Source organism: Chryseobacterium viscerum, from assembly GCF_025949665.1.
In the GTDB taxonomy this organism is placed as follows: domain Bacteria; phylum Bacteroidota; class Bacteroidia; order Flavobacteriales; family Weeksellaceae; genus Chryseobacterium; species Chryseobacterium viscerum_A.
In genome coordinates this window covers 346,028-387,692 of sequence record NZ_JAPDFT010000003.1, presented here as the reverse complement: position 1 = coordinate 387,692, position 41,665 = coordinate 346,028, and the positions used below count along the sequence as shown (strand labels likewise).

37 protein-coding genes (1 of these 37 only partly in view) are annotated in these 41,665 nt (G+C 36.4%); 19 read left to right on the top strand and 18 right to left on the bottom strand.

The genetic code is table 11. From position 1 onward, the window contains the following. The first annotated feature begins 913 nt into the window (after positions 1 to 913). A complete protein-coding gene (locus tag OL225_RS18665; RefSeq protein WP_264519203.1) occupies positions 914 to 1,111 on the top strand; it encodes a hypothetical protein in 198 nt (65 codons plus the stop codon). A gap of 82 nt (positions 1,112 to 1,193) precedes the next feature. On the opposite strand, the gene OL225_RS18660 is transcribed toward OL225_RS18665, so the two are convergent. Continuing rightward, positions 1,194 to 2,822, bottom strand: a complete 1,629-nt coding sequence (locus OL225_RS18660) for an acyl-CoA carboxylase subunit beta (protein WP_047377694.1) — start codon at positions 2,820 to 2,822, stop codon at positions 1,194 to 1,196. A gap of 382 nt (positions 2,823 to 3,204) precedes the next feature. Between OL225_RS18660 and OL225_RS18655 the strand changes: the two genes are divergently transcribed. Genes OL225_RS18655 through OL225_RS18645 form a run of 3 tightly spaced genes read left to right on the top strand, consistent with a single transcriptional unit; the run spans position 3,205 to position 5,930 of the window. After that, positions 3,205 to 4,083, top strand: coding sequence for a DMT family transporter (locus OL225_RS18655; protein WP_264519202.1), 879 nt, complete (start codon positions 3,205 to 3,207; stop codon positions 4,081 to 4,083). Between the two features lie 13 nt (positions 4,084 to 4,096). Further along, on the top strand, positions 4,097 to 5,179 hold the full coding sequence (locus tag OL225_RS18650) for a PorV/PorQ family protein (RefSeq protein WP_047377696.1): 1,083 nt from the start codon (positions 4,097 to 4,099) through the stop codon (positions 5,177 to 5,179). Between the two features lie 10 nt (positions 5,180 to 5,189). Next, positions 5,190 to 5,930, top strand: coding sequence for a hypothetical protein (locus tag OL225_RS18645; RefSeq protein ID WP_264519201.1), 741 nt, complete (start codon positions 5,190 to 5,192; stop codon positions 5,928 to 5,930). 444 nt (positions 5,931 to 6,374) lie between these two features. Here OL225_RS18645 and uvrC read toward each other — a convergent pair whose 3' ends face one another. Both uvrC and OL225_RS18635 read right to left on the bottom strand, forming a co-directional pair. Next, positions 6,375 to 8,168 carry an excinuclease ABC subunit UvrC gene (uvrC, locus tag OL225_RS18640; RefSeq protein ID WP_264519200.1) on the bottom strand — a complete coding sequence of 598 codons (1,794 nt, stop codon included), beginning with the start codon at positions 8,166 to 8,168 and terminating at the stop codon, positions 6,375 to 6,377. An 85-nt stretch (positions 8,169 to 8,253) separates the two neighbouring features. Further along, positions 8,254 to 9,015: a hypothetical protein gene (locus OL225_RS18635; RefSeq protein ID WP_264519199.1), complete on the bottom strand. Its 762-nt coding sequence runs from the start codon at positions 9,013 to 9,015 to the stop codon at positions 8,254 to 8,256. Between the two features lie 130 nt (positions 9,016 to 9,145). Here OL225_RS18635 and hutH point away from each other — a divergent pair, with 130 nt between their 5' ends. From hutH to OL225_RS18620, 3 genes are all read left to right on the top strand, one after another. Beyond that, the gene (hutH, locus tag OL225_RS18630; RefSeq protein WP_264519198.1) at positions 9,146 to 10,633 is read left to right on the top strand and encodes a histidine ammonia-lyase; all 1,488 of its coding nucleotides are present in this window, start codon (positions 9,146 to 9,148) and stop codon (positions 10,631 to 10,633) included. Positions 10,634 to 10,698: 65 nt separating this feature from the next. Beyond that, entirely contained in the window at positions 10,699 to 11,145 is a 447-nt protein-coding gene (locus tag OL225_RS18625; RefSeq protein ID WP_264519197.1) for a GNAT family N-acetyltransferase, read from the top strand. 91 nt (positions 11,146 to 11,236) lie between these two features. Beyond that, positions 11,237 to 12,718, top strand: a complete 1,482-nt coding sequence (locus OL225_RS18620; protein ID WP_264519196.1) for a S8 family peptidase — start codon at positions 11,237 to 11,239, stop codon at positions 12,716 to 12,718. Positions 12,719 to 12,787: 69 nt separating this feature from the next. Here OL225_RS18620 and ygiD read toward each other — a convergent pair whose 3' ends face one another. Then, complete coding sequence (gene ygiD, locus OL225_RS18615; RefSeq protein ID WP_264519195.1) at positions 12,788 to 13,615, bottom strand: 4,5-DOPA dioxygenase extradiol; 828 nt, start codon at positions 13,613 to 13,615, stop codon at positions 12,788 to 12,790. A 77-nt stretch (positions 13,616 to 13,692) separates the two neighbouring features. Continuing rightward, positions 13,693 to 14,205: a YceI family protein gene (locus OL225_RS18610; protein ID WP_047377704.1), complete on the bottom strand. Its 513-nt coding sequence runs from the start codon at positions 14,203 to 14,205 to the stop codon at positions 13,693 to 13,695. A 656-nt stretch (positions 14,206 to 14,861) separates the two neighbouring features. Here OL225_RS18610 and OL225_RS18605 point away from each other — a divergent pair. The 4 genes from OL225_RS18605 (at position 14,862) to OL225_RS18590 (ending at position 20,909) form a co-directional block, all read left to right on the top strand. Further along, complete coding sequence (locus tag OL225_RS18605) at positions 14,862 to 17,000, top strand: S9 family peptidase (protein WP_264519194.1); 2,139 nt, start codon at positions 14,862 to 14,864, stop codon at positions 16,998 to 17,000. Between the two features lie 226 nt (positions 17,001 to 17,226). Continuing rightward, positions 17,227 to 18,252 carry an LLM class flavin-dependent oxidoreductase gene (locus OL225_RS18600; RefSeq protein WP_264519193.1) on the top strand — a complete coding sequence of 342 codons (1,026 nt, stop codon included), beginning with the start codon at positions 17,227 to 17,229 and terminating at the stop codon, positions 18,250 to 18,252. A gap of 371 nt (positions 18,253 to 18,623) precedes the next feature. Beyond that, complete coding sequence (locus OL225_RS18595; RefSeq protein ID WP_264519192.1) at positions 18,624 to 20,036, top strand: inorganic phosphate transporter; 1,413 nt, start codon at positions 18,624 to 18,626, stop codon at positions 20,034 to 20,036. 45 nt (positions 20,037 to 20,081) lie between these two features. Then, complete coding sequence (locus OL225_RS18590; RefSeq protein ID WP_047377707.1) at positions 20,082 to 20,909, top strand: universal stress protein; 828 nt, start codon at positions 20,082 to 20,084, stop codon at positions 20,907 to 20,909. Between the two features lie 48 nt (positions 20,910 to 20,957). On the opposite strand, the gene OL225_RS18585 is transcribed toward OL225_RS18590, so the two are convergent. Continuing rightward, positions 20,958 to 23,993, bottom strand: a complete 3,036-nt coding sequence (locus tag OL225_RS18585; RefSeq protein ID WP_264519191.1) for an SbcC/MukB-like Walker B domain-containing protein — start codon at positions 23,991 to 23,993, stop codon at positions 20,958 to 20,960. A 3-nt stretch (positions 23,994 to 23,996) separates the two neighbouring features. Further along, a complete protein-coding gene (locus OL225_RS18580) occupies positions 23,997 to 25,202 on the bottom strand; it encodes a metallophosphoesterase family protein (RefSeq protein ID WP_264519190.1) in 1,206 nt (401 codons plus the stop codon). 386 nt (positions 25,203 to 25,588) lie between these two features. Here OL225_RS18580 and OL225_RS18575 point away from each other — a divergent pair, with 386 nt between their 5' ends. From OL225_RS18575 to OL225_RS18565, 3 genes are all read left to right on the top strand, one after another. Then, positions 25,589 to 26,425, top strand: a complete 837-nt coding sequence (locus OL225_RS18575; protein ID WP_264519189.1) for a hypothetical protein — start codon at positions 25,589 to 25,591, stop codon at positions 26,423 to 26,425. Between the two features lie 8 nt (positions 26,426 to 26,433). Then, positions 26,434 to 26,682: a VF530 family protein gene (locus tag OL225_RS18570; RefSeq protein ID WP_264519188.1), complete on the top strand. Its 249-nt coding sequence runs from the start codon at positions 26,434 to 26,436 to the stop codon at positions 26,680 to 26,682. A gap of 146 nt (positions 26,683 to 26,828) precedes the next feature. Beyond that, on the top strand, positions 26,829 to 27,329 hold the full coding sequence (locus tag OL225_RS18565; RefSeq protein WP_047377711.1) for an FKBP-type peptidyl-prolyl cis-trans isomerase: 501 nt from the start codon (positions 26,829 to 26,831) through the stop codon (positions 27,327 to 27,329). 205 nt (positions 27,330 to 27,534) lie between these two features. Here the strand turns inward: OL225_RS18565 and OL225_RS18560 are convergent, their stop codons facing one another. Together OL225_RS18560 and OL225_RS18555 are read right to left on the bottom strand one after the other, a co-directional pair. Then, complete coding sequence (locus tag OL225_RS18560) at positions 27,535 to 27,912, bottom strand: YchJ family protein (RefSeq protein ID WP_264519187.1); 378 nt, start codon at positions 27,910 to 27,912, stop codon at positions 27,535 to 27,537. 171 nt (positions 27,913 to 28,083) lie between these two features. Beyond that, positions 28,084 to 30,225, bottom strand: a complete 2,142-nt coding sequence (locus OL225_RS18555) for a M3 family metallopeptidase (protein ID WP_047377713.1) — start codon at positions 30,223 to 30,225, stop codon at positions 28,084 to 28,086. A 256-nt stretch (positions 30,226 to 30,481) separates the two neighbouring features. Here OL225_RS18555 and OL225_RS18550 point away from each other — a divergent pair, with 256 nt between their 5' ends. Continuing rightward, entirely contained in the window at positions 30,482 to 31,309 is an 828-nt protein-coding gene (locus tag OL225_RS18550) for a DUF2807 domain-containing protein (RefSeq protein ID WP_264519186.1), read from the top strand. A gap of 1 nt (position 31,310) precedes the next feature. Here the strand turns inward: OL225_RS18550 and OL225_RS18545 are convergent, their stop codons facing one another. The 5 genes from OL225_RS18545 to OL225_RS18525 all read right to left on the bottom strand — a co-directional run bounded on the left by OL225_RS18545 (position 31,311) and on the right by OL225_RS18525 (position 35,746). After that, positions 31,311 to 33,200, bottom strand: coding sequence for a monovalent cation:proton antiporter-2 (CPA2) family protein (locus OL225_RS18545; RefSeq protein ID WP_047377715.1), 1,890 nt, complete (start codon positions 33,198 to 33,200; stop codon positions 31,311 to 31,313). 3 nt (positions 33,201 to 33,203) lie between these two features. Then, on the bottom strand, positions 33,204 to 33,725 hold the full coding sequence (locus OL225_RS18540) for an NAD(P)H-dependent oxidoreductase (RefSeq protein WP_034693331.1): 522 nt from the start codon (positions 33,723 to 33,725) through the stop codon (positions 33,204 to 33,206). Between the two features lie 196 nt (positions 33,726 to 33,921). Further along, on the bottom strand, positions 33,922 to 34,728 hold the full coding sequence (locus OL225_RS18535; RefSeq protein ID WP_264519185.1) for a TPM domain-containing protein: 807 nt from the start codon (positions 34,726 to 34,728) through the stop codon (positions 33,922 to 33,924). Beyond that, complete coding sequence (locus OL225_RS18530) at positions 34,709 to 35,137, bottom strand: TPM domain-containing protein (RefSeq protein ID WP_264519184.1); 429 nt, start codon at positions 35,135 to 35,137, stop codon at positions 34,709 to 34,711. The genes OL225_RS18535 and OL225_RS18530 overlap by 20 nt, the downstream gene beginning before the upstream one ends. Before the next feature lie 3 nt (positions 35,138 to 35,140). Beyond that, the gene (locus tag OL225_RS18525) at positions 35,141 to 35,746 is read right to left on the bottom strand and encodes a LemA family protein (RefSeq protein WP_047377718.1); all 606 of its coding nucleotides are present in this window, start codon (positions 35,744 to 35,746) and stop codon (positions 35,141 to 35,143) included. Between the two features lie 73 nt (positions 35,747 to 35,819). Here OL225_RS18525 and OL225_RS18520 point away from each other — a divergent pair, with 73 nt between their 5' ends. Next, the gene (locus tag OL225_RS18520; RefSeq protein WP_047377719.1) at positions 35,820 to 36,317 is read left to right on the top strand and encodes a dihydrofolate reductase; all 498 of its coding nucleotides are present in this window, start codon (positions 35,820 to 35,822) and stop codon (positions 36,315 to 36,317) included. A gap of 148 nt (positions 36,318 to 36,465) precedes the next feature. Further along, on the top strand, positions 36,466 to 37,035 hold the full coding sequence (locus OL225_RS18515; protein ID WP_047377720.1) for a hypothetical protein: 570 nt from the start codon (positions 36,466 to 36,468) through the stop codon (positions 37,033 to 37,035). 65 nt (positions 37,036 to 37,100) lie between these two features. Here OL225_RS18515 and OL225_RS18510 read toward each other — a convergent pair whose 3' ends face one another. The 4 genes from OL225_RS18510 to OL225_RS18495 form a co-directional block, all read right to left on the bottom strand. Continuing rightward, positions 37,101 to 37,733, bottom strand: coding sequence for a trimeric intracellular cation channel family protein (locus tag OL225_RS18510; protein WP_047377721.1), 633 nt, complete (start codon positions 37,731 to 37,733; stop codon positions 37,101 to 37,103). 57 nt (positions 37,734 to 37,790) lie between these two features. Then, positions 37,791 to 38,165 (bottom strand): four helix bundle protein, encoded by a 375-nt coding sequence (locus tag OL225_RS18505; RefSeq protein WP_264519183.1) that lies wholly within the window; start codon positions 38,163 to 38,165, stop codon positions 37,791 to 37,793. 22 nt (positions 38,166 to 38,187) lie between these two features. Continuing rightward, a complete protein-coding gene (gene coaD / locus OL225_RS18500) occupies positions 38,188 to 38,652 on the bottom strand; it encodes a pantetheine-phosphate adenylyltransferase (RefSeq protein ID WP_047098871.1) in 465 nt (154 codons plus the stop codon). Between the two features lie 92 nt (positions 38,653 to 38,744). Beyond that, positions 38,745 to 39,728 carry a D-alanine--D-alanine ligase gene (locus OL225_RS18495; protein WP_047377875.1) on the bottom strand — a complete coding sequence of 328 codons (984 nt, stop codon included), beginning with the start codon at positions 39,726 to 39,728 and terminating at the stop codon, positions 38,745 to 38,747. Between the two features lie 156 nt (positions 39,729 to 39,884). Between OL225_RS18495 and OL225_RS18490 the strand changes: the two genes are divergently transcribed. Together OL225_RS18490 and OL225_RS18485 are read left to right on the top strand one after the other, a co-directional pair. Beyond that, a complete protein-coding gene (locus tag OL225_RS18490; protein WP_264519182.1) occupies positions 39,885 to 40,976 on the top strand; it encodes a PASTA domain-containing protein in 1,092 nt (363 codons plus the stop codon). 73 nt (positions 40,977 to 41,049) lie between these two features. Beyond that, positions 41,050 to 41,665, top strand: the 5' portion of a protein-coding gene (locus OL225_RS18485; RefSeq protein WP_047377724.1) for an RluA family pseudouridine synthase. 458 nt of this gene lie beyond the right edge of the window; only the first 616 of its 1,074 coding nucleotides appear in the window; the start codon lies at positions 41,050 to 41,052; its stop codon lies off the right edge, out of view.

Genomic DNA, 41,665 nt, shown 5'->3' with positions numbered 1-41,665 from the left:
CCGAACACAGAAGTTAAGCCCACCAGCGCCGATGGTACTGCGAAAGCGGGAGAGTAGGCCGCCGCCAGTTTTTATTTTATTTTTAAAAAATCCTTTATCTGATGATAAAGGATTTTTTTTGTTATATACCTAATCCAGCTAAATAAGCAACTACAACTCTAAACATAAGTAATGAGCAATAAGTAATAAACAATAGTCATCACTCATCATTCTGTCATGGCAGATGTTATTATTACCTATTCATCATCCATTACTCATTACTGATTATTCATTACCCATTATTGCTTTTCCCTTCCTGATCTTACTGCTGACTTCTTATTTGTTGTCACAACTACCGTTCACCACACGCAGTTTGTCACTCCGCAGGAGTCTAAACAATACATTTTAAAGTTCTATCATCAACTTTATCTAAGATTATCAAATCACTAAAATATTACCCCCCTGTAGTTCTGTAGCATCCCTTTGAATCCTTTAGACCCTAATAAATGTGGCTGGATTCCTACGGAATGACATAGTTGGGATATTAGATCTTACTATGTAAAATTGACTCTTCCTAATCTGGATGGGATCCCGCAACTCATAACTCATAATTAATAATTCATCATTCATAATTTGTTTTAGCCTAGCCCCGATAGCAATGGTTACCCCGCAACTTGGGTTCGAGAGCATGTGGGTTTGAGTGTGGGAGCGCAATGGCGTGAGGAGTATGAATGGATAGCGGGTGAATGCTCCTAGAAATATTGGCTAAGCTACTTCCTTCTTGCTTTGGGATTACTATATATATGAATCCTACTTTAGGAATAATTTATTTTTTTTTATTTAAATTTCACCAGGTGTTGAAAAAATGGTATATTAGAAAAAGCGTAATCCGAAAAGCTATAATAGAGTAGGAACTATCAAAAACTAAATAACTATGAAAAATCTAGTAAAGATTTCAAGAGAGAGTTTAAAATCATTGAAAGGAAGTGGTGGACCAACATGTCCGGATGATCCGGCATTCGGAATGTGCTATCCGCCGGGATGGCCTAATGGAATTTGTTTGAGCAAATATCAATGCTGTATGAAGCTTGGTGGGCCTATAGAATTTTGTAAAGAAGAATATGGAAAGTAATATTCCTATAATTTAAGGGTATAAATAAAAACACGGCTATTTCAGTTTGAGATAGCCGTGTTTATTTTTATAAGTGTATTGATCAGACTTGAATTACTCCTAAGTTGAATTTCTCAGTAATAGGAGCATGATTAGCCGCTTCAATCCCCATAGAAATCCATTTTCTTGTATCTGCAGGGTTGATGATGGCATCTGTCCATAATCTTGCCGCTGCATAAGTAGATTCAGTTTGTTTCTGATATTTTTTTGAAATTGTATCCAGAATTTCGTTGTGTTCTTCTTCAGTAATTTCTTTTCCTTGTTTCTTTAATGTAGATTCCTGGATCTGAGCAAGTACTTTTGCCGCCTGTGCTCCTCCCATTACGGCCAGATCAGCCCAAGGCCATGCAACAATTAATCTTGGATCATAAGCTTTTCCACACATTGCATAATTTCCAGCTCCATAAGAGTTACCTGTGATAATGGTAAATTTAGGAACTACAGAATTGGAAACAGCGTTTACCATTTTAGCTCCGTCTTTAATGATACCGCCATGTTCAGACTTTGAGCCTACCATAAACCCGGTAACATCCTGTAAGAAAATTAAAGGTATTTTTCTTTGATTACAGTTAGCAATGAATCGTGTAGCCTTATCTGCAGAATCTGAGTAAATAACTCCACCAAACTGCATTTCTCCTTTACCACTTTTAACCAGCTTTCTCTGATTGGCAACAATACCTACAGACCACCCATCAACTCTGGCTGTTGCACAGATAATACTCTTGCCATAATCCGGTTTGTATTCTTCGTATTCAGAATTATCCACAATACATTTAATAATTTCATAGGTATCATATTGCTCAGCTCTTGAAACAGGCATAATTCCGAAGATATTTTCAGGGTTTTCTTTTGGCTGGAAACTTTCAATTCTGTCAAAGCCAGCTTTTTCAGTACTTCCGAGAGATTTCATGATGTTCTTGATTCTATTCAAAGCATCTTTATCATCTTTAGCCTTATAATCTGTTACTCCTGAAATAGAGCAGTGAGTGGTGGCTCCTCCCAATGTTTCATTATCAATACTTTCACCGATAGCTGCTTTTACAAGATAGCTTCCGGCAAGGAAAATAGAGCCTGTTTTATCTACAATCATGGCTTCATCGCTCATAATAGGCAGATAGGCTCCTCCTGCTACACAACTTCCCATTACAGCAGAAATCTGGATGATTCCCATAGAACTCATCTTAGCATTATTTCTGAAAATTCTTCCAAAATGTTCTTTATCCGGGAAGATCTCATCCTGCATTGGAAGATAAACACCAGCGGAGTCTACCAGATAGATAATAGGAAGCTTATTTTCCATTGCAATTTCCTGTGCTCTCAGGTTTTTCTTTCCTGTGATAGGAAACCATGCACCCGCTTTTACAGAAGCGTCATTGGCAACGATGATACATTGTCTTCCGGAAACGTAGCCAATAACTACTACAACTCCTCCGCTAGGGCATCCTCCATGCTCCTTATACATTTCATATCCTGCAAATGCTCCTACTTCTATAGAATCTGAATCCTTATCGAGAAGATAATCTACTCTTTCTCTAGCTGTCATTTTTCCTTCATCACGAAGCTTTTGAAGCCTCTTCTCACCACCTCCTTTTTTGATTTCAGTGAGTAAGCGATTTATTTCTGATAATTTTAATCTGTTTTGATCTTCTCGTTTATTGAATTCGATATCCATAAAATTTTCAATTTTTTACGCTTAAAGATACTATTTTTATGAGGAATACAAATAGGAAGTAAAACAGTTGTTTAATACTTTGGTTTCTAGTAAATTGTGAAATTTTTAACTAAAAAATATTTTTAAATAATTTATATTTTTTCTAACTTTACATCAGAGTAATGGAGGGTGATAACCTCTGAAAATTACTCTGTTCCTAGTTTATTTTTTTAATAGTTTATTATTTGAAGGCCCTGAAAGTTTAACAAATTTTCAGGGTTTTTTTATGGACTGATCTCTATTTTAATGTTTATTAACTTTTTTTAGATTAAACGTGTCTTTTTATCAATTTTTGTGATTGTGATTTGTAAATTTGCACGTTAAAATTAAAAGGAGATAGGTTATGCATAAATTGGCACTTTTCAGGTTACATTTAATAGTATTTTTGTGGGGGTTCACCGCAATTTTGGGAAAACTAATTCATGCCAATGCTCAGATTCTTGTGTTTTACAGGATGTTGTTTGCCTCTGTTTTTCTCTTTGTATTCATAAGAGTCTTTAAGAAGGAAAGTATAAAGGTTTCCAAAAAAATATTTTTTCAGCTGGCAGCAATAGGTTTTGCAATGACGCTCCACTGGTATTGCTTTTTTTATTCTATTAAAGTTTCCAATGTTTCTATTGCATTAAGCTGTCTTTCCTTGTCTACACTTTTTGCCTCGATTCTGGAACCTATTATTTTTAAAAGAAAGATAGATATCTCTGAAGTCATTATGGGAACGGTCATCGTAGCCTGTATACTATTAATTTTCAAAACAGAGTTTCATTTTAAAGAAGGTATTATTTATGGAATCCTTTGTGCTGTATTTGGGACTGTTTTTTCTGTTTTTAATGGTAAAATGTTTGGTAAAACGAGTTCAGGGAATATTATTTTTTATGAAATTTTCTGTGGTTGGTTTATTTTAATGATATTTTATTTGCTTTCAGGGCAAATTTTTCAAATGAATGAAATAAACTACCGGGATTTGGCGTTAATATGCTTGTTAGCCAGTGTTTTTACCGCTTTTCCCATGTTAGAATCAGTAAAATTAATGAAGTATATATCACCTTTTACTTTAATTTTAACAGTTAATTTAGAACCTGTCTACGGAATTATACTAGCTTTTTTTATCTTTGGAGAATCAGAACATATGAGCCCTATATTTTATATTGCTTCAGGAGTTATGATACTGGCTATCATTGTAAATGGATTAATTAAAGCCAGAAAAACTAAAAACTTAAACTAAGCATCAAATTTATATGATGAAAAAATATCTTTTACTTGCATTTTCACTGCTGTTTGGGCTGTCTCAATCTCAGATTATCAGGAAATATTCCAATGAATTCTTAAATATCGGAGCCGGAGCAAGAGGTCTTGCAATGGGAGGGGCAGTAATCACCAATCAGGATGATGTATATTCTCCTATGTGGAACCCTGCAGGTTTGATGTCAGTTGAAAGAGACTGGCAGGGTGCGGCCATGCACGCAGAATACTTTGAGTCTATCGCAAAATACGACTATCTGGCGTATGCGAAAGTACTCGAAGAAGGTGTATTTGGTGTTTCGGTGGTAAGACTTGGTGTAGACAATATTTTGAATACTACCCAGATGATTGATTCTGAAGGAAACATTGATTATGATAAAATCACTAAATTTTCTCAATCCGATTACGCTGCTATCCTTTCTTATGCTTTCAGACCCGGAGGAAATCCAAAATTGGATGTTGGGGTAAATGCTAAAATTGTCTACAGAAATGTAGGTAAGTTTGCCAATGGTTATGGATTTGGTTTTGATGTGGGTGCTATTTATAAAGCAGATAACGGATGGAAGTTTGGAGGTATGGTAAGAGATATTACTACTACCGTAAACTTCTGGAGTATCAATCAGAAAGAACTTTCAACCGTTGTTAACGGAGAAGAATTCAATCCGGCACCTAAAGATAAACTGGAACTAACAATGCCTAAGCTGAATGTAGGTGCCAGCAAATTATTTGAAATCAATAGCAGTGTATATGTATTACCAGAAGCAGGTATCAATGTAGATTTTGCTAAAACCGCTTCATTGATTTCCACAGATTTCGCAAGTATCAGTCCCTATGCAGGAGCTGAGCTGGGGTATCAGAAAATGATTTTTGTGAGATTAGGAATCAACAGATTCCAGTCTATTACAGATATAGAAGATCTTAAGAGAAAAGTTTCTTTCCAGCCAAGTGCAGGTCTTGGGATAAGATACAGAGGGCTTACACTGGATTATGCAATTACAAATTCAGGAATTGGCGGATCTAATTTCTATTCCAATTTCTTCTCCCTGAAACTGGATATGGGAGCATTCAGAAACGATTAAAATAATAAAAATGAAAAAGGTATCAATGTTCTTGTTAGCAATATGCTCAACAATGATTTTTGCACAAAAAGTTTCGGACTACAAATATGTTGCAGTTCCTGAAAAATTTGAAACATTTAAGGAAGATTATAAGTTTAAAGACTTTTTCACTAAAGCTATGGCAGGGAAAAAATATATAGTACTTCCTGTTATTAAAGATAATTGGCCTACTGATGCTAAAAATAACTATTGTAATGTGGTTACCGCTGATATTCTGAATGATAAAAGTTTGTTCAAAAATAAATTGCTCGTCCAGTTTAAAGATTGTAATAATAAGATGATCCAGGAATCCAAAGGAAGCTCAAATATCAAAGATTTTGAAACTGGTTTACAGGATGCTTTGAAACAAGCTTTAATGAGTGTACCTATATCTAACCCTGTCGCATTATTACCTGCATCCACTAATGGTCAGAATACATCTCCTGAACCAGCTGCATCTGTTGTGTCTACAACGGCTCCGGAAGCAAATAACTACTCAAATGGTAAGCTGGATCTTCAAAAGATTCAGATTGATTCCAATCAGTTTATCTTAGCAAAGTCTGGCAGCTCCGTACCGTTTGCCGTTTTCAAAGCAACTTCTAAGAATTCAGTTTTCATGGTAAAACTCGCTGATGGAAATACTACTATTGGATATTTTGAAAACGGGGGCATTGTGATAGATATCCCACAGGCTGACGGAAGATATTCCAAAGAAACTTTTGTGGCAAAATAATCTGAAAATAAATAACAAAATAAACATAAAAGGCTCTTGAAAAAGAGCCTTTTATAATATATATGCTGATGTGTTTTTCATTTTTTGGAAAGTTTGAAAAGGTATTTGTATTTAGATTTTCTACAAGAAACATATACTATACAGAAACAAGAAGTAGTTATTATCCGTAAGGGTAAATGAAAATGTAAAAAGATTTATAAAATGAGAAAAATTTTCATAGTATTATCGTTATTAGTTGATAATACTAATTTATGAAAAAAATATAAATAATACTATTATTTAATAAAATATTTATTTATTTACATTTTTCATTGATAAATTACCTTTGTGTTTAAAGGAATGTTGCTTCTTATCACTTGTTGATGAAATAGAAAATAGATATAAAATTTTATAAAAAAGAACTATTTTATTAGTGAAAAAGAACTGTTGAACTATGCCAGGTCATCAATTGGCATTAAAAAATTCCCAAATCATTTTCCCCTTACTTTTCCCTAAAATTTCTTCCAGGGTTTCCATATTGGCTTCTTTGATACGTTTTACAGACTTTAGTTTAGACAGAAGCAGCTCAATTGTTTTTTCTCCAACACCGGGAATTTCTTCCAGTTCAGATTTAATGGTAGAATTTTTCCTTCTAGTTCTGTGGTGCTTTACCCCAAATCGGTGAGCTTCATCACGTACACGCTGCAGAATTTTTAAAGTCTCGGATTTTTTATCCAGATATAAAGGAATAGGGTCTTCAGGAAAGAAAATTTCTTCCAGTCTTTTGGCAATACCTACAATGGTAATTTTTCCGTAAAGTCCCAATAATTTCAGGCTCTTTACAGCAGAAGACAGCTGTCCTTTTCCTCCGTCTATAAGAATCAACTGGGGAAGATCTTCACCTTCATCAAGCATTCTTTTGTAACGGCGGTAGATTACTTCTTCCATCGTAGCAAAATCGTTAGGCCCTTCCACTGTTTTAGGATGGAAGATTCTGTAGTCTGCCTTACTCGGTCTGCCATCTTTGAAAACAACACATGCTGAGACAGGATTGGTTCCCTGAATATTTGAGTTATCAAAACCTTCAATATGTCTAGGTTCTACCGGCATTCTGAGAAGCTTCTGCATTTCTGCCATGATTCTGTTAGTATGCCTTTCAGGATCTACAATCTGAACCTGTTTTAGTTTTTCCAAACGATATTCTTTAGCATTCTTTTCAGAAAGCTCTACAATTCTTTTTTTATCACCAACCTTAGGAACGATCAGTTTTACATTCGGAATTTCTACAGACAAATGAAATGGCAGCAGAACTTCTTTGGAATCAGAAGAAAACTTTTGACGGATTTCGATTAATGCTTCCTCCATAATATCTTCATCTGTTTCTTCAAGAATCTTTTTGATCTCAGTAGTAAAACTTTGGATGATATTTCCATTTCTGATTTTAAAGAAATTGATATACGCCGCAGTTTCATCACTGGTCATTCCAAAAACATCCACATCATCAATATTAGGATTAACGACAGTGTTTTTAGCTTGATAATCCTCAAGAATATCAAGTCTTTCCTTAATGATCTGAGCTTGCTCAAACTGAAGACTGGAGGCCAGTTTCATCATCTGATTCACCAGATAATCCTTCGCTTTCCGGAAATCCCCTTTGATTATGCCACGGATCGCATCTATCTTTTCATCATATTCTTCCTTACTTTCAAGATCTTCACAAGGACCTTCACAGTTTTTGATATGATATTCCAGGCAGACTTTATATTTTCCTTCCGCAATCTTTGCCGGAGAAAGATTCAGATTGCAGGTTCTGAGTTTGTAAATATGCTTGATGGTATCCAGTAAAATCTTTGCTGGACGTACTTTTGCATAAGGACCATAATACTCGGATCCATCTTTAACCACATTTCTGGTGAGAAAAATTCTTGGGAAATCTTCATTCTTGATGCAGATCCATGGATAGGTTTTGTCATCTTTCAACATGACATTATAAAACGGCTGATGTTCCTTGATCAGGTTATTCTCCAATAAAAGTGCATCGTACTCACTGTTTACAATTGTTGTTTCCAATCGCTGGATTTTACCGACCATTATTTTGATCCTGTATCCGGAAAGGTTTTTGTTGAAATAAGAGAGAACCCTCTTTTTAAGATTTTTAGCTTTCCCAACATACAAAAGCTGTTCGTTTTTATCATAGTAACGATAAACGCCGGGTTCGGATGGTAAGGTTTTGAGCTGTAGTTCTAAAGAAGGATTCATATAACAAAATTAAGGAAACTTTCCCTATTTAAAAAAGAAAAACCTACAGATGAGTCTGCAGGCTTTATTTTATTGATGGAAATGTTTATCCGTTTGTCATAGCTGTATATTCGCTCACAAGAAAACTGAAGTAATCCCATTCTACAGAGTTTTTAGGATACTTTTTTGTAAACTCCTGATTGTCTCCAAAAAGAAAATCATAATTGTCTTCAAAATCATCTTTATGCAGCCACATCACTTTGTTGCCTTTCTTTACATAGTAAGATTTGATAACCCCGCCCCCAAGCTGTGGAGAGCCCATTACAGAAAAACCTGTTGTTTCTTTAGCTCTGGGATCGTGGTATACGGAAATGATATCATCAAAACCTGGATTGATAACCTGCATCAGAAATTCCTTATCATCTTTTTTGTTCTTTAGAGAAACAGTCTGGTTTACAAAATAAATTCTATCATTATTGGTATTTTTCGCCAACTTCTTAGTTCCGAAATTTCTGATATTTCCCATGTATTTTGCCACTTTTGCAATCTTTTCCGCATTGCTTGGATACACATACATCTCATTGATCTGATCAGCCGTGAAAGTAGCATTCTTTTTTGTGATACTGTCTTTGATAGCGACTTCGTAGATCTGACCTTTTTTGGTTTCAATTTTATTACAGAAACCTTTGTAGGTAGTTCCGTCTTTTAAGATGATCGTGGATGTTTTCTTAGGAGATGGAGTATTAAAGCCTTCATTAAAAAGGTAAGTTTCCATTTTTTTGATGTCCTCTTTAGAATATTTTACTTTCTGGGCGAAAGCAGTCGTGCTTGCTACACATAAAGCAAGAAGTAGAGTTTTCAGTCTCATGTATTATTGTTTTTAATTTTCGGGGCTAAAATAGTAAATTAATTCCCTTGTTTATATAAAAATATAGAAGATTAAAATTTAGCTTTTCCAATTATTGTTAAATGCGTAATTTTAAGAAAATTTTTTAGAAATGATATACGGGGTAGATGTTTTTACTTTCCATGATGTTCTGGAAATCTGTAAAAAGCCAAATAAAGCCAAGCTTAATAAAGCTTCAAAAGAACAAATCTTAAAATCTCAGAAAAACGTACAGAAAATAGTAGAGTCTGACAGATGTGTTTATGGAATCAATACCGGGTTCGGACCCTTATGTGATACTAAAATATCAGCAGACGAAACAGCTCAGTTACAATATAATCTGATCATCTCTCACGCAGTGGGAGTAGGAAAACCAATTGATAAAGAGCTTTCCAAGATTATGATGATTGCTAAAGTTCATGCTCTTTCAAAAGGATTTTCCGGAGTTTCTCTGGAAGTTATCGAAAGGATGATTCTGATGCTTGAAAAAGATATTATTCCGGTGGTTCCTGAACAGGGATCTGTAGGAGCTTCAGGAGATCTTGCCCCATTAGCACACTTGGTATTGCCTTTACTTGGTTTAGGACAGGTTTGGGAAGGAGACCAGGTTTCCGAAACAATAGATGTTTTGAAAAAATATGATCTTGAACCATTAGTTTTAGGACCAAAAGAAGGATTGGGATTAATCAACGGAACTCAGTTTATACTTGCCCATGCAATCAAAGGACTTGAAAAGTTTGAATACTTATTAGATCTTGCGGATATGACTGCTGCCATGAGTATCGAAGCATACAGAGGTTCTGCAAGCCCATTCAAAAAAGAACTTCATGAGATCAGACCTTTTGAAGGTAGTAAAAAAGTAGCGGCAAGAATGCTTAAATTCTTAAAAGGATCAGAAAATATGAAAGCTCACGAAGATTGTGAGAGAGTTCAGGATCCTTATTCTATGAGATGTGTACCACAGGTTCACGGAGCCAGCAGAAATGCTTTTGAGCACCTTAAAGGAATGGCAGAAACAGAATTGAACTCCGTAACAGACAATCCGATTGTATTAAGTGCTGAAGAATCTATTTCAGGTGGTAACTTCCACGGACAGTTGATGGCTCTGCCTTTAGATTATGCTACACTGGCTGCTGCAGAATTAGGAAATATTTCTGACAGAAGAAGTTATTTATTATTAGAAGGAAAGTACGGATTACCAAGATTATTAACGGAAAGTTCAGGATTAAATTCCGGATTTATGATTCCTCAGTACACTTCAGCTGCTTTGGTTACAGAGAATAAAACATTATGTTTTCCGGCATCGGCAGATTCCATTCCTACAAGCTTAGGGCAGGAGGATCATGTTTCTATGGGAAGTATCTCCGGAAGAAAATTCAATCAGGTTCTTGGAAATCTTGTGAATATTCTATCTGTTGAACTTATGTTTGCTGCTCAAGGGCTTGAATTCAGAAGACCTGCGAAATGCTCTAAAGTGATTGAAGAAAACTTTTCAATTCTTCGTTCTAAAGTTACCAAGCTTGAAGATGACAGATTAATTGGAAAAGATATGTTAGCAATTGCAGAGTTGATTAACGAAAGAAAATTTGTTGTCAACTAATCTAAAATAAAATAAAAGCTTCCGAAAGGGAGCTTTTTTGTTTTTACAAATCTTTAAATCAAAAAATGTATATACTCAGAACAGATTCCTCCAATACAGACTTTCAGAATCTTGTAAAATTACTTGATGCTGCTTTAGCCGAACATAATGGAGAAAATGATGATTTCTTTGCTCAGTTCAATACAATTGATACCATCAAAAACTGTGTTGTAGTTTATATTGATGATATTCCCGCAGCCTGTGGAGCATTCAAACCCTTTTCGGAAGATACCGTAGAAATAAAAAGAATGTTTACCCATCCGGAATTCAGAAAAAAAGGACTGGGTTCAACTATTGTGAAAGAACTGGAAAACTGGGCCGCAGAATTGAATTTTAAAAAAGCAGTTTTGGAAACTTCTCAGGATCTGAAAAGTGCTATTTCAGTCTATGAAAAAAGTGGTTTTTACAGAATGCCTAATTATGGGCAATACGTTGGAATAGAGCAAAGTGTCTGCTACGAGAAAGTATTATAATTTAATATTCATGTAATGGTAAATTCATTTTTTTTCAGTTTTTAATTCCCGTTAAAGTGTTATATTGTGGCTCCAACCAAAATTATAACATATGAAAAAAACTGTATTCCTATTAGCAATATTTTTTGCTTTAAACTCGTGTTCCAGAGAAGAACTTCAGAACGAAAATGTAAAAACCGAAATGTCTCAGAAAGATCCACTGACTGCAAAACAGATCAATGAAAGGATTAATCAGGCTATTAAAACGGACGGTACTTTCAATTGGAAGAATGAATCCGATCATTTCGTATGGAGTGCTATTTTCCGTGGAAATAAAATGGTATCCATCGGTTTTGGAGCCTCTAAGGACGACTTTGACAGAAGCAAATCTCCAAACAGCAGTGATATAGAAAAGGAAGTCCTTTCTGTGATCAAAAAATATGAGGGAAAAGATGAAAGAAATTTCCTTCTTCTTTCAGATCAGTATCTTAATCAGATGGATGTTGTGATTGAAAACGAGGAAACTGTTACCGCTCTTCGACAAATGAAGAACATCCGATATGTAGAGCCGGCAGACTATCATTATTTTGAATATGAGGCTCAATATAATGCAGCTGCAAAATCTTCTGGAAGCGGTTCATCAGGATGTGGTTTTTCATCATCAGCGTTGAGTACAGCAGATTATACATCTACCACACCAAGTGCGAAAATTCCATGGGCTTTCACTAAGCATAATATTCCTGATGCATGGAGCTACAGCACGGGGGCAGGAGTTACAATAGGACTTATTGATACAGGAGTTTCTCCAGAACAGACTTTGTTAGGAGGAAGCTTTAATAATGGTGCTTCATCAGGAAGAACGATCAGTAAATTCGGAGTGTATAATTCAGACGGATCGGGAGATCAGTGCGGACACGGGACAAAAATGGCTTCTGTGATGACTGCTCCAAGAAACAACGCAGGACTGCCTGTAGGAGTAGCTTACAATGCCAATCTGATTGCCTACAGAGCTGCAGAAAATGTTGTTTTGGAAACTTCAAGTGAGCAGACTGCTGTAAAAACGGCTTTTACAGAATTAGGTAACAATACCAGTGTAAAAATCATCTCTATGTCAATGGGACATATTTTCTCCGTCGGAAAAATTGAAGATGGTGTTAAATATGCTTATTCTAAAGGAAAACTGATTTTCTGTGCCGGAGGTACTTCTACCAGCTTTACCAGTTTCGTTGGAGTAATTTTCCCTGCATCGATGTCAGAAACTCAGGCGATCACAGGAGTAAAGGAGAATACATCCAATCAGAAATGTGATGTCTGCCACTCCGGGAGTCAGATCGACTTTACTTTCCAGATGGAAAGAGCTTCAGGAAATACCGTTCCGGTTTTGAGTTATTACAACGGTCAGGCAGATTATGTGGGTGGTTCTTCGGTAGCTACAGCAGCTACAGCAGGAATTGCAGCTCTGGTTTGGGCTAAAAATCCATCATGGACGAGAGAGCAGGTGCTTAACAAAATGAGACAGTCTGCCACTTACTATCCAAATGTTAATTCAAGTTATGGCTACGGAAATATCAATGTTTTAAAAGCAGTACAATAAATAATCATTCCATAAAAAGAAAAGGAAATATTTCAGTTGAGATATTTCCTTTTTTATTTTTAGAACAGGCTATCCGATTCTTACACTGGTCATACTCAATGATCCTCCTATAAGCTCATCATTGAATAAAGTAAGTTCCTCAGACTGATCTTTCAGCCCTAAAGTATACAATAAAGGCAGATAATGATCAGGTGTAGGAACAGCATATTGTAAGAAAGTTCCCTGTTTCTGATAATCAATAATATGCTGGAAATTTCCATCCAGAAGCCAATTATTGGTTTTTTCTCTGGCTTCTATAGCCCAGTCCCAGCCGGCTCCCACTGTATTTATATTTTTCCAATCGATAAGACGGAGGTTATGAACAATATTTCCGCTTCCAATAATCAGAATCCCCTTTTCACGAAGCTTATTCAGTCTTTTGGCAAGGTCATAATGATACTGGGGAGATTTTGTATGGTCTATACTCAGCTGAATAACAGGAATGTCGGCATCAGGATACATATGTTTGATCACAGACCATGCACCATGATCAAGTCCCCAGCTGTGGTCTTCTTCCACATCAATCGGGAGCAGAAGTTCTGCAGTTTCTTTTGCCAGCTCCGGACTTCCCGGAGCAGGATACTGCACATCAAAAAGTGCTTTCGGGAAACCATAAAAATCATGGATGGTTTTCGGCATATCCATAGCGGTTACAAAAGTTCCGGCTGTATACCAGTGAGCAGAAATACAAAGAATTGCATTAGGCTTAGGAATTTCAGAGGCTGCTTTTCGGAAACCCTGTACAAATTGGTTCTCTTCAATGGCATTCATCGGTGAACCATGTCCAAGAAATAAAACAGGCATTCTCTGTGTGCTTTTAAAACCGTCGCTTATGTTTTGAAGATCATTGAGGTTCATAAATATTGAAGATTATAAAAAAATAAAAGGTTCAAGGCTTTTAGAAAATCCCTGAACCTTTTGTAATATATGTTATTCTATGCTTGTTTTACAAACTGTAATTCACCAGCTACTTTCACATCATCACTTACCATTACACCTCCTGCTTCAAGAGCTGCATTCCAGTTTAATCCGAAATCTTTTCTGCTGATTTTTCCTTCAAAAGAGAAACCTGCTTTTGTATTTCCCCATGGGTCTACGTTGATTCCTCCGAAGTCTACATCAAGAGTTACAGGTTTTGTAATTCCGTTGATGGTAAGATTTCCAACGATAGCATTATTTAATGCCTGAGATTCAAAAGTGATTGTAGGGTGTACTTCAGCATTGAAGAACTCTGCAGATTTTAAGTGATTATCTCTGTCTGTATTGTTTGTGAATACAGAATCCGTCTGGATCGTAGCAGTAGTTTTTGCATTTGCAAAGAATTCGTCTTCAGATTCAATTTCAGCAGTGAAAGTTCTGAAGCTTCCTTTTACGTTAGAGATCATCATGTGTTTTACTTTGAAAGTAATTTCACTATGCGTAGGGTCTAAAATCCATTTTGTTGCCATTGTATTTTGTATTTTTTGTTTGTTATTAATAATGCAAATTTAGGATAGAGAACATATACAAGTCATTGATATAGGATAAGAAATGAGATTTTTTTGTCAATGGTCAATTTTGCTTCGCAAGTGAATGGTGAATACTATCCATTTCCCATAATTAAAAATTGACAAGCGCAGCGGATTGACAGTTCACGATTAACTCATTTAATAATCAATGGTCAATTTTGCTTCGCAAGTGAATGCTATACATTTACAATAATTAAAATTGACAAGCGCAGCGGATTGACAGTTCACGATTAACTCATTTATAATCAATGGTCAATTTTGCTTCGCAAGTGAATGGTGAATACTATACATTTCCAATAATTAAAAATTGACAAGCTCGGCGGATTGACAGTTCACAATTAACTCATTTATAATCAATGGTCAATTTTGCTTCGCAAGTAAATGGTGAATACTATACATTTCCCATAATTAAAAATTGACAAGCGCAGCGGATTGACTATTCACAATTCACCTATCCTAATCTCTTTAAAAATTCTACTATTAAGTTAAGAAATAATTTCTTTTAGTGCATGAATTCCATTTTATGAATGTTTTAATTTAACATTTCTTAACGAATGGTTTTTATTTCTTATTTTTGATGGATTCAATTTTATACAATGAAATTACATAAATTTTCTTTATTGATGCTGGTTCTAGGCAGTTCAGCATTTGCCCAGAATCAGAAGTTTACCATGGCAGAGGCTGTAAATGGAATGAGAACCAACCTTGCCGTGAAAAATATTTCCCAGTTTTCATGGGCTGCAGACGGGAAATCTTACATCCAGGCAGTAAAAGGCGGTTATTTGATTACAGATTTGAAAACCAATAAACAGGATACTCTGATCTCGTTGAGCCAGCTAAACCGAAACCTTTCCGATGATAAGCTGAAAGCTGTTCCGCCAATCAAGTTTACAGGAAATTCAAATGGTTATTTTACTACAGGTGGTAAAATGTCGTGGATCGAGAAATCAGGAAATGACTGGAAAGTAAAAAATACGGCTGCGGTTGATCAGGATGCTGCGAATGTAAAAATGTTTGGTGATGGCCAAACCTTCGCTTTCACAGCAAAGAATAATTTATTTGTAAGCAGAAACGGGAAAACCATTGCGGTAACCAACGAAACGAATGAAAATATCATTAGCGGACAGGCTGTTCACAGAAATGAATTTGGTATTGATACCGGAATTTTTCCTGCCCCGAACTCAGAAAGTGTAGCTTTCTATAAAATGGATCAGAGCATGGTAGCGGATTATCCGATCATCGACTGGTCTGTAACTCCTGCTGTAAATCATAATATTAAATACCCAATGGCTGGTCAGACTTCTCACCAGGTGACATTAGGAGTTTTCAATATTAAAACTCAAGCTACTACTTTCTTAAAAGTGGAAGGTGAGAAAGACCAATATCTGACGGCTGTTACATGGAGCCCGGATTCAAAATACATCTTTGTAGCTGTTTTAAACAGAGGTCAGAATCATATGAAAATGAATCAATATGATGCTGCTACGGGAGAATTGGTGAAAACGTTGTTTGAAGAAACAGACAGTAAATATGTTGAACCACAGCATCCACTTACTTTCTTCCCGAATTCTAACACAGACTTCATCTGGCAGAGCCAAAGAACGGGATACAATCACCTGTTCCACTACAGCCTGGAAAAAGGACTGGTAGCACAGATCACAAAAGGCGACTGGCTGGTAACAGATATTTTAGGATTCAATGAAAAGAAAAAGGAAATCTATTTTACTTCAACAAAAGAAACGCCTTTAGAAAGACATTTGTATAGAATCAACTGGACCAACTTCAAGATGCAAAGGCTGGACAATGAAGAAGGTATGCACATTGGAACATTGAGCAGTGACGGAAACTATCTGTATGATGCATACAGCAATGCCAATTCACCGAGAGTTGCCAATATTATCAATACAGCTAATTTAAAAACTACTAATATCCTCACTTCTGAAAATCCATTAAAAAATTATCAGAGACCGGAAATTAAAAACGTAACATTAAAGGCTGACGACGGTACTCCTTTGTACGGAAAGATTATTCTTCCAACCAATTTTGATCCTAATAAAAAATACCCAACGATTGTTTATTTGTATAACGGACCGCACTTACAGCTGATCACGAATACCTTCCCGGCTTCAGGAAACCTTTGGTACGAATATATGGCTCAGAACGGGTATATTATTTTCACTATGGATGGAAGAGGTTCTTCTAACCGTGGGCTGAAATTTGAGCAGGCTGTATTCAGAAATCTGGGGACCACAGAAATGAATGACCAGATGAAAGGAGTAGAGTACTTAAAGTCTCTTCCTTATGTAGATGGAGAAAAAATGGGAATCCATGGATGGAGCTTTGGAGGATTTATGACAACAAGCTTCATGCTTCGTAAGCCGGATGTATTCAAAGTAGGAGTAGCAGGAGGACCGGTAATCGACTGGAGCATGTACGAGATCATGTACGGAGAAAGATATATGGATACTCCACAGGAAAATCCACAGGGATATGCAACAGCTAATCTTTTGGATAAAGTTCAGAACCTGAAGGGAAAATTACTGATGATCCATGGAGCGCAGGATGATGTAGTAGTATGGCAGCATTCTATTAAATTTATCAAGTCAGCTGTTGATAACGGAGTTCAATTGGATTACTTTACATATCCGGGACATCCGCATAATGTGATCGGGAAAGACAGAGTTCACCTGATGCAGAAAATCACAGATTATTTTGATTTATATCTGAAGAAATAATAATACAATCCAGCCTAAAACAAGGCTGGATTTTTTTTGAACATTACCTTAACCTTATTGTATTATGCTAAATTTAGATTGCTTCGCTTTGCTCGCAATGACTATACCGTGTTATTAGTGATAAATTAGTGTTATTTGTGTTTTAAAAAACAACTTTTCGATCTTACCAAACATCAATGTTTTTGATCTTTCATAGTGGTATTTTTGTATCACTAAAATCAACAATATGGAATTAGGAATAGGAATGTTCGGGGATTTGGCTTTAGACCAGTCCACCGGAAAATATAGAGATGCAGGAATTAAGATCCGTGAAATATTGGATCAGGTAAAATTAATGGATGAGGTAGGAATCGATGTTTTCGCTATGGGAGAGCACCACCGTCCGGATTATGCTGTTTCTTCTCCGGAGATCGTATTGGCAGCGGCAGCGAGTATTACAAAAAATATAAAACTGGCCAGTGGAGTTACTGTTTTGAGCTCTTCGGAGCCGGTAAAAGTATATGAAGATTTTTCTACGCTGGATCTTATTTCAGACGGTAGAGCAGAGATCTTCGTGGGACGCGGAAGTTTCATAGAGTCATTTCCGCTGTATGGTTATTCATTGAATGACTATGAGCAGCTATTTGACGAAAAATTAGAATTATTACTGAAAATCAATTCTGAGGAAAACGTAAGCTGGTCAGGGAAACTTCGTGCTCCGATGGAGAACCAAACTGTTTATCCAAGAGCAAAAAATGATGGAAAGCTTTCAATCTGGAGAGCTGTTGGAGGAACTCCGCAGTCTGTTTTAAGTGCAGCACAGCTTGGAATGCCTTTAGTGGTAGCCATTATTGGAGGAATGCCGATTCAATTTAGAAATCTGATCGAATTCTATAAACAGGAATACCAGAAAGCAGGGCATGATGTTTCGAAAATGCAGATTGCTGTTCACTCACATACTTTTGTGAGTGATGATCAGAAAGTGGTGGATGGATATTTTCATAACTATAAATCTCAGATGGACAGAATTGGGTCTTCCAGAGGATGGGCGCCTTACACAAAAGCACAGTATGAGGGAGGAAGAAGCAAAGATGGAGCATTATTTATCGGCAGTCCGGCAGAAGTAGCAGACAAAATTGCTTATATGAAGGAGATCTTCGGAATCACCAGATTTATCGGACATATGGATGTGGGAGATCCTGCGCATGATGTGATGATGAAATCTATTGAACTATTCGGAAAAGAAGTGAAGCCTGCTATACAAGGACTATAACAGGAGAGTTTACAGATATGATAAGGAGACCGGAAAAAGGTCTCCTTTTTTATTCTCATATTTTTAAATGTAATAAACAGTTAATCATTTATTAACATCGTAATCTTTTAAACTTCATTTCTTTACAGTGATGAAACAAAGCGATAGCTATTAATGATTGACCTGTCTATAATCCGCATGATACAAACTCTGTATTGTACTGGTGACAAACTGTTTATTTCCACAGCCGGTTTGCTCAAAAGGTCGTTTGGATGTTCTAAAGCCTATTACTATTCAAAAAATTGTTCTTATGATACCTTTCCGATGGTTTCATTTTTCAACATTCTGGACGTTCTGTTGGTCCAGTTATTCCAAAATCTAAACAAAAAACCATGCTTTTAAACAATATCCTATTTTTTTCAGTGGATCCGGATCTCAGTACAGGCCTTGTCATTATTTTCATCCTGTGCCTGGTAGCCGTTGTGGCTTTTGAGTTTGTAAACGGTTTTCATGATACAGCCAATGCTGTGGCTACCGTAATTTATACCAAAGCTCTTAAACCTGTTATTGCAATTCCGTGGTCTGGTTTCTGGAATTTTCTGGGAGTTTTTACTGGAGGAATTGCCGTTGCGATGGGAATCTTAAAACTGGTTCCTATGGATACGCTCATAACGCTGCCAATTGCTGTGGGAGCCTCTTTGGTTTTGGCTGTTTTACTGGCTTCAATCATCTGGAATCTTGGGACCTGGTATTTTGGAATACCGTGCTCCAGTTCCCACACCCTTATTGGTGCTTTGATTGGTGCCGGCTTAGGATTTACCTGGTATTATGGTGGAGGAGTGAACTGGCATAAAGCTGAAGAAATTGGAATGTCTCTCATTTTATCCCCTATAGTAGGGTTTTGTTTAGCTGTCCTGCTGATGTGGTTTTTTAAATACATAATCCGCTATAAAACGCTTTTTCATATTCCGACAGGAGCCAATGATAAACCTCCTTTTGCTATAAGAGCCATTTTAATAACAACCTGTACTTTAGTAAGCTTTTTTCATGGTAGTAATGACGGACAAAAGGGAGTAGGGCTTTTTATGCTGATCCTGATTGCTTTCATGCCTGCTCAGTTCGCAATTAATCATGATATTCCTAACGATAAGATTATTTCTATCCTGAATACAACGGAACATACATTACAGGCTGCAGCTGCCCGAAATACTCAAAATACAGCTGAATTTAAGACATTGAACCTGGCTGTTGAAAATGTAAAAGAGAATCTGATCCATAAGAATGAAAAAGACAAAGCGGCTACCTACAGATTTAGAAAACAGGTAGACAACCTTGTTGATTCTCTGAAAAAACTGAATGAAAATAAAGCCATAGCTATTGACGAATCCAGCAGGGCAATGCTCACCAGCCAGATTTCTGAACTTAAAAAGTTAACCGAATTTGCTCCTCTATGGGTCATTATTATTATCTCTGTATCTCTCGGATTGGGAACTACGATAGGCTGGAAGAGAATTGCAGTAACCATTGGTGAAAAAATAGGAAATGAACATTTGAATTATGCCCAGGGTGCCTCCAGTGAAATTGTTGCCGCATCTACTATCGGTATCAGTACATTTCTGGGATTGCCGGTAAGTACCACGCACGTTTTGTCAAGTGGTATCGCTGGTTCTATGGTGGCTTCCGGTGGTAAAAGTAACCTTAATCCGGCTACATTAAAAAGTATCGGTCTTGCCTGGGTGCTTACTTTACCTGTGTCTATTGTATTATCTTTACTGTTATTTATATGTTTCCATCTGTTTATTTAGCAGCAGATTTTTTAGTTCAGTGATTATTATTAAAACCGAAAAAAAATGAAACAAATATTAGTTGCCTCAGACTTTTCCAACAACGCAGGTAATGCTCTGTTGTATGCTCTGTCTCTCGCCAAAACCTTAAAGATGAAAGTAACGGTGCTGAATGCCATTCATCCTACGGAAGGCATCAACAATAGTACATACAACGCCATTTTTATTGAAGATTACTATGCAAGAAAAAGATCTGCTCTGAAAGAATGGACAGAAACTTTCTGTAATAACAGCGAATATAAAGACATTCCGGTTAAAACCGTTTGTGATGTTGGCTTTTTAAGAAATGTCATTACAAAATACATCGAATATAATGATGTATCGTTTTTAGTAATGGGAATGACGGGAGCTACGGGCATTAAAGGAATTATAGGAAGCAATGCCAGTTTAGCCATTAGCAAAATGCGGATTCCTACCTTAATCGTTCCTGCGGAAAGTATACTTCATCCAACACCTGTTATTACGCTGGCTGCTGATTATAAAACCACAAAACTATCCGTAAGGGATGTAAAGGCATTGAACCAGATCCTTAAAGTTTCTGATCCTAAAAAGCTGGAAGTACTTCATATTTCGGACAAAGATACAGCTGCAAGAACCATAGAACATGGAGAAAAGAAATTAAAAGATCAGCTTTCTTCTGTGGAAATCACCTTTCACTACGTTGAGGATGATAAACCATCAAGCGGAATTATTGATTTCATAGAAACCAATAAAACAGATATTTTATGTCTGGTAAAACACAATCACAATATTATTTACCGATTATTCTCCGGTAGTACCGTAGATGAGATCCTGAACAAATCCGTGAAGGCTGTATTGATTCTTCATGCATAAATTTTCAAGACAACCTTAGTTGAATGTCTTTTGAGGGTTTAAGATTAATTATACAATCTCAATCAGACTTCCTCTTTCCTCGTCTTTAATAATATTGAGAGCTGTAGGAATTTTCTCTTTCAGCTCTTCAACGTGAGAGATAATTCCTACAATCCTGTTTTCTTTCATCAGATTGGTGAGGGTTTCAAATACAATATTCACAGATTCTGTATCCTGAGTTCCAAAACCTTCATCAATAAAGAAAAAGTTCTTATCTGCCTGTGCATTGGCCTGAACACTTTCTGCCAACGCCAGAGCAAGACTTAGCGATACCTGAAAAGCCTGCCCGCCCGAAAGGGTTTTTACACTCCTGCTTTTTCCTTCGTTGAGGTAATCTATGATTTCAAAATCGCTATTTTCATTAAGCTGAAGGCTCAACTGGTTTCTAGTCATCCTGTGGAAACGAACATTCGCATGATCACAAAGCTGTCTCAGATAAATAGAAGAAACATATTGTACAAAACCCGCTCCTTTAAACAGGTTCATCATGAGTTTTAAATTTTCTGAGCGTTTCTGCAGTTTTGCAAGTTCTTTTAAAAGAGTTTCTTTTTTCATAAACTCTTTTTCCAATCGGTTTATTTCTGCTGTTTTAGTCACTACAGAATCACTGATTTTTTTCTGCTCACTTTGCGCTTCAACAAATTGCTGTTCAGCCAGAGAAAACTGTTCGTTATCGAATGAAAGACCTTTCAGCTTCAATTCCAGTTCTCCAATGAATTTCTTTAAAGCTTCAAACTCAACTTTAAAATTCTGAATTTTGGCTCTCACCAGTTGAATATCGATTTCCTGAAGTAAAACACTCTCAACTTCTTTAAATTCTGTGAAATTTTGATCCGCTAAAGCGTTCAGAATAGCTCTTTCATTACCGGAAATTTCCTGTTCAAGTTTGGTGATTTGTTTTTCAGATTGGCTGACAATGGCTTTTTGCTCTGCCAGTTTCGGAGAAAGAACTTTTTCTTGTTGTAAAGCCCTTTGGTAATTTTCTTCGGTTTCTTTATTGGATTGTATCAGTTTCTGATACACTTCTTCAATCTCAGCTTTTTTCTTTTGGACATACAGATTCCAGTCCAGTATTTTAAGACCGGAACGGCTGATATTGATTTGTTCCTGCTTCGAAACTTCTTCCAGACGGAAAGCCTCTAGGGCACTTTTATACTTTTCCAGAGTTTTAGTTTCCTTTTCCAGATTTTCTCTTTCCAAAGCAATGCTTCGTTCCGTTTCTTCAATCTTTCTTTCTAAAGTAAATGAGTCTGAACGTTTTTTCTCAAACTCTTCCTCCTGATCAGGAGAGAATGGCTTCCAAATGAAATTCAGGATATGAATCTTAATATCTTTTTGAATCTGAAGAACAATCTTCTGTTCAGAAAGAAGTTGTTCCTCAAAGATTTTTTTACGATCCAGAATTTTATCAATTTCTGCTTCCTGCTTTTGAAGCGCTGCTATTTCTTGTTCTACGGATGTTATTTTCTCTTGAATGTCCTGCAGTTCAGCATTTACATCATGAAATTCCACAATATTCGGATGTTCTTTAGATCCACAAAGAGGACAGTTTTCACCGTCATGAAGTTCACTGGCAAAACGGGAAAGTTCTTTTTGAATTTTAAGATGATCCAGTTTTTGTGAAAGTTCCTTTTTCTTGGTTTCTAAAGCTTCTTTCCTGCTTTTGAATTCTTCTTTATAATTCCCGGTATAAGCAAAAGGCTTTAATTCTTCTGCAATTTCTCCGATCTGTTTTTGATGTTTCTCAACCTTTTCGGTTTGCTCCTGCAGTGATTTTTTTAGGTTCTTTTGCTGAATAAACCAATTGCTCACTTCAGAAAGCAGCGCAGAATCAAGCTTTTGTTCCTTTAAAGTTTTTATTTGTGCTGAAAGTTCATCAATCTTTTTTTGAATTTTCTCTTTATTGAGGTCTACCTCTTTTACTTTTTCGGAACCTTTCTGTGTTCTTTCATTCAGAATTTTGATTTCTTCAGTAAACTTAAGAACCTGAATGATGAGGTTCAAATCGTTTTCCTGAATTCTTGATTGCTCCAATGCCTTAAATTGTGGTTCAAGAGCAGTAAGCTGTTCCTTTATGATAGTAAATGCCTTTTCAGTTTCCTGCCTGTTTTTGATCTGCTGATCTTTCTCGTTTCGTTTGTCCGAAATCTCCTTTGAGAGTTTATTTTTCTCAATAATTAAAGGATTGAAAAGACGGAAAGTACGATCGTATAATTCTGCCTGTGCTTCCAGCGCATCCATCTGGGGCTTTTCTTCAGAAAGTTTGCTGAATTTTTCCTTATTCTGCTGTAAACTGTCAAAGTCGCTTTTTAAGTTTTTCAGCTGTTGATAAATGTGGGAAATCTTTTCCAGTTTTTCATTGGACTCGGAAAGTAGTTTCTGTTCATCTGCCAGGTGTTCTTTCTGAATTTTGATTCTCTCTTCATTGATTTCTTCAAAACCTTTTAATTGCCCCTCCAGTTGATCCAGTTCAGATCTGTTTTTTACATGAAGTGCAGAAACATTATTCTGAAGGTCAAATTTCTGAAGATTAAAAATCTCCTTCATCATATTCGTTCTTTCTGCAGCACCCAGTTCAAGAAATTCTTTAAACTGTCCCTGCGGAATAATAATGGTTCTTTTGAAGTTGGAGTAGCTTAATCCAATGATCTTTTCCGCATTTGAATGATCCAGAGGAATCCATTTACCATTACTATTTTCATAGAAAGTAACAGCATTAGGCTTTACCTCTTCAAATTTCTTCGAATTTCTCTTAAAATCCCTGGTAGCACGGAAAAGTTTATTCTCATAATTTATAAAATCAAATTCTATATAAGAACTGTTTGATTTTAAATTCATCATGTTATAAGCTCTTTTATCACGCATGTTCAGACGTTCCGTTTCTCCATATAAGACAAACGAAATAGCTTCAAGAACCGATGATTTTCCAGAACCCACAGCCCCGAAAATACCAAAGAGTCCTGCTTCAGTAAGGTTTCTGAAATCAATAGTCTGACGCTCCTGATACGAGTAAAGTCCTTCGATAGTTAATTGAACAGGAATCATGGCTTATGCATTTAAAATTTCGTTAAACAAATTCATCAGTTCTTCATTGGCTTCCTGCCCGCCGTTTTTAGATTTAAAATAATCCTTAAATAAGATATCAATATCCTGACTTAAATTAATTTCATGGGTTTGATTTTCTCCCAATTCCAGATTTCTGACTTTGGGAATAAGATGAACAATTCCGGTATGAGACTGGTAAATTAATCTTCTTTCATCAGCTGTTAAAAAAGTCTCACTTTCCAGAGTAAGCTCAATAAAGGTATTCGGATTTTCACCGAGCCATTGAACTGTATCTTCGATGGAAGTAAATGTTTTTCTGACTAAAGTTCTTCCGCTTCTCAGTGCTTTTTTCTCGTAAGAAACTGCTTTTCCCGGTTCTGCATCAATAATGGAAACGTACTTCGTCTGTCCGGCTTCACTAAAACTGTAACAAAGGGGAGAAGATGAATAAATAACAGGTTTTTCCTTCGTTCCGATATTCTGAAAAGCGTGGAGATGACCCAATGCCGTATACTGAATCTGCTCAGGAATACTGTCCGAAAAAATCAGATCTGCATTTCCGATTTTAATAGGTTTTTCTCCTTCCGGTTCTTCCAGAATTTCTTCACCTCTTTTATTCATATACAAATGAGCGGTCAGAAGATTCACTCCGGAATCATCACAAAACAGATCAGCAAGATTTTTCCATGTCTGAGAAAGAACTTTGTTGATTTCTTCCTCTTTATTTTCGCCAAAATATTCCTTTAGACGGATCTCATTCGCGAAAGGGGTGTGAAGAATTCTTACAGGGAAATCAATACCTTCAATTTTAAGTTCTATAAAACCCTCCTTAGATTTGGTAATATTGAAATATTCTGTACCAAAGAGAGTGATTTCAGCTTTAGGATGACCTATTAAAATGATTCCACATTCCTTTGCTAAAGGATCGGGAGCATTGATTAGGCTGGGAGAGTCATGATTTCCTGAAATAGCAATTACAGGACGCTTTCCGTTCAGAGATAAACGTTTTAATGTTTTATAAAAAAGTTCAACGGCTTCTACACTTGGATTAAAATTATCAAAAAGATCACCTGCAACGAGAATAAGATCTGCATGTTCCTCGTCGGCAATGCCTATAATCTCTTCCATTACCAGAATTTGCTCTTCCAGTCGTGAAAAGCGGTCCAGCCTTTTTCCCAAATGCCAGTCGGCTGTATGCAGAATTTTCATAAATTTATTATTGTTTAAAGTAAGTTGAGTAATCAACGATTTCTATGGTTGATTATCAGATTCTTTTGCTTTGAAATCTTCCAGAATTTGTTTTAAACGTATTTTCCTTTCTGCCTCAGCATTTTGTATTTTACGCTTTTTCTGGTCAATTTGCTTTTTATTTTTTTTCCTGTTTGCATCGTTATTTTTGCTCATATCTTTGTACAGAATAATTTTTATGGGTAAGAAATAGCTTCTTCAAAAATAAGGAACAAAATACAATTATTCGATTCAAAATATAGGTTGGTGATTAATCTAAGTCTAATACAAATCATTTTCAAACAGAGTTATTTTATTAGTATTTTTGATGAAAATTAATATTCATGAAGTTTTGTTTAACAATTTTATTGGCTTTATTAGGGATATGTATTAATGGTCAGGATCTTGAAAAAATATCAGAAGAAGTAACGGAGGAAGGTATTGCCTTATATCGCAGCGAAATGGCAAGCTGGTATGGAACAGATGTCGTAAAAGAGAATTATAAAAAAATGGAAAATATAGGTGGATATTTTTCCTACTTAGATGATGTTCCTAAATGTATTTTCTTTTCCAAGCAGAATAAAGTAGTGGCTACAATTTCTTTTCCTACTAATTATAACCCTGCTAATGCAAAAATTGATTTGTCTGAAAGGGATTTCACTTCTGTTGAACAGGATTATTTTACGATCAGACAGAAAGCTCTTGCCAGAATAAACAATGATACTATTTTTAAACATTATAATAACACAAATTTTAATCTCGTACCAATCATTAAAAAGGATTCTAAGAAAGTATATGTTTTAACCGGGGCTTCTGTAGATAATGTAGTTGTTTTCGGGAATGACTATTTGCTGACTTTTAATAATAATGATGAAATAAAAAATGTTGAAAAATTACATAAAGGAATAATTGTCCAGAATATAAATAGTAAGAATAAAGGGAGTGACGAAAGTGGAGTTCATTCTCATGTTTTAGAGAACTGGCAGCAGATTACTCCCACGGATATTTGTACACTTATGCTATATCAAAATCTTACAGGATGGGAAACTTATACTACAGTTTCTAAAAAATATGCAAGTATATGGAATCATAAATCGAATAGGGCATTTGTAATGAAAACCGAAAATTTTGAGAAGATAGCCAACTATCAATTAGAAAAAAATAAGAAGACAGAAAATAAAGATACTCAAGATTCAAATAAATAAAGATAATAATGGAACAACAGTCCAAAGATCCTCTACACGGAAAAAGACTTGATGCTATCCTTGAAGAACTTGTAGAATACTATAAGGGCTTCGAAGGGCTAGGCGAACAGATCAATATAAAATGTTTTACAGACAATCCAAGCATCAACTCTTCTCTGAAGTTTTTAAGAAAAACACCCTGGGCAAAAACAAAAGTGGAAAGCCTGTATCTCTTTATGCTGAGACAGAAAAAAAGAGAGGAGAGTAGAAAAAAATAAAGACTGTAAAAAGAAGATATATTTTTCGTATGCCTTTCATAGCTTCCTTCTTCCGTCCTCCAGCTTCCAAGCTCATTGAATCATTTCAAAAAATAGTATATTTGTAACATTAATCGTGAAACGCAATCACGAAAAAAATAAAAAATATGACAATCGAAAACAATCACGTTGTAGCTGTACGTTACATTCTTCACACTATCGAAGCGGACGGAACTAAAGTCCTTGTAGAAGAAACAACAGCAGAAAATCCACTTACATTTTTGTATGGTGTAGGAATGATGATTCCAAAGTTTGAAGAAAATATCTTAGGTTTGAAAGCTGGTGATAAAGCTGATTTTACTATTCAACCTGAAGAAGCTTACGGTGAAAGACAGGCGGATGCTATCGCACAATTGCCGATTGAGATGTTTAAAGAATCAGGAACTCCACCGGTTGGAGCTATTTTACCTTTGTCTGATAACCAGGGGAATAATTTCCAGGCTTTTGTGGTAGAAGTAACACCAGAAGTAGTAGTAGCAGATCTTAACCATCCAATGGCAGGAAAAGTTTTAGATTTCCAGGTGGAAGTTCTAAACACTCGCCCGGCAACAGAAGAAGAGTTGGCTCATGGTCATGCTCACGGAATTGACGGAAACGAAGCTCACTAAAAAATAATATAAATGTCCGTTTTTTCGGACATTTTTTAGATAAAAAAATAAGCCACGGATAATTCTGTGGCTTATTTTTATTTATAAGGTTACAATAGTTATTGAATGCTTGGCATTCCCCTCTTCCGGAGGGTGGCAAAAATTCAAAGAAATTTTTGACGGGGTGGTTTTATACACAAAGCATTATATTTTCTATATCCGTTTATTAATCTAAAAATTCTCCTGAAACATAATACCAGCGTTCATGCATTTTCTGGAAAAGAGAAAACTCATGATGAATTTGCGGATGACCATCCTGATCTGTATAATAAGCTTTAAACTCTACGTGATTTAAAGTGGGAGTCCGGATGATTTCCAGTTTTGTCCATTGATTGATTTCTCCCCACTCCTGAAGGTCTTTCTTGTTGTGGTATTTTCTTTTTCCCGGAAGGGTGGTCTCCATCAGATATTCACCATTCGGAATAGCAAAAGCAGAGAACCTTGAACGCATCAGAGCTTCAGCTGTAGGAGCATGTTTTTCTCCGGTATGATAAGGTTTGCAGCATTCTTCGTAGGATTTTCCTGAACAGCATGGACAGTTCATATATTGTATTTTAAATTTTGAACTGCAAAAATAGTAAAATTCAATAGGAACAGGCTATAATCCTGAGCGGAGACGAAGGAAGCCCGTTAAAAAATGAACCAAGAAAAATCCATCGGCCTTAGCCAAAACATAAAAAAGAAGCATTCTGATTAAAGAATGCTTCCCATTGATTTATTTAATAAAACCTCTGTTTCTTAATAAAGGTTTGATATCCGGGTCGTGTCCTGTAAAGTCTCTGAATGCCTGATTCAGGTCTACAGAATTTCCTACGGAAAGGATGTATTTTCTGAAACGGTCACCATTTTCTCTGGTTAATCCACCATTTTTACTGATCCATTCCCATGCATCATTATCCAATGTTTCAGACCATAAATAAGCATAGTATCCTGCAGAATAACCACCTCCCCAAATGTGTGCAAAATAAGGAGTGTGATATCTTGGTGGAACCGTTGCTAAATTAAACCCATGGCTGGCTAGAGACTGCTTTTCAAAATCCAGAACTGGAATAAACTGGCTGTCGTTGCTTACTGTATGCCAATCCATATCAAGCTCGGCGGCAGAAACCAATTCAGTAGTCATGTATCCCTGATTGAAGGTAGATGCTTTTTTGATCTTGTCTACCAAAGCCTGTGGAATAGGTTGCTTAGTCTCATAGTGTACTGCATAATTCTTCAGAACCACAGGATCTAAAGCCCAGTGCTCATTGATCTGAGACGGGAATTCTACAAAATCTCTTGGTACATTAGTTCCTGAAAGAGAAGGATATTTCTGGCTGGCAAACATCCCGTGAATAGAGTGGCCAAATTCATGGAAGATGGTTGAAACATCATCATAACTGATTAATGAAGGTTTGCCAGGAGCCGGTTTCTGGTAGTTGTAGCAGTTAACGATTACAGGTTTTGTTCCTAATAAATAAGACTGTTCAACAAAATTACTCATCCATGCTCCACCGTTTTTAGAATCTCTGGTATAGAAATCTAAATAGTAAATCGCGATAGATTTTCCATCATGATCAAAAACTTCATACGTTACAACATCTGGATGGTAAACAGGAAGGTCCGTTCTCTTTTTGAAAGTCAGTCCGTAGAATTTTTCGGCAGCGAAAAAAACACCTTTTTCAAGAACTGTTGTGATTTCAAAGTAAGGTTTTATTTCACTTTCATCAAGATCAAATTTAGCTTTTCTTACCTGTTCAGCATAGAAGTTCCAGTCCCAAGGCTCTACTTTGAAACCTCCTTTTTGCTGATCGATAAGATCCTGGATATCTTTGGCCTCACGTCTGGCTGTTTCCACTGCCGGAGTTGCAATCTGGTTCATCAGATTAGTAGCGGCCTCAGGTGTTTTTGCCATTTGGTCCTGAAGTTTCCATTCAGCAAAGTTTTTCTTTCCTAAAATCTGAGCTTTTTTCAATCTCAGTTTAGCCAGTTTTTCAATGGTTGATCTCGTATCGTTGGCATCTCCTTTTTCAGCTCTTGTCCATGAAGCTTTGAACAGCTTTTCTCTGGTAGCTCTGTTTTTTAAGTTTTGAAGAAGAGGCTGCTGTGTTGTATTTTGTAAAGCCAGAAGGTATTTTCCGGGCTGTCCTGCCGTTTTAGCATCAGCTGCTGCCGCTGCAATTTCATCAGCAGAAAGTCCGTCCAGTTCTTTTGCATCAGAGAAAAATACACCTCCCTGTTTTCTTGCTTCCAATAATTTATTGGAATACTGTGTAGAAAGGGAAGCCAGTTCCTGATTGAGTTGCTTTAATTTTTCTTTATCAGCTGCAGAAAGATTAGCTCCTGCTATTTCAAAATTCTGCTTATAATATTGTACAAGTCTTTTGCTTTCAGAATCAAGACCATCTTCTTTGATGGCTTGTATTCTTTTATAAAGATTTTCATTCAGGTACAGTTTATCAGAATGTGCAGCAAAAATAGGTGCATATTCTTCATCCAAAGCCTGCAAAGTAGGGTTTGTGTTCGCACTTGTAAGATTAGAGAATACAATTTGTGCTCTTCTTAATACTTCACCACTTTTTTCCAGTGCCACAATTGTATTTTCAAAAGTAGGAGCAGCCGGATTGTTGGCAATTTTTACAATTTCAGCTTCGTGCTGTTTCAAACCATATTCAAAAGCAGGTTTGAAGTGCTCATTTTTGATTTTGTCAAACTCCGGAGCTTCGTACTGAAGCTTGCTTTTCTTCATAAAAGGGTTTGAAGATAAAGAGGGATCAGGTGCAGGAAGCTCCTGTTGAATATCGGTCTGTTTCATTGTAGTACAAGATTGATTGAACGCCAAGGCAGAAATTAATAATACCGATGAAATATTCTTCATAAATATAATTGTTATTAAAGCATAAAGATATTAAAAACTTGTATCATAGAATCTATTTTGGGAGATGTATTTACTGAAACAGTTTTGTGAGTGATTTTAAAATGAATAAGTTAAGCATTGTGGGGGCATCAGGTTCTTTCTGAAAAATCTGGATTGCAGACAATTGCAGTATTTTTAAATGTAATGTAATATTTTTTATAAATTAGTTGTTATTTAATTAAAGAAATCAACAAAAATAATTGACAAAAGAAATAACATGAAAACAAAGACTTTATTTATTTTTTCAGCTTTAGCGGCATTAGCCTCATGTAATGATAAACATGAGAACAGAAACAGAGATAGAGATGGAGACAAAAGTAACTGGGTAGAGAAAGTGGTGACCAAAGAAAGCGGCCCGATACAGCATAAAGAATTTAACGGTGATTTTGATGAAATTCAGGTTTCCCAGGCGATAGAAGCTGAAATTATAAAATCTGAAACAGAAAAAGTGGAAATATCAGCACCTCAAAGTATCATCAATGAAATTCTTGTAGATAATGATGGCGGAAAGTTGCATATTCATTATAAACCTGGCATCAGAGTAATGAATATCAGTAAAGTGACTGCAAAAATTTATACAAAAGATTTTAATAAACTTTTGGCTGATTCAGCTGCGAGGATTATCATAAAAGATAAATTTACTCAGGAGAAAACAGATGTAGAAGCATCAAGTGCAGGAAGTATTTCCGGAGATCTGGAAGCTAATGATATGGATATCAATATAAGCAGCAGCAGTAGCTTCGATGGTAAAATATGGGCAGTAAACCTAGATATTGAATCTTCATCAGGATCCACTCTGGATATTTCCGGAAAAGCGAAAAAGGCTGATATCAGTGCATCTTCAGGCAGTAGTGTTTCTGCTAAAGGGGTTATCGCTGAGAATGTAGAAGCAGATGCTTCCAGCGGTGCAAGCATTCACATAAGTGCTGTTTCCAGTGTGAAGGCAGGTGCATCATCCGGAGGAAGTGTGGATATCTCTAAAAAAGGAGAGCTTAAGAATGTAAGCAAAGAAGAAAGCAGTGGCGGAAGTGTAAACATCCAATAAACTAATCCCGGGATTCTTCCTCATCTTCTTCATCGGCAGATGAAGAACCCTCCCAATTTTTATTATCAAAATTAAGATTATCATATGCTAATAAATCCTCCTCTCGCTGGAGGATTTCTTTTGTGGTAAACAGGGTAATATCTTCATCATTTTCTTTCATTTTTGCCAGTTTTCTGATGGATGCCTTATCAATAGCCATAAACCTTTGTCCCATACGCCTTGCTGCATATTTTCTCATTCCCGTTTCATGAAGTACATCAACAGCCATATCCACTGCTGTTCCTAATGTTTCACGGTAAATATGATTAACTCCGTTGTTAAGATAATCATACGCATCAATCCTGTTTTTTGCCCTCACAAAAATTTTCACCTCAGGATAATGTTCACGTACCAATTCTGCAATAAATTTATTATCATCCGGATCATCCAGACACAAAACCAAAATTTCAGCATCTTCAATTCCGGCAGCTCTTAAAATGGGAATTCTGGTAGCATCACCATAATAAACTTTAAATCCATAGCTTCTGAGCAGTTTTACACGGTCAGAATCACGATCTAAAACAGTAGCTGATATTTTATTGGCCTTTAAAAGACGTCCCACTGTACTTCCAAAGTGCCCAAAACCTACAATAATGATCTTCTTTTGAGTAACATCACTGTCGAGAATATTATAATCATGTTCTTCTTCCGGAATTTCTTTGATGAATTTCGGAGTAATAAACTTCTCATTAATGATCAAAAGAATTGGAGTGATACACATGGTGATTGCAGTAACAGCCATCATTTGAGCATTCATTTCGGGTCCTAAAAGATAAAGATCCGATGCATAATTAAGCAGTACAAATGCAAATTCTCCCACCTGAGACAGAGCAAATGCATAAAAAAAACTTTGAGGAGTATCTATCCTGAAAAACTTTCCAATAGTGTATAGAACAATAAATTTTACAGCCAGTACAGCAAAAACGGTACTGAAAATAAATAATGGATCTTTCTGAATAACATTGAAATTGATAGTTGATCCTACACTAACGAAGAAAACGGCTAACAGCAGTCCTTTGAATGGATCGATCTGTGCTTCCAGCTCATGCCGGAATTCACTGTTGGCGAGCATTACACCTGCAAGGAAAGCTCCTAATGCGGGAGAAAGACCAATAACAACCATCAGTTCCGAAACCCCGATAACAAGGAATAGGGAAGAGGCTGTCAACAGTTCTGTCATTCCCGATTTTGAAACATAGCGCAGAAAAGGAACAAAGACATATCTGCCTAATAAAATAAGCAAGACAACTCCGAAAATTACAGTCCCGGCCTGAAGCCACTCCGGTAGTTTCTGGATCAGAATCTGAATTTCATTATCATGGTGCTTGGCTTTATAGTTCGCTACAATAGGCAGTATTGCCAAAATAGGGATTACCGAAATATCCTGAAACAGTAAGGTCGAGAATGAGGCTTCTCCTGCTGTGGTTTTGAGATTATTCTTTTCTTGCAATGTCTGCAGAACAATTGCCGTTGAAGATAATGCAAAACACATGGCAATAGTAATTGCTTTGTCTACCCTCCAGCCTACACTGATGAATATTAAGAAAAGTAATAAAATAGTGAGTGCCATCTGAGAAAGTCCTAAACCCATTATTTTCTTTCGCATTTCCCAGAATTTTCGGGGCTCGAGTTCCAGTCCTACCAGAAATAACAACATGATGACCCCAAACTCGCTGGCATGCATGATGTCATTGACATTGTTTCCAGTAAGTTTAAGTACGTAAGGTCCTATAATAATTCCCCCTAAAATATAGCCGATTACAGAACTTAACCCCAGTTTCCTGGCTAATGGAACCATAATAATAGCTACACCCAGGAAAATTAATGTGTTCATCGCTAAGCTGGATTCCATAAATTATTGATTGAGGAGTTCTGTAAATTCTTTTTTATGTAGGATAATTTCTTTTTTAGATAGCTTGTTGGCTTCGTATACGATCTTGATATGCTTGATATCTGCTTTGAAAACCTTTAAAGAAACAATGAGTCCGCTGATCAGCTCATCTATGGTGTATTGATAGGTGCCGGTTTTGCTGAATGATCTTTCTTTTCCGCCGGTGGTTACCAGGATATAGACTTCTTTTCCTTCCAGGGGATTGTGCTCACCCTCTTTCAGCCAGTCTCTGTCGAAAACTTCATCAATCCATAATCTGAGAAGGGGAGGCATTCCAAACCATATCAGGGGAAACTGGAAAACAAAGCGTTCGTAATTTTTAAGGCGCTTTCTTTCCCGGAAAGCTGCAATATGAAAGTCAGGATATTCTTCGTAAAGATCTCTTAGGGTATAATGCTGGTGGCGAACGTAGAAATTGATGAGCTCTACATTCGAATTGGAGTGCTCCAGATAAGGGTGTGCAAATACTACCAGCGTCTTCTTCATAATCCTGTTTTCAGTAAATATAGTAAAAAAAATTGAATAAAAGTTGGTTTTTTAACACTTTTGTTAATTTTTTAATATGAAAAGATCAATTTAACATTAAGAAAAGTTAAAGAATCTATGTTATTTTAGGTTTTTAAATAAAAAATCAGGTCGTGATGACCTGATCTGTTATATATTTGAAAAATGATTGACTGATTTACCATCCGCCGGATGCACCACCGCCTCCAAAACTTCCGCCACCGCCAAAGCCACCGAATCCGCCGCCGGAACTTCCACCGCCAAAGCCGCCTCCTCCAAAGCTGCCAGGGAATGGGAAGAAACCACCGGGATAATTTCTACGTCCTCTTCTTGTAATGATCACATCATCATCGTCATCATTATTTCCACCACGTCCACCTCCTCTGTTACCGAAAAGTATGGCAATAATGATGAAAATAATAAAAGCGATAATAAGAACTTTAAAAGCGCTTCCGTTACCGGAAGGAGCTGTTGTCGCTATAGGTTTGAATTTTCCCTGAACAGCCTCCATAATAGCTGAGGTTCCACCATTGATTCCATCGTACCAAAGCCCTTTCTTAAAGTTAGGCGTTACAATATAATCTAAAATCTGTCCTGCTACTGAAGCGGTAAGGTATTGTTCTACAGCACGTCCTTGCTGGATAGACATTGTTCTGTCTTCTGTTGCGATAAGGAAAACGACACCGTTATCCACCCCTTTTTTTCCGATTTTCCATTTCTGGCCAAACATGGTCGCCAGAAAGTTGATATCCTCTCCTTTGGTAGAGCGGATGATCACTACTTCAATTTCCGTTGAGGTAGTATCTGCAAACTTGATCAGTTTATTATTAAGGGCATCTTTTTCCTGCTGAGAAAGCAGATTGGCTTCATCAAAAACAGGATAAAGAACGGCAGGTTTTTCGGGAATAGTATACTGTGCTGATACAAAAGTGTAAAAGCAAAGCAATAAAAATGAAAATACTATTTTAAGAGAACGTAATTTCATTTGAGAGTTGGTTTGGATTTTCTCCTTCTACAGGAAAATGTTTTTTGAGTTCAAGTCCTGTTTCCAGGATAGCACTTTTCAGTGCCTGGTAATAATATCCTTTGGCAAATTCAGCAGTAATATAGTCGTGAAGGTGATCCCAGTAAGACTGTTTTACCTTTTCATGGATTCCGATATCTCCAATAATGGTTAAATATTTTTGTTCGAAATTGACATGAAAAAGAACAGCATTCCTTTCAGCAGTTTTGTCCATATCGAGTTTTTTGAAAACCTCAAACGCCGTCTTGGCATCACGGCTATCCGTATTGGAATCAATATGTACCCTGATCTCTCCCGTAGAATGATCTTCCGCAGACTGAATCGCTTCCACTAGGGAAGCGATCTGTTGATTTGTTAGGAAATTACCCATTATTTATTTGAATACTTCAGGGGCTTTCTGAGCTCCTGCGTCAGCTTTGAAATAAGGTTTTTCTTTAAAGTTGGTGAAATTCGCCAGAATATTATTTGGGAAAGTCTTGATAGAGGTGTTGTAATCCTGTGCAGCTTCGTTGTAATAAACAGTTTCTGTTCTGATGCTGTTTTCAATAGCGGTATATTCTCTTTGGAAGTTGATATACTGCTGGTCTGCTTTTAAATTAGGATAAGACTCTACTACGGCCATCAATCGGCTCAATGCTCCGGATAGTTCACCCTGTGCTGCCTGAAACTTAGCAATGTCAGCCTCAGTCATGTTTGTAGGGTCAATGTTGATAGAAGTAGCTTTAGAACGTGCTTCCACAACCTGCGTTAAAGTTTCCTGTTCAAATTTTGAATATGATTTTACAGTTCTTTCCAGGTTAGGAATAAGGTTCGCTCTTTTCTGATATACAGTCTCTACGTTTGACCATTTTGTGTTGACTGTCTGTTCTTTGGTTACGAAATTATTATATCCGCTTTTTCCCCAGAAGAATAGAACAGCAACAATGATAAGTAGGGCAATACCAATTGTTCCGGCGCCCAAACATCCTTTATTTTTCATAGTTTATTTTTTTAAATTTTTTGTGCTAACCAAATATACAAATTATGTGCTAATTTTGTAAAAAATTATTTGAATGACAACAATAGTGGTGGCAATGGGAGAGAAAAATGAAATTGGTTTTGATAATCAGTTGCTTTGGCATCTTCCTAAAGATTTAAAACATTTTAAAGATATTACTTCAGGGCATCCGATTATAATGGGAAGAAAAACATATGAAAGTATTGGGAAACCTCTTCCGAATCGTACCAATATTGTTGTGTCAAGAAAAAAAGACTGGTTTGAGGAAGGAATCCTTATTGTAGGAAGCATTAAGGAAGCATTGAAGTTTGCTAAAAAGATTGATGAAGAAGTTTTTGTTATCGGTGGAGGAAATATTTATGAGCAGACTATGGATGTAGTAGATAAACTGGAGGTTACTTTAGTGAAAGCAGATCTTGAAGCAGACACATTCTTTCCGAAAATAGATCCGAAAATCTGGAAAAAAACAAACGAAATCTGTCATGATAAAGATGAAAAGAACGGCTATGATTTCTGCTTCCAGACGTTTGAAAAAATTAAAAAAGAAGCATAAATGTCAATAGTGAATTTTTGCTTCGCAAAGTGAATTGTGAATTTCTCACAGGTACAAAATTAACAAGCGTAGCGAATTGACCATTCACCATTGACTTTTTGAACTTTAAGCTCTAAATTTATTATCTTTGCACTTCTAAAATTTAATAATGAATAAATACATAAAAATTGCAATAGCGGCACTTCTTATCCTGGCAGGACTTTATCTGATGATTTTCACAAGAAATCTTGGATGGGGTATTGTTGTTTTTCTTTTAGCTGCAATCCCGATCTTATTATTCTTTAAAAATGAATATATCCTATTGGCATTCTGGCAACTAAGAAAACAAAATATGGAAAAAGCCGGCGAGTGGTTGTCTAAAATAATTGATTACAAAGGGCAGCTTCATAAAACCCAATATGGATATTTTCACTATTTACTAGGACTAACACAAGCTCAGGATCACCCGGCAAAAGTAGAACCTTTCATGAAGAAAGCTTTGGAATATGGTTTGAATATGAAACATGACAGAGCGATGGCTACTTTAAATCTTGCAGCAGCAGCTATTTCTAAAGGAAGAAAACAGGAAGGGCAGAAATTACTGGAAGAAGCCAAAAGATTAGACAGCGCTGGAATGATGACGGATCAGATCAAAATGATGAAAGATCAGCTGAAGATGCCAACCATGCAGAAGCATATGCACAATCCTAATATGAGAAACAGAGGGAAATTCTTCTAATCAGAAAAAAATAAGATAAAAAGCACCTGAAAAAGGTGCTTTTTTTATATCTGTGAAAATATATTTTACATTTCTGAGTTCTGATCATAACCATAAAATTTAGGCATCTGCCAATGGTATTTGACGGCAAATGTTCGAATGGCAACAATCAGTATAATGGTAAAAACCTGTACAAAAGTATAAGAAAGCGGAGTGTATTTGGTCATCAGGAGAAATGCTGCTCCTCCCACAATACATGCTGTAGCATAAATTTCCTTTCTGAATATCAAAGGAATCCTGTTGAGCAATATATCCCGGATAATCCCTCCGAAACAGCCTGTTATGGTTCCTAATGCAATACAGATCATAGGATGTATACCCGCATTTAGACCTTTCTGAACTCCGATAATGGTAAATAATCCAAGACCAAAGCTGTCGAAGATAAACAAGGTTACTTTAAAGTTTTTCTCAAGAGATTTGAATATCATCGAAAAAATGCTGGTCACCAGGATCAGGGTACACATCAGAATATCATGCATCCAGAATACAGGAATATCAAGCAAAAGATCTCTTACAGTTCCACCTCCCACAGAAGTTACAAATGCAATAATAAGCACTCCGAACGGATCAAGCCGTTTCTGCATGGCTGCAAAACTTCCAGACATGGAAAAAGCAATGGTCCCCAGGACTTCTATGGCAAAATTGAACTGTTCGTGCATATCTATTATAAGTATGAATGATAAGTAATGAGCAATGAATAATAAAAATTATGCCATTTAAATTTGAGAAAGTTTAAACTTATATTTAGTCATAACCTTTACAAGTTCTTCACATTCTACTTTTAAATGTAAAATTTTTTCCGGATTTAAATATTCTAATTCTTCAATAATTTCAAGCCAAAGTTGAGTTTCATCAATTCCTTCGACTACTATGCACATTTTAGTGAATTTTTCTTTCTCTGATCTGGCCCGGGATACCGCTCTGTAATTGGCTGCTACAGAAGTGGCTGATCGGATAATTTGTTTCCTTATTATTGAAATATCGTCCGAATAGGGTAATGAAGAAAGTGTTTTAATGATAGCAATAGAAAAGGTTTTTGTTCTTTCTCTGAAAATCTGGTTAAAATCTATCCTATCAAAATTATTCATCATTTATTGCTCATTACTTATATATTTATCTCTCCACTCTCACCGAGTCAGGAACCATCAGTTCATACTCACCGCCGTGGGTGATAATTTCCCTTACGATGCTGCTGCTGATGAAAGATTTCCCTGAAGAGGTCAGTAAAAATACTGTTTCCAGTTTTTTGTGGGCTAAAGTTCTGTTGGTATGAGCTATCGCTTTTTCAAATTCAAAATCGGCAGGGTTTCTTAACCCTCTGATAATGTATTGGGCATTTTTTTCAAAACAGTAGTCTACCGTTAAGCCTTCAAATGAATCTACTTCCACATTGGGAAATTCTGCTACGGAATTCTGGATAAATTCCATTCTTTTTTCAAGAGGGAACATATATTTCTTTTGAGAATTCTGCCCTATGGCGATGATTAATTTATCAAATAGCGGGGCTGCTCTTTCTATAATATCGTAATGTCCTAGTGTAATCGGGTCAAATGACCCTGGGAAAACAGCAATTTTCATGTTGTACGAGTTATGATTTTGAATTGTAAATTATCCGTTAAAAGCCATGGATTTTGTATCTAACTTCTAACCACTAATTTCTAACTTCTATATTATTTATTAAGGGCTTTTTCAACTTCATTTCCACAAAGATCCATAATAGAAATTCCATAGTGTTTTGCCTGTTGTGGAAGAATACTTGCAGGAGAGAATCCCGGATTGGTATTCATTTCAAGCATATAAGGAATTCCATTCATTAAAATATATTCACTTCTTGAAAAACCGCTCATTCCTAATGAATTGTATGCTCTTTTAGCAATTTCTTCCACTCTTTTTGTGGTTTCGTCATCAATTCTTGCTGGGGTAATTTCTTCAGAAGCACCTTCATATTTGGCTTCATAATCGAAAAATTCATTGGTAGGAACAATTTCTGTAATTCCCAGAACGATAGTTTCTCCTTTAAAATCAATAACTCCCACAGAAACTTCCATTCCATCTAAGAAACTTTCAATCAGAATTTCATTATCTTCTTTGAATGCAATTTCAGTAGCGGCAATCAGTTCAGATTTTTCTTTTACTTTAGAGATTCCCAGAGAAGATCCGGATTGGTTGGGTTTTACAAATAACGGAAGATTTAATTCTGATACAATCTCATCTACATTGATTTCTTCCCCTTTTCTTAAATAGATGCTTTTCGCGGAAGGAATTCCATACTTTGATAATACGGCAAGAGTATCTTTTTTATTGAAAGTAAGAGCACTCTGGTAAAAATCGCATCCTGTATATTTTTGACCTATTGCATCCCAGTATGCCTGAAGAATTCCGTTTTCTCCCGGAGTTCCATGGATGATATTGAAACAGGCATCAAATTTTAAGGTTTCTCCATTATCTAATGTTACAGAAAAATCACCTCTGTTGATTTCGTATTTTTTATCATTTTCTCCTAAAAAATACCATTCATCTTTAAGGACTACTACTTTATATACATCATAGAGATTTCTGTCTAAAGAATCATAAATCAATTGTCCGCTTTTTAAAGAAACAACATATTCATCAGAATAGCCTCCCATTACTACGGCAACACTTTTTTTGTTCATAACCATATAGTATCAATTAAGGCAAATTTAAACATTTTATGTAATGCAATATGGGAAATCGGCAAATTTTAAGATCAAAAATGAATTGTGTTAAATAAAAAGTCCATTCTAAAATTATTAGCTATATTTGCGGTTATAATTAAAGTATTTTTAAGTATGCTTAAATCACTTTTCAATTGGAAAGTTTTACTGAATTTAGTAATAGCCATCGGTGTTTTTGCAGGGTTGGTATGGCTCACATTTCGCTGGTTGGAACACCATACAAATCATGGTCAGGAAATACCTGTTCCTAATATTGTTAATAAATCTATACATGACGCTGTTAAAATTTTAGATGATACAGGATTGGAATATGAAGTAGACAGTGCCAATTATAATCCTAAATACAGACCCTTCCAGGTTCTTCAGGTTTACCCTGCACCGGGTTCCCGTGTAAAGGACGGAAGAACAGTACACCTTACAGTAAACCCGAGAACATGGGCTCCGATTGCCGTTCCGGATGTTATCAATAAATATTCAGGGCTGGCGTTCCAGAGACTGGATCAGGTGGGTCTTAAAATTGGAGATACCATTTATGAACCGAGTATTCAGAAGGATGCTCTTTTAAGAATTTTATATAAAGGAAATGCAGTGAATCCAGGGGCACGTTTACCTAGATTCTCAGTTATTGATGTAGTAGTAGGATCAGGACCTATGAGAAATATTTCTATTCCAAATGTAGTAGGACTTACGGTAAAAGAAGCCAGAGCTGTCATTACTAAAAGTATGTTTGAAGTTGGATTGGTAGAGCATGAAGATGGAAGCACAGACGAATCGGATATTATTTATTATCAGGATCCTGCTTCAGGGGATGTTCGTGACCAGGGAATGCAGATTGACCTTTGGGCCAGTAAGAAAACTCCGGCAGAATTAAGAGCAAAAATAGAGCAGCTGAATTCTATTTACCGTATGAAGGTGGATACTTCACTTCCTCCGGTACGATATGAAGAAGTACATAATGAGCCAAGTTATGATGCGCCCGTAGTCCCTGCTCCGGTACCTAGAAGAGAAACTCCAAAACCTGAAGTGCCAAAACCTGAGACTCCTAAGACTCAGACAACGACTTCTAAACCTGCAGCTTCAGGAACAGAGAAGCCTAAAACTTCTACTGCTGCCCCTGCTACAGGACACACAGCTAAACCAGCTGCTTCCACAACGACACAACAGCCTGTTCAAAAGCCAAAAGCTAAGAAGGTAGTCGTAGAATAAGATCAGATTAATATCAAAAATACAGGCTTCAACTGCAAAATGTTGAGGCCTTTTGTGTAAAAAATATAAAACAATGTCAGAAGATAACGAAGATTTTTTAGATGAAGAATTATTAGATTCCAACAGTATTGAAAACATCGATATTGACGAGGAAAATAAGGGATTGTATGAACATCTTAATATCACTGTTGACAGCAAACAGGAGCCATTAAGAATTGATAAGTTCCTTTTGATCTACAGACAGAATTCTTCAAGGAATAAAATTTCACAAACCTGCAGAGCCGGAAACGTTGTAGTGAACGGTACTCCGGTGAAACAGAATTACCGTGTGAAACCGGGAGATCAGATTTCGGTACTGCTTACCCATCCTCCAAGAGAGAATGTCATTATTCCGCAGGATATCCCTGTAAATATTATTTATGAAGATGATGATCTTGTGGTAGTGGATAAAGAAGCCGGAATGGTGGTACACCCGGGATTCGGAAACTGGGACGGAACATTGGTGAATGCGCTGGCTTTCCATTTTGAAAAGAATGGAGCAAAGTCTGATCTTGATAGAGTAGGGCTTGTTCACAGGATTGATAAAGATACATCCGGACTGCTGGTGATCGCCAAGAATGAGTATGCGTTGAGCTTTCTGGCAAAACAATTCTTCAACAGAACAACCAAAAGACTGTACTGGGCTTTTG

What these genes read in the sequence shown, in the direction of transcription:
- OL225_RS18620 (WP_264519196.1), top strand. Translation starts at nt 11,237, where the DNA reads ATGAAAAAAACTGTATTCCTATTAGCAATATTTTTTGCTTTAAACTCG.
- OL225_RS18595 (WP_264519192.1), top strand. Translation starts at nt 18,624, where the DNA reads ATGCTTTTAAACAATATCCTATTTTTTTCAGTGGATCCGGATCTCAGT.
- OL225_RS18655 (WP_264519202.1), top strand. Translation starts at nt 3,205, where the DNA reads ATGCATAAATTGGCACTTTTCAGGTTACATTTAATAGTATTTTTGTGG.
- OL225_RS18650 (WP_047377696.1), top strand. Translation starts at nt 4,097, where the DNA reads ATGATGAAAAAATATCTTTTACTTGCATTTTCACTGCTGTTTGGGCTG.
- OL225_RS18510 (WP_047377721.1), bottom strand. Translation starts at nt 37,733, where the DNA reads ATGCACGAACAGTTCAATTTTGCCATAGAAGTCCTGGGGACCATTGCT.
- OL225_RS18545 (WP_047377715.1), bottom strand. Translation starts at nt 33,200, where the DNA reads ATGGAATCCAGCTTAGCGATGAACACATTAATTTTCCTGGGTGTAGCT.
- OL225_RS18590 (WP_047377707.1), top strand. Translation starts at nt 20,082, where the DNA reads ATGAAACAAATATTAGTTGCCTCAGACTTTTCCAACAACGCAGGTAAT.
- OL225_RS18600 (WP_264519193.1), top strand. Translation starts at nt 17,227, where the DNA reads ATGGAATTAGGAATAGGAATGTTCGGGGATTTGGCTTTAGACCAGTCC.
- OL225_RS18525 (WP_047377718.1), bottom strand. Translation starts at nt 35,746, where the DNA reads ATGAAAAATAAAGGATGTTTGGGCGCCGGAACAATTGGTATTGCCCTA.
- OL225_RS18495 (WP_047377875.1), bottom strand. Translation starts at nt 39,728, where the DNA reads ATGAACAAAAAAAGTGTTGCCGTAGTAATGGGAGGCTATTCTGATGAA.
- OL225_RS18580 (WP_264519190.1), bottom strand. Translation starts at nt 25,202, where the DNA reads ATGAAAATTCTGCATACAGCCGACTGGCATTTGGGAAAAAGGCTGGAC.
- OL225_RS18610 (WP_047377704.1), bottom strand. Translation starts at nt 14,205, where the DNA reads ATGGCAACAAAATGGATTTTAGACCCTACGCATAGTGAAATTACTTTC.
- OL225_RS18605 (WP_264519194.1), top strand. Translation starts at nt 14,862, where the DNA reads ATGAAATTACATAAATTTTCTTTATTGATGCTGGTTCTAGGCAGTTCA.
- OL225_RS18570 (WP_264519188.1), top strand. Translation starts at nt 26,434, where the DNA reads ATGGAACAACAGTCCAAAGATCCTCTACACGGAAAAAGACTTGATGCT.
- coaD (WP_047098871.1), bottom strand. Translation starts at nt 38,652, where the DNA reads ATGAAAATTGCTGTTTTCCCAGGGTCATTTGACCCGATTACACTAGGA.
- OL225_RS18555 (WP_047377713.1), bottom strand. Translation starts at nt 30,225, where the DNA reads ATGAAGAATATTTCATCGGTATTATTAATTTCTGCCTTGGCGTTCAAT.
- OL225_RS18520 (WP_047377719.1), top strand. Translation starts at nt 35,820, where the DNA reads ATGACAACAATAGTGGTGGCAATGGGAGAGAAAAATGAAATTGGTTTT.
- OL225_RS18585 (WP_264519191.1), bottom strand. Translation starts at nt 23,993, where the DNA reads ATGATTCCTGTTCAATTAACTATCGAAGGACTTTACTCGTATCAGGAG.
- OL225_RS18550 (WP_264519186.1), top strand. Translation starts at nt 30,482, where the DNA reads ATGAAAACAAAGACTTTATTTATTTTTTCAGCTTTAGCGGCATTAGCC.
- OL225_RS18565 (WP_047377711.1), top strand. Translation starts at nt 26,829, where the DNA reads ATGACAATCGAAAACAATCACGTTGTAGCTGTACGTTACATTCTTCAC.
- OL225_RS18645 (WP_264519201.1), top strand. Translation starts at nt 5,190, where the DNA reads ATGAAAAAGGTATCAATGTTCTTGTTAGCAATATGCTCAACAATGATT.
- OL225_RS18540 (WP_034693331.1), bottom strand. Translation starts at nt 33,725, where the DNA reads ATGAAGAAGACGCTGGTAGTATTTGCACACCCTTATCTGGAGCACTCC.
- hutH (WP_264519198.1), top strand. Translation starts at nt 9,146, where the DNA reads ATGATATACGGGGTAGATGTTTTTACTTTCCATGATGTTCTGGAAATC.
- OL225_RS18660 (WP_047377694.1), bottom strand. Translation starts at nt 2,822, where the DNA reads ATGGATATCGAATTCAATAAACGAGAAGATCAAAACAGATTAAAATTA.
- OL225_RS18625 (WP_264519197.1), top strand. Translation starts at nt 10,699, where the DNA reads ATGTATATACTCAGAACAGATTCCTCCAATACAGACTTTCAGAATCTT.
- OL225_RS18490 (WP_264519182.1), top strand. Translation starts at nt 39,885, where the DNA reads ATGCTTAAATCACTTTTCAATTGGAAAGTTTTACTGAATTTAGTAATA.
- OL225_RS18560 (WP_264519187.1), bottom strand. Translation starts at nt 27,912, where the DNA reads ATGAACTGTCCATGCTGTTCAGGAAAATCCTACGAAGAATGCTGCAAA.
- ygiD (WP_264519195.1), bottom strand. Translation starts at nt 13,615, where the DNA reads ATGAACCTCAATGATCTTCAAAACATAAGCGACGGTTTTAAAAGCACA.
- OL225_RS18505 (WP_264519183.1), bottom strand. Translation starts at nt 38,165, where the DNA reads ATGATGAATAATTTTGATAGGATAGATTTTAACCAGATTTTCAGAGAA.
- uvrC (WP_264519200.1), bottom strand. Translation starts at nt 8,168, where the DNA reads ATGAATCCTTCTTTAGAACTACAGCTCAAAACCTTACCATCCGAACCC.
- OL225_RS18665 (WP_264519203.1), top strand. Translation starts at nt 914, where the DNA reads ATGAAAAATCTAGTAAAGATTTCAAGAGAGAGTTTAAAATCATTGAAA.
- OL225_RS18530 (WP_264519184.1), bottom strand. Translation starts at nt 35,137, where the DNA reads ATGGGTAATTTCCTAACAAATCAACAGATCGCTTCCCTAGTGGAAGCG.
- OL225_RS18635 (WP_264519199.1), bottom strand. Translation starts at nt 9,015, where the DNA reads ATGAGACTGAAAACTCTACTTCTTGCTTTATGTGTAGCAAGCACGACT.
- OL225_RS18535 (WP_264519185.1), bottom strand. Translation starts at nt 34,728, where the DNA reads ATGAAATTACGTTCTCTTAAAATAGTATTTTCATTTTTATTGCTTTGC.
- OL225_RS18515 (WP_047377720.1), top strand. Translation starts at nt 36,466, where the DNA reads ATGAATAAATACATAAAAATTGCAATAGCGGCACTTCTTATCCTGGCA.